Annotated in this window: 57 protein-coding genes, 3 tRNA genes and 1 pseudogene (1 of these 61 running past the window's edge); 31 read left to right on the top strand and 30 right to left on the bottom strand. The window is 55.3% G+C overall.

Features of this window, described 5'->3' with window-relative positions:
- A protein-coding gene (locus HB664_RS17265; protein WP_219939881.1) for an MFS transporter crosses the window boundary here: on the top strand, nt 1-751 show its 3' portion. The gene continues 461 nt to the left of window position 1, outside the view; only the last 751 of its 1212 coding nucleotides appear in the window; its start codon lies off the left edge, out of view; the stop codon is at nt 749-751.
- Here HB664_RS17265 and mtfA read toward each other — a convergent pair.
- Nucleotides 748-1545, bottom strand: coding sequence for a DgsA anti-repressor MtfA (gene mtfA / locus HB664_RS17260; RefSeq protein WP_033145920.1), 798 nt, complete (start codon nt 1543-1545; stop codon nt 748-750). The two genes, HB664_RS17265 and mtfA, sit on opposite strands and share 4 nt — an antisense overlap.
- Nucleotides 1546-1759: 214 nt before the next feature.
- Here mtfA and HB664_RS17255 point away from each other — a divergent pair, with 214 nt between their 5' ends.
- From HB664_RS17255 to HB664_RS17245, 3 genes are all read left to right on the top strand, one after another.
- The gene (locus tag HB664_RS17255; protein ID WP_071789391.1) at nt 1760-1906 is read left to right on the top strand and encodes a DUF2256 domain-containing protein; all 147 of its coding nucleotides are present in this window, start codon (nt 1760-1762) and stop codon (nt 1904-1906) included.
- Entirely contained in the window at nt 1903-3432 is a 1530-nt protein-coding gene (locus HB664_RS17250; protein ID WP_219939880.1) for a cryptochrome/photolyase family protein, read from the top strand. Before HB664_RS17255 ends, HB664_RS17250 begins: the two co-directional genes overlap by 4 nt.
- Before the next feature lie 92 nt (nt 3433-3524).
- On the top strand, nt 3525-4424 hold the full coding sequence (locus tag HB664_RS17245) for a LysR family transcriptional regulator (protein WP_045142985.1): 900 nt from the start codon (nt 3525-3527) through the stop codon (nt 4422-4424).
- Here HB664_RS17245 and HB664_RS17240 read toward each other — a convergent pair.
- From HB664_RS17240 to HB664_RS17225, 4 genes are all read right to left on the bottom strand, one after another.
- The gene (locus HB664_RS17240; RefSeq protein ID WP_219939879.1) at nt 4399-5187 is read right to left on the bottom strand and encodes a substrate-binding domain-containing protein; all 789 of its coding nucleotides are present in this window, start codon (nt 5185-5187) and stop codon (nt 4399-4401) included. The genes HB664_RS17245 and HB664_RS17240 overlap by 26 nt on opposite strands.
- Nucleotides 5184-6497, bottom strand: a complete 1314-nt coding sequence (locus HB664_RS17235; RefSeq protein ID WP_029741700.1) for an MFS transporter — start codon at nt 6495-6497, stop codon at nt 5184-5186. The genes HB664_RS17240 and HB664_RS17235 overlap by 4 nt, the downstream gene beginning before the upstream one ends.
- A 282-nt stretch (nt 6498-6779) precedes the next feature.
- On the bottom strand, nt 6780-8429 hold the full coding sequence (fumA, locus tag HB664_RS17230) for a class I fumarate hydratase FumA (RefSeq protein ID WP_219939878.1): 1650 nt from the start codon (nt 8427-8429) through the stop codon (nt 6780-6782).
- A 55-nt stretch (nt 8430-8484) separates the two neighbouring features.
- Entirely contained in the window at nt 8485-9993 is a 1509-nt protein-coding gene (locus HB664_RS17225) for an anion permease (RefSeq protein WP_072210827.1), read from the bottom strand.
- Nucleotides 9994-10597: 604 nt separating this feature from the next.
- Here HB664_RS17225 and HB664_RS17220 point away from each other — a divergent pair.
- A complete protein-coding gene (locus HB664_RS17220; RefSeq protein WP_219939877.1) occupies nt 10598-13378 on the top strand; it encodes a flavocytochrome c in 2781 nt (926 codons plus the stop codon).
- Between the two features lie 94 nt (nt 13379-13472).
- A complete protein-coding gene (locus HB664_RS17215) occupies nt 13473-14435 on the top strand; it encodes an FAD:protein FMN transferase (protein ID WP_219939876.1) in 963 nt (320 codons plus the stop codon).
- Here HB664_RS17215 and dcuR read toward each other — a convergent pair.
- Together dcuR and HB664_RS17205 are read right to left on the bottom strand one after the other, a co-directional pair.
- A complete protein-coding gene (dcuR, locus tag HB664_RS17210; RefSeq protein ID WP_033145914.1) occupies nt 14416-15135 on the bottom strand; it encodes a two-component system response regulator DcuR in 720 nt (239 codons plus the stop codon). The two genes, HB664_RS17215 and dcuR, sit on opposite strands and share 20 nt — an antisense overlap.
- Nucleotides 15132-16748 (bottom strand): sensor histidine kinase, encoded by a 1617-nt coding sequence (locus HB664_RS17205; protein ID WP_143346808.1) that lies wholly within the window; start codon nt 16746-16748, stop codon nt 15132-15134. The genes dcuR and HB664_RS17205 overlap by 4 nt, the downstream gene beginning before the upstream one ends.
- A gap of 164 nt (nt 16749-16912) precedes the next feature.
- On the opposite strand from HB664_RS17205, the gene HB664_RS17200 reads away from it, so the two are divergent.
- Complete coding sequence (locus HB664_RS17200; RefSeq protein ID WP_219939875.1) at nt 16913-17776, top strand: N-acetylmuramic acid 6-phosphate etherase; 864 nt, start codon at nt 16913-16915, stop codon at nt 17774-17776.
- Between the two features lie 56 nt (nt 17777-17832).
- Here the strand turns inward: HB664_RS17200 and ompC are convergent, their stop codons facing one another.
- Nucleotides 17833-18999 carry a porin OmpC gene (gene ompC / locus HB664_RS17195; RefSeq protein WP_143346810.1) on the bottom strand — a complete coding sequence of 389 codons (1167 nt, stop codon included), beginning with the start codon at nt 18997-18999 and terminating at the stop codon, nt 17833-17835.
- A gap of 284 nt (nt 19000-19283) precedes the next feature.
- On the opposite strand from ompC, the gene HB664_RS17190 reads away from it, so the two are divergent.
- From HB664_RS17190 to HB664_RS17180, 3 genes are all read left to right on the top strand, one after another.
- On the top strand, nt 19284-19985 hold the full coding sequence (locus HB664_RS17190; protein WP_064672753.1) for a phosphohydrolase: 702 nt from the start codon (nt 19284-19286) through the stop codon (nt 19983-19985).
- 61 nt (nt 19986-20046) lie between these two features.
- Nucleotides 20047-21462 (top strand): DNA cytosine methyltransferase, encoded by a 1416-nt coding sequence (locus HB664_RS17185; RefSeq protein WP_039263788.1) that lies wholly within the window; start codon nt 20047-20049, stop codon nt 21460-21462.
- Nucleotides 21443-21934 carry a very short patch repair endonuclease gene (locus HB664_RS17180; RefSeq protein WP_064672751.1) on the top strand — a complete coding sequence of 164 codons (492 nt, stop codon included), beginning with the start codon at nt 21443-21445 and terminating at the stop codon, nt 21932-21934. Before HB664_RS17185 ends, HB664_RS17180 begins: the two co-directional genes overlap by 20 nt.
- On the opposite strand, the gene yedA is transcribed toward HB664_RS17180, so the two are convergent.
- Nucleotides 21906-22820: a drug/metabolite exporter YedA gene (yedA, locus tag HB664_RS17175; protein WP_033145907.1), complete on the bottom strand. Its 915-nt coding sequence runs from the start codon at nt 22818-22820 to the stop codon at nt 21906-21908. The two genes, HB664_RS17180 and yedA, sit on opposite strands and share 29 nt — an antisense overlap.
- Nucleotides 22821-22998: 178 nt before the next feature.
- Between yedA and HB664_RS17170 the strand changes: the two genes are divergently transcribed.
- The 3 genes from HB664_RS17170 (at nt 22999) to dgcQ (ending at nt 25933) form a co-directional block, all read left to right on the top strand.
- Nucleotides 22999-23910: a DUF808 domain-containing protein gene (locus tag HB664_RS17170; RefSeq protein WP_032658668.1), complete on the top strand. Its 912-nt coding sequence runs from the start codon at nt 22999-23001 to the stop codon at nt 23908-23910.
- Nucleotides 23911-23988: 78 nt separating this feature from the next.
- Entirely contained in the window at nt 23989-24171 is a 183-nt protein-coding gene (locus HB664_RS17165; RefSeq protein WP_023312315.1) for a YodC family protein, read from the top strand.
- 73 nt (nt 24172-24244) lie between these two features.
- The gene (gene dgcQ, locus HB664_RS17160) at nt 24245-25933 is read left to right on the top strand and encodes a cellulose biosynthesis regulator diguanylate cyclase DgcQ (protein WP_219939874.1); all 1689 of its coding nucleotides are present in this window, start codon (nt 24245-24247) and stop codon (nt 25931-25933) included.
- Here dgcQ and HB664_RS17155 read toward each other — a convergent pair.
- Nucleotides 25930-26730: a mannosyl-3-phosphoglycerate phosphatase-related protein gene (locus HB664_RS17155; protein ID WP_033145905.1), complete on the bottom strand. Its 801-nt coding sequence runs from the start codon at nt 26728-26730 to the stop codon at nt 25930-25932. The two genes, dgcQ and HB664_RS17155, sit on opposite strands and share 4 nt — an antisense overlap.
- A 301-nt stretch (nt 26731-27031) precedes the next feature.
- The gene (gene yodD / locus HB664_RS17150) at nt 27032-27259 is read right to left on the bottom strand and encodes a YodD family peroxide/acid resistance protein (RefSeq protein WP_008500310.1); all 228 of its coding nucleotides are present in this window, start codon (nt 27257-27259) and stop codon (nt 27032-27034) included.
- A 129-nt stretch (nt 27260-27388) separates the two neighbouring features.
- Between yodD and dsrB the strand changes: the two genes are divergently transcribed.
- Nucleotides 27389-27577 carry a protein DsrB gene (gene dsrB / locus HB664_RS17145; protein WP_013097741.1) on the top strand — a complete coding sequence of 63 codons (189 nt, stop codon included), beginning with the start codon at nt 27389-27391 and terminating at the stop codon, nt 27575-27577.
- A 101-nt stretch (nt 27578-27678) separates the two neighbouring features.
- Here dsrB and rcsA read toward each other — a convergent pair whose 3' ends face one another.
- From rcsA to fliF, 14 genes and pseudogenes are all read right to left on the bottom strand, one after another.
- Nucleotides 27679-28302 (bottom strand): transcriptional regulator RcsA, encoded by a 624-nt coding sequence (gene rcsA, locus HB664_RS17140; protein ID WP_008500313.1) that lies wholly within the window; start codon nt 28300-28302, stop codon nt 27679-27681.
- A 287-nt stretch (nt 28303-28589) separates the two neighbouring features.
- Nucleotides 28590-29382, bottom strand: a pseudogene (gene fliR / locus HB664_RS17135) (flagellar biosynthetic protein FliR); the annotation flags it as partial.
- 7 nt (nt 29383-29389) lie between these two features.
- Nucleotides 29390-29659, bottom strand: a complete 270-nt coding sequence (gene fliQ, locus HB664_RS17130; RefSeq protein ID WP_008500315.1) for a flagellar biosynthesis protein FliQ — start codon at nt 29657-29659, stop codon at nt 29390-29392.
- Nucleotides 29660-29668: 9 nt separating this feature from the next.
- Complete coding sequence (gene fliP, locus HB664_RS17125; RefSeq protein ID WP_033145903.1) at nt 29669-30406, bottom strand: flagellar type III secretion system pore protein FliP; 738 nt, start codon at nt 30404-30406, stop codon at nt 29669-29671.
- On the bottom strand, nt 30406-30780 hold the full coding sequence (gene fliO / locus HB664_RS17120; protein ID WP_023312309.1) for a flagellar biosynthetic protein FliO: 375 nt from the start codon (nt 30778-30780) through the stop codon (nt 30406-30408). Before fliO ends, fliP begins: the two co-directional genes overlap by 1 nt.
- A 2-nt stretch (nt 30781-30782) precedes the next feature.
- Nucleotides 30783-31196: a flagellar motor switch protein FliN gene (fliN, locus tag HB664_RS17115; protein WP_023312308.1), complete on the bottom strand. Its 414-nt coding sequence runs from the start codon at nt 31194-31196 to the stop codon at nt 30783-30785.
- Complete coding sequence (fliM, locus tag HB664_RS17110) at nt 31193-32197, bottom strand: flagellar motor switch protein FliM (protein WP_219939872.1); 1005 nt, start codon at nt 32195-32197, stop codon at nt 31193-31195. The genes fliN and fliM overlap by 4 nt, the downstream gene beginning before the upstream one ends.
- A gap of 4 nt (nt 32198-32201) precedes the next feature.
- Entirely contained in the window at nt 32202-32672 is a 471-nt protein-coding gene (gene fliL / locus HB664_RS17105; RefSeq protein WP_023312306.1) for a flagellar basal body-associated protein FliL, read from the bottom strand.
- A gap of 106 nt (nt 32673-32778) precedes the next feature.
- Entirely contained in the window at nt 32779-34011 is a 1233-nt protein-coding gene (gene fliK, locus HB664_RS17100; RefSeq protein WP_219939871.1) for a flagellar hook length control protein FliK, read from the bottom strand.
- Nucleotides 34008-34451 (bottom strand): flagellar export protein FliJ, encoded by a 444-nt coding sequence (fliJ, locus tag HB664_RS17095; RefSeq protein ID WP_023312304.1) that lies wholly within the window; start codon nt 34449-34451, stop codon nt 34008-34010. The genes fliK and fliJ overlap by 4 nt, the downstream gene beginning before the upstream one ends.
- Before the next feature lie 21 nt (nt 34452-34472).
- Nucleotides 34473-35843, bottom strand: coding sequence for a flagellar protein export ATPase FliI (gene fliI / locus HB664_RS17090; protein ID WP_023336182.1), 1371 nt, complete (start codon nt 35841-35843; stop codon nt 34473-34475).
- Nucleotides 35843-36550 (bottom strand): flagellar assembly protein FliH, encoded by a 708-nt coding sequence (fliH, locus tag HB664_RS17085; RefSeq protein WP_023312302.1) that lies wholly within the window; start codon nt 36548-36550, stop codon nt 35843-35845. The genes fliI and fliH overlap by 1 nt, the downstream gene beginning before the upstream one ends.
- Entirely contained in the window at nt 36543-37541 is a 999-nt protein-coding gene (gene fliG / locus HB664_RS17080; RefSeq protein ID WP_023312301.1) for a flagellar motor switch protein FliG, read from the bottom strand. Before fliG ends, fliH begins: the two co-directional genes overlap by 8 nt.
- A complete protein-coding gene (gene fliF / locus HB664_RS17075; protein WP_033145901.1) occupies nt 37534-39213 on the bottom strand; it encodes a flagellar basal-body MS-ring/collar protein FliF in 1680 nt (559 codons plus the stop codon). The genes fliG and fliF overlap by 8 nt, the downstream gene beginning before the upstream one ends.
- A gap of 228 nt (nt 39214-39441) precedes the next feature.
- Between fliF and fliE the strand changes: the two genes are divergently transcribed.
- Both fliE and yedD read left to right on the top strand, forming a co-directional pair.
- Entirely contained in the window at nt 39442-39756 is a 315-nt protein-coding gene (gene fliE, locus HB664_RS17070; RefSeq protein ID WP_008500329.1) for a flagellar hook-basal body complex protein FliE, read from the top strand.
- A 74-nt stretch (nt 39757-39830) separates the two neighbouring features.
- Complete coding sequence (gene yedD, locus HB664_RS17065) at nt 39831-40244, top strand: lipoprotein YedD (RefSeq protein WP_047647421.1); 414 nt, start codon at nt 39831-39833, stop codon at nt 40242-40244.
- 102 nt (nt 40245-40346) lie between these two features.
- Here yedD and amyA read toward each other — a convergent pair whose 3' ends face one another.
- From amyA to fliD, 4 genes are read right to left on the bottom strand one after another with little or no spacing between them, the layout of a single operon-like run.
- On the bottom strand, nt 40347-41834 hold the full coding sequence (gene amyA / locus HB664_RS17060) for an alpha-amylase (protein ID WP_064672953.1): 1488 nt from the start codon (nt 41832-41834) through the stop codon (nt 40347-40349).
- A 51-nt stretch (nt 41835-41885) separates the two neighbouring features.
- Nucleotides 41886-42260 (bottom strand): flagella biosynthesis regulatory protein FliT, encoded by a 375-nt coding sequence (gene fliT / locus HB664_RS17055; RefSeq protein WP_023312297.1) that lies wholly within the window; start codon nt 42258-42260, stop codon nt 41886-41888.
- 5 nt (nt 42261-42265) lie between these two features.
- On the bottom strand, nt 42266-42670 hold the full coding sequence (gene fliS, locus HB664_RS17050; protein ID WP_023312296.1) for a flagellar export chaperone FliS: 405 nt from the start codon (nt 42668-42670) through the stop codon (nt 42266-42268).
- 21 nt (nt 42671-42691) lie between these two features.
- Nucleotides 42692-44116 (bottom strand): flagellar filament capping protein FliD, encoded by a 1425-nt coding sequence (gene fliD, locus HB664_RS17045; protein ID WP_143346815.1) that lies wholly within the window; start codon nt 44114-44116, stop codon nt 42692-42694.
- A gap of 401 nt (nt 44117-44517) precedes the next feature.
- Between fliD and HB664_RS17040 the strand changes: the two genes are divergently transcribed.
- The 9 genes from HB664_RS17040 (at nt 44518) to sdiA (ending at nt 52428) form a co-directional block, all read left to right on the top strand.
- Nucleotides 44518-45342, top strand: a complete 825-nt coding sequence (locus tag HB664_RS17040; protein ID WP_058841426.1) for a flagellin — start codon at nt 44518-44520, stop codon at nt 45340-45342.
- Nucleotides 45343-45350: 8 nt separating this feature from the next.
- Nucleotides 45351-46610, top strand: a complete 1260-nt coding sequence (gene fliB, locus HB664_RS17035) for a flagellin lysine-N-methylase (RefSeq protein ID WP_139153139.1) — start codon at nt 45351-45353, stop codon at nt 46608-46610.
- A gap of 129 nt (nt 46611-46739) precedes the next feature.
- Complete coding sequence (locus HB664_RS17030) at nt 46740-47459, top strand: RNA polymerase sigma factor FliA (RefSeq protein WP_039263779.1); 720 nt, start codon at nt 46740-46742, stop codon at nt 47457-47459.
- Nucleotides 47460-47513: 54 nt separating this feature from the next.
- Nucleotides 47514-48065: a flagella biosynthesis regulatory protein FliZ gene (fliZ, locus tag HB664_RS17025; protein ID WP_008500339.1), complete on the top strand. Its 552-nt coding sequence runs from the start codon at nt 47514-47516 to the stop codon at nt 48063-48065.
- Between the two features lie 86 nt (nt 48066-48151).
- Nucleotides 48152-48952: a cystine ABC transporter substrate-binding protein gene (gene tcyJ, locus HB664_RS17020; protein ID WP_023336163.1), complete on the top strand. Its 801-nt coding sequence runs from the start codon at nt 48152-48154 to the stop codon at nt 48950-48952.
- A gap of 106 nt (nt 48953-49058) precedes the next feature.
- Nucleotides 49059-50045, top strand: coding sequence for a D-cysteine desulfhydrase (dcyD, locus tag HB664_RS17015; protein ID WP_064672745.1), 987 nt, complete (start codon nt 49059-49061; stop codon nt 50043-50045).
- 21 nt (nt 50046-50066) lie between these two features.
- Nucleotides 50067-50735 (top strand): cystine ABC transporter permease, encoded by a 669-nt coding sequence (gene tcyL, locus HB664_RS17010; RefSeq protein ID WP_014884380.1) that lies wholly within the window; start codon nt 50067-50069, stop codon nt 50733-50735.
- Nucleotides 50732-51484, top strand: coding sequence for an L-cystine ABC transporter ATP-binding protein TcyN (tcyN, locus tag HB664_RS17005; RefSeq protein ID WP_047061118.1), 753 nt, complete (start codon nt 50732-50734; stop codon nt 51482-51484). Before tcyL ends, tcyN begins: the two co-directional genes overlap by 4 nt.
- A gap of 221 nt (nt 51485-51705) precedes the next feature.
- Nucleotides 51706-52428: a transcriptional regulator SdiA gene (sdiA, locus tag HB664_RS17000; RefSeq protein WP_047061117.1), complete on the top strand. Its 723-nt coding sequence runs from the start codon at nt 51706-51708 to the stop codon at nt 52426-52428.
- A gap of 66 nt (nt 52429-52494) precedes the next feature.
- Here sdiA and HB664_RS16995 read toward each other — a convergent pair whose 3' ends face one another.
- The gene (locus tag HB664_RS16995; protein ID WP_008500345.1) at nt 52495-52719 is read right to left on the bottom strand and encodes a DUF2594 family protein; all 225 of its coding nucleotides are present in this window, start codon (nt 52717-52719) and stop codon (nt 52495-52497) included.
- A 466-nt stretch (nt 52720-53185) separates the two neighbouring features.
- On the opposite strand from HB664_RS16995, the gene uvrY reads away from it, so the two are divergent.
- The 6 genes from uvrY to HB664_RS16965 all read left to right on the top strand — a co-directional run bounded on the left by uvrY (nt 53186) and on the right by HB664_RS16965 (nt 56722).
- Complete coding sequence (gene uvrY / locus HB664_RS16990) at nt 53186-53842, top strand: UvrY/SirA/GacA family response regulator transcription factor (RefSeq protein ID WP_013096026.1); 657 nt, start codon at nt 53186-53188, stop codon at nt 53840-53842.
- Nucleotides 53839-55671, top strand: coding sequence for an excinuclease ABC subunit UvrC (gene uvrC, locus HB664_RS16985; protein WP_219939870.1), 1833 nt, complete (start codon nt 53839-53841; stop codon nt 55669-55671). Before uvrY ends, uvrC begins: the two co-directional genes overlap by 4 nt.
- A gap of 56 nt (nt 55672-55727) precedes the next feature.
- Entirely contained in the window at nt 55728-56276 is a 549-nt protein-coding gene (gene pgsA / locus HB664_RS16980) for a CDP-diacylglycerol--glycerol-3-phosphate 3-phosphatidyltransferase (protein ID WP_028019572.1), read from the top strand.
- Between the two features lie 152 nt (nt 56277-56428).
- A tRNA-Gly gene (locus HB664_RS16975) sits at nt 56429-56504 on the top strand.
- Between the two features lie 46 nt (nt 56505-56550).
- A tRNA-Cys gene (locus HB664_RS16970) sits at nt 56551-56624 on the top strand.
- A gap of 11 nt (nt 56625-56635) precedes the next feature.
- Nucleotides 56636-56722 (top strand) — tRNA-Leu (locus tag HB664_RS16965).
- Nucleotides 56723-56914: the final 192 nt, after the last annotated feature.

Below are 56914 nucleotides of genomic sequence, written 5' to 3'. Positions count from 1 at the left end.
GACGATAAGCTCCGGCCTCAGCTGCGGACGTTTGCTCGGCCCGCCGCTGGCGGCGCTGATGCTCAGCGTCAGCCCGGTGGCGCCGCTCTGGCTGATGGCGATCGCGCCGTTAATCGCCCTGTTGCTGATTCTTCGCGAAGCCGCAGACCCGCCGCTGCCGCCGGTGGCGCACCAGGCGACCCGCCTGCAGGCCTCGATGCTGCCGTTCCTGCTGCTGGCGCTGCTGCTGGCGGCGCTGGTCAGCCTGATGCAGCTTGGCCTGTCACCGCATCTTAGCCCTCTGCTGGAGGGCAACGCCCGGGAGATCAGCCATCATGTTGCGCTTCTTCTAAGCCTGGCCGCGCTGGCCACGCTCGCGGCGCAGTTTCTGGTGGTCCGCCCGCAGCATTTCACCCCGGTGACCTTGCTCTGCATCGCGGCGGTGTTAATGGTCGCAGGGCTTGGGCTGATGACCGTCGCGAGTTTAACGCTGTTCTACGTAGGGATTGTTATCACTTCACTCGGGGCGGCGATGGCCACGCCGGGCTACCAGCTGCTGCTGAACGACAGACTGACCACCGGGAAAGGCGCGGGCGTTATCGCCACCAGCCACACGTTAGGCTACGGCGTCAGCGCGCTGCTGGTGCCTGTGGTGACGCGCTTTTACGGCGAGCAGTCTTTGATGGTGGCCGCATGGGGAATGGCAGTGCTGTTTTTAGCGTTGAGCATAGGGGTACGGTCATCCGAGCGGACCCCTGCTGAAAAGCCTTAATGGATCTGGCGGGAGGAATGGCCGCCAGACTCCTCATTTTGCCGCAGACGCTGGAGCGGATCCTGCTGATAAAACTGGCAGAAACGCTGCCACAGCGCCGGGAAGCGGGGCGCGAAAAGCTCGGGCGCGCTGAAGAAATACTCCGAGAGCACCGCAAAGCACTCGGCCGGGTCGGTTGCCGCATAGGCGTCAATGCTGGCTGCGCTTTCGCCCACCAGGTCTATTTCATCCTGGATGTTGTCCATCGCCGCGTGCAGATCGTGCTCCCAGCCCGCCACCTCGCGAAGCGGGATCAGCGGTACTCCGCTGGCGCGATCGCCGTTGCGGGTATCGAGCTTATGCGCCACTTCATGGATAACCAGATTAAAACCGGACGCATCGAACGAGTCCTGAATGTCGAGCCAGTTGAGGATAATCGGTCCCTGCTGCCAGCTTTGTCCGGACTGCACCACGCGCTGGTTGTGCACCAGCCCGATGTCATCTTCCCACTCGTCATCGACGATAAAGGGAGCCGGATAGATCAGCACTTCGTGGAAGCCATCCAGCCACTCGATACCCAATTCAAGCACTGGCAGACAGAAAAGCAGGGCGATGCGCGCGTTTTTAAGGGGATCGAGTTCGAAACCCTGCAGTGGAACCAGGCGTTTTTGCTGTAAAAAACGATCCGCCAGCTGAACCAGTTTCGCTTGTTCATCCGGCTTAAGATTAGCCAGAACAGGGATCGTCAGCGCGTCATCCCATGGCAGCGCCATATCCCGGCCAGCTTCATTCGTTTTCCAGGGCCACTTTATCATCGCTTTGCTCGCAAACTCGTCACTTGAACAAAAATGGGAAAGTCAGGTTGGTTAAGATGCCAGAAAATCGCTCACTGCGACAATTCCAGCCTGAATAAACTATCATTCGTACGTAGCGGTGGGTAGCGGTTTACGGGCATCACCTTCATTTTGTGAAGTCTGTCGTAGCCTGCATCCACAGGTCTAGTGAAGAAATCAGTACGGTATTGAAAAGATGAGCGATTTCAAAGGTAACAAGCAGAACCTGCCCAGCCGGGCGTGCGCGCACTGCCAGCGGCCCATGACGTGGCGCAAAAAATGGGCAAAATGCTGGGATGAGGTCAAATACTGTTCCGAGCGCTGTCGAAGGAGCCACCGTTGACCGAACTGCGCCTGATCCTCGGCGATCAGCTTAATCCGCACCACAGCTGGTTCGATGCCTGCAATCCAAATGTCATTTACGTGATGCTTGAGCTGCGGGCCGAAACCGCGTACGTGCTTCACCACGCTCAGAAAGTGATCGCCATTTTTGCGGCCATGCGCGCGTTTGCCTCTGCGTTAAAGGAGAAGGGGCATCGGGTGAGGTATGTCCGGCTCTCTGACGACTCAAACCGCGGCGCGCTGGAAGACAATCTCAACGCGCTTGTCGCGCATTACGGCGCCGACAGGGTGATATGGCAGGAGCCCGACGAATGGCGCCTGGACACGCAGCTGCAGGCGTGGGCGAAAGCGGCGTCCGTCGAAACGGCCTGCGTCAGCAGCGAGCATTTCTTCACCACCCGTGAACAGGTGAGCGCGTTCTTTGCGACGCGCAAAAGCTGGCGAATGGAGTACTTTTACCGGGAAATGCGTCGTCAGAACGGCATACTGTTAACCTCAGAAGGCGAGCCGGAAGGGGGGGAATGGAATTTTGATGCTGAAAATCGCAAACGCTGGTCCGGCGAGCCGCCCGCGCCGGACGACTCGCGTCCCAGCCACGATTATTCAGCCTTATGGGCGGAGATCCAGCGCTGCGGCGTAAACACCTTCGGCGAACCGCAGGCCGGGAATTTTCGCTGGCCGCTCAGCCGTTCGGAAGCCAAAGCCAGGCTGGATGAATTTATCGCTCGCGTGCTCCCGCAGTTCGGCGCCTGGCAGGACGCGATGCACGCTGAGGAGCCTTTTCTGTTCCACTCGTTAATTTCATTCGCGCTGAACACCAAAATGCTTAATCCCCGGGAAGTGGTGGCTGCCGCCCAGCAGGCATGGCGTTCGGGCCATGCGCCGCTGCCTGCCGTCGAAGGGTTTATCCGACAAATTCTCGGCTGGCGGGAGTACGTGCGTGGGATCTACTGGTCTCAGATGCCGGGCTATCGGGAGCTGAATGCCTTAGACCAGCACGCCCCGCTGCCGGACTGGTTCTGGACCGGCAGGACGCAGATGCGCTGCCTGGCGCATGCGATTGGGCAGTCCCTCACCGAGGCTTACGCCCACCATATCCAGCGCCTGATGGTCATCGGGAACTTTTGCCTGCTCAGCGGCCTGTCGCCGCAGGCGGTTCATGAATGGTATCTGGGGGTCTATATTGATGCCTTTGAATGGGTGGAGCTGCCCAATACCCTCGGAATGAGCCAGTTTGGCGATGGCGGGTTGCTGGCCAGTAAACCCTACGTCTCAAGCGCGTCGTATATTCATAAGATGAGTAACTACTGTCAGGGGTGCCGGTATCAACACAGCCAGCGTACCGGAGAGCTGGCGTGCCCCTTCAATGCCCTTTACTGGGATTTCTTTGCGCGCAACCAGGCGCGTCTGGGTAACAATCCCCGCCTGGGCATCGTCTTTAAACAGCTTGCGGACATGAAGGAAGAGGAGCGGCAGGCCATTGCCGATCGCGCCGGGTATATTCGCCTGCATCTCAACGAGCTCTGACGTATTTCACCACCGCGCCGGTTGCGGTGGGTTAATAAGACGCTATTATTTTTGACTTTGTTGCGTATTCCCTGACAGGACATCCAGACGCCATGCCCGTGAATTTTGACCTTAACGATCTTTATGCTTTCAGAGCGTTAGTGGAATACGGTAACTTCCGTGTCGCTGCTGAATCTATCTGCTTATCCCAGTCGGCGCTAAGCCGCAGGATTGAAAAGCTGGAAGCCGCGCTGGGAAACCGGCTGTTTGACCGTACCACCCGCCGCGTGTCCTTAACGTTATACGGGCAAAACTTTGCTGAACGCTCCGCGCAGCTGCTCGACAACGTTGAGTCAATGCTGGCGGATGTCGATAAGGTCAGTGAAGAGCGGACGGGGCTGATCACGGTTGCCACGGTGCCGTCCGCGGCCTGTTACTTTATGCCCGATGTGATCCGTCGTTTTCAGTCTCGCTATCCGCGGGTTCGCATTAAGCTCATCGACAGCAGCGCGGGGAATGTGATTGACGCCGTGGCCCGAAGCCAGGCTGATTTTGGTATCTGCTTCGCAGGAAACCTGCCGTCTGACATCGAATTTTTCCCGCTTGTGGAGGATGTCTATGTTGCGGCGTGCAGGAAGGATCACCCCCTGGCGCAGAAGAGTCACCTGACGTGGCAGGCCTTTTACCAGCAGGATTATATCTCCCTCGATAAAACGTCAGGTAACCGTAACCTGCTCGATCGGATGCTGGGGGATATCGTTCCCGAACGCCCCAGCGTCTGCGAAACGCGCCACGTTACCACGATGCTCGGTATGGTAGAGGCGGGGATCGGCATTGCTGCCGTTCCCGCCATGTCGATGCCGACGTCAGAGCACACGCTGCTGACGCATCTGCCGCTGGTGGCGCCGGAAGTGAAACGCACCGTGGGGCTTATCCGGCGCCGGGGGCGCATCCAGTCCTACATTGCGGCTGAACTGGAAAAACAGATCACCGAGCAGTATCGCCGGACGTAACGGGGATCATTCCCGTCTTCTGGATGACGTCCCTGGAGGGCGGTGAGGCGAGATAGGTCAGCAGCGCTTTCCCCTCTGCGGGATGTTCTGCATGGCGGGTGACCGCACCCGCGAAGCGCGTGATGTACTGCAGGTTATCCGGGATTTTCCCGATAAAGGTGACGCCCTGAACCGGCAGCAGCTCGCTGACCTGCTGGAAACCGACGGCGTATTTTCCTTTCGCCACTTCTGAGGCGACAGGGATACGCTCGACCATTGTCGCTTTACCCGCCACTTCTTTTTCAATCCCCATTTTTTTGAACAACGTCTGGCTGACGTACCTGCCGCTGGCGCTGTCAGAGTAGGCGATGGAGCTGGCCTGCAGCAGCGTTTTACGCAAAGCCGCCTCGCTGCTGATATCAGGGACATCCGCACCTTTTTTCACCACCATGCCAAGGGGGGAGTCCGCGAGTTCGGTTCGCGAACCCGGCTGGGTCTGGCCGGCTTTTTCGAGCTTCTCCAGCGCATCGCCCACCATAATCACCACGTCGGCTTTCTCGCCGCGCGCCAGTCGGTTTGGGATCGCCTGCGGCGTAGCGCCCATTGAGGGGCCGGGGATAATCACGATTTTATCCCCGGTCCGGCGTTCATAGTCCGGGGCCAGCTTTTCCAGGGCAGCCTTGAAGCCGCCTGAAATCATGACCTTCACGTCCTGGGCACAGGCATTAACGCTCAGGAGCGTCAGCACCAGCGCGCTGGCGGTAAAGCGATAAGTGCGTTTCATACTGCCCCCTGTGACTTGACGGTGTTTTGCAGCGATACCGCGCGGCGGCGGTAGAGGTAGAGCGTGGCCAGCAGGGCGCACACGGCAGCGAAACTCATCCAGTAGCCAGGCGAGGCTTTGTCACCGGTGTATTCAATCAGCGCGGTGGACATGACCGGGGTAAAGCCGCCAAAGACCGCCGTTGCCAGGCTGTAAGCCAGAGAGAACCCCGCCACGCGCACTTCAGCAGGCATAATCTCCGTCAGGGCCGGGATCATCGCGCCGTTGTACAGGCCGTAAAGGAAGGAGAGCCACAGCAGCACGCTCAGCATCATGGAGAAGCTGGGCGCGCTCGCCAGCAGCGTCAGGGCGGGGTAGCTGGTCGCCAGCGCCAGCAGGGCCATGGCAATCAGCACCGGCTTGCGCCCGAAGCGATCCGACAGCGCGCCGCCCACCGGCAGCCAGATGAAGTTAGAAATCGCCACCAGCAGCGTGACCAGCAGGCTGTCCGAGGCGCTGAGCATCAGCACCTTTTTGCCAAAGGTGGGGGCGTAGACGGTGATCAGGTAGAACGCGGTGGTGGTCATCGCCACCATCAGCATGCCCGCGACCACCACCTGCCAGTTGCCAAGGAGCGTTTTAAAGACCTGACGCATCTCCAGATGCTGGCGGCGCGCGCTGAACTCTTCCGTCTCCTCCAGCTTGCGGCGCAGGAAAAAGATAAACGGCACGATTAAGCAGCCGAACAGGAACGGGATGCGCCAGCCCCATTCGCGAATGGCGCTCTCCTCCATCAGGGCATTCAGGGCAAAGCCCATCGCCGCGGCGACCATAATGGCGACCTGCTGGCTGCCGGACTGCCAGCTGGTGTAAAACCCTTTGCGGCCCGGCGTGGCGATTTCAGCCAGATAAACCGAGACGCCTCCAAGCTCCGCTCCGGCGGAAAAGCCCTGCAGCAGACGGCCCGTCAGCACCAGCAGCGGCGCCCACAGACCGATGCTTTGATAAGAGGGGATAAGCACGATCAGGAACGTCCCCGCCGCCATGATGGAAAGCGTGACGATTAGCCCCTTTCTGCGACCTACCTTGTCGATATATGCGCCAAGCACGATGGCGCCTATTGGACGCATCAAAAAGCCCGCGCCGAAGACGGCGAAGGTCATCATCAGCGACGCAAATTCACTGCTCGCCGGGAAGAACGTGTGGGCGATGTAGGTGGCATAGAAGCCGAACAGAAAGAAATCGAACTGCTCAAGAAAGTTGCCGGACGTCACGCGGAGTATGGCGCCCGCTTTCGAGCGTACGGTTGCAGGTGAGGTTGAGGAAAACATGGTTATCTCCAGTTTATTGTTGACGTTTTACGCGTCTGTTTTTGAAAACTGGATCAGGATGAGGAAATAGATAAGCGCAAATGCCGCATCGGCTGATGCACGTTTTGCATGAATAGCCTTCGCGGGATCAATACAATTAATGACAACAATAACTTAACAATTAATTGATTTTTTATTCACCACTTTTTGCTAAGTGGCTGATATCACGGTTTTGTGACATGACGCAGGCTCATGTCTTTCTGCGACTGCCGGGCAGCGTTGCGCCACCCGGCCTGTCTCAACCTAGCGCTGTGAACAACCCGCGCACTGTTTGTTCTGGATCTGCTGGAAGAAATCGTTGCCTTTGTCATCCACCAGGATAAACGCCGGGAAGTTCTCGACTTCAATTTTCCAGATGGCTTCCATTCCCAGCTCCGGATACGCGACGCATTCCAGGCTCTTAATGCTGTTTTGCGCCAGCACCGCTGCCGGGCCGCCAATGCTCCCCAGGTAGAAGCCGCCGTGTTTATGGCAGGCGTCGGTTACCTGCTGGCTGCGGTTGCCTTTCGCCAGCATGATCATGCTCGCGCCGTGGGATTGCAGTAAGTCCACATACGAGTCCATACGGCCAGCCGTGGTCGGGCCGAGTGAGCCAGAGGCGTAGCCTTCCGGCGTTTTGGCCGGGCCTGCGTAGTAGATCGGATGGTCTTTAACGTACTGCGGCAGCTCTTCACCGTTGTCGAGCAGCTCTTTCAGCTTCGCGTGGGCAATATCGCGCGCCACGATGATGGTCCCGTCCAGCGACAGGCGGGTAGAGACCGGGTGCGCGGAAAGCTGTGCCAGGATCTCCTTCATCGGCTTGTCCAGATTGATGCTCACCACGTCGCCTTCGCCCTGCTGGCGCAGTGATTCAGGAATATACTGACCCGGGTTGTGTTCCAGCTTCTCAATCCAGATCCCGTCGCGGTTGATCTTCGCTTTAATGTTGCGGTCTGCGGAGCAGGAGACGCCCATGCCAATTGGGCAGGAGGCGCCGTGGCGCGGCAGGCGGATCACGCGGATATCGTGGGCGAAGTATTTACCGCCGAACTGCGCGCCGAGGCCGAGGTTCTGCGCTTCCTGGAGCAGTTCCTGTTCGAGCTTAACGTCGCGGAACGCCTGGCCGTGTTCGTTACCTTCAGTTGGCAGCGCGTCGTAGTAGCGCGTGGAAGCGAGCTTCACGGTTTTCAGCGTGGCTTCCGCTGACGTTCCGCCAATCACAAACGCGATATGGTAAGGCGGGCAGGCCGCAGTGCCCAGGGTGCGCATCTTCTCAACCAGGTAGTTTTTCAGCTTCGCCGGGGTGATCAGCGCTTTGGTTTCCTGATAGAGGTAGGTTTTGTTGGCAGAACCGCCGCCTTTTGCCATGCACAGGAATTTGTATTCGTCCCCGTCCACGCTGTAGAGATCGATCTGCGCGGGCAGGTTGGTGCCGGTATTCACCTCTTTATACATGTCCAGCGCCGCATTCTGCGAATAGCGCAGGTTATCTTCAATGTAGGTGTTGTACACGCCCTGGCTCAGCGCCGCTTCGTCACCGCCGCCGGTCCAGACGCGCTGGCCTTTTTTACCCATGATGATCGCGGTGCCGGTGTCCTGACAGGTTGGCAGCACGCCTTTTGCGGCAATTTCAGAGTTACGCAGGAACTGCAGGGCAACGTATTTGTCGTTCTGGCTGGCTTCCGGGTCGTTGAGAATGGCGGCAACTTGCTTCTGATGGGAAGGACGCAGCATAAACGCGGCATCGTGGAAGGCCTGCTGCGCCAGCAGGGTCAGGGCTTCCGGCTCCACTTTCAGCACTTCCTGACCGTCGAATTCGGCAACGGAGACGTGCTCTTTGGTCAGCAGGTAGTATTCGGTGTCGTCATGGGAAAGAGGGAAGGGGTTCTGGTAGAAAAACGGTTTATTTGACATAGCGTATTGCTCCACAAAAATAAAACCGCCGGAGGAGAAGTCCGGCGGTCAGGAATCAGAACATCATGGACATCCACGGATAACCAATCAGCAGCAGGGCCGCCAGGAAGATGGCACCGAAGATGGTGCCGAGGCGCCAGTAGTCTTTGGTTGGCAGGTAGCCGCTACCGTAGTAAATCGGGCTTGGGCCAGTACCGTACGGGGTGATGATCCCCATGACGCCCAGCGAGGTCACCATCAGCAGAACGAACACTTCCATATTCATGCCAGGGATGGTAGAGGCGATGGTCAGCATCGCAGGCAGCAGCGCCGTGGTGTGCGCGGTGGTGCTGGCAAACAGGTAGTGCAGCAGGTAGAACGCCAGCAGCAGGACGACGGTCGCCACGCCCGGAGAGATACCGCTCATCAACAGACCGCCTTCTTTACCTAACCAGCTGATAAAGCCGGTAGAGGAGAGGCCATCCGCCAGTGCCACCAGGGTGGCGAACCAGACGAAGGTGTTCCATGCGGCCTTGTTACCGGTGATATCGTTCCATTCCAGCACGCCGGTCCACAGCATCAGACCGACGATGAGCAGGGCCGCCATGGCAGGCTCAATCCACGCGGCGGCGAAGATCCACATCAGCAGCGCACAGCATACGAACACCAGCAGCAGAATTTCATTGCGGGACAGTTTGCCGAGTTTTTCCAGCTCGCGGGTCGCCCACAGCGGCACTTCGTTATTCACTTTGACTTCAGGTGGGTAGAACCAGTAGGCCAGCAGCGGCATGGCCAGAATCAGCAGGATACCCAGCGGCAGGAAGGCGAGGAACCAGGTGCCCCAGGAGATATCAATCCCAACCGTACTTTTCACCAGCGCCAGGGCCAGCAGGTTTGGCGCGAGGGCGGAGAGGAACATTGAGCTGGTAATACAGGCCGCGGTGATCGCCACCCACATCAGATATGAACCAATCTTACGCGCGCTTGGGTCGTTAGGTTTTGAACCGTACAGCGGCGGCAGGTTAGCGATAATCGGGTAGATGGTCCCGCCGCTGCGCGCGGTGTTGGACGGGGTGAACGGTGCCAGCAGCAGGTCAGCAAACGTGATGGCGTAACCGAGCGTCAGGCTGCGACGGCCTAGGTACTTCACCAGAATCAGCGCCAGACGGCGACCGAAGCGGGTTTTGTCATAGCCAGCGGCGAACATAAAGGCACCGAAAATCAGCCAGACGGTAGAGTTACCAAACCCGCTCACCGCCCACTTAAAGGAGGCGCCCGCCAGTTTGAATTTCGGGTCAGCCAGTTGATCGGGGCTGAACAGCACCCACTGGCTGCACAGGGCAATGGCGACCACGCCGGTCAGGCCGATCACCGCACCCGGCAGCGGTTCGAAGATCAGACCGACGATCACGCCGACAAAGATGGCGAAGTAGTGCCATGCGTAAGGCGGCAAGCCTTCAGGAACGGGAACAAACAGCAGCAGTACGGCGACGATGACGGGTAGCGCCATCATCAGCAATCGTTTTGCGTTTCCATTTGATGCCTGGTTCGCCACAGGGGGCGTTACAGCAGTTTTTGTATTCATAGTTTCACGTCTTAAGTTGTCAAAAATTCGGTCGCACTGAAAAAGCACTTTATTTAGTTTCTTTGCTTTTTTTAGTTATTAAAGGTGCTTTCCTGTATTTTCAGTAATAGCGATTTAACGCGTTTTTGTGTGCGCTAAATTAAAAAATGATGATGTTTTTATATTGCGCTTTTGAATGCCATAACTATTGATCGCGATCAAAAAAATAGAATTGCAGCGTTATTTTTATGCTTTTATTAATAACCACTCTGGCTTATGTGGTTATTGCCTGTTTTTTGCGTGTTTTTTATCATTTCTTTAACAAGGTAGATTTTGGTGTGATTACAACATTTTGTTTTTATTGGTTTTATATGTGTTAAGGTGAATTGGTTTTACCATTCATATTTAAACGGTTTTTAAATTATTGTGAATGACTGAATTACAATCGCTAACACCAATGTGTTATTTGTGTTATCGCAGGGATTAAATAGTTTTTTAACTAACGTAATAACTTTAGAAACTAAAAAAATCATTATATTAATATCATGACATCGGCAAATAACGACGAAATAAAAAATCAATCCGATAACGAATTCTTAATTTTTAAAAGTTTGGAGTTTCTATTATGAGCACTAACGAACGCATTCTTAGCCCCTTCACATTACCGAATGGCACTGAACTGAAAAACCGTTTGTTAATGGCCCCTATGACAACCTGTACCGGCTATTTTGACGGCACAGTCACCAGCGAGCTGGTGGAGTACTATCGGGCCCGTTCCGGCAGCATTGGCACCATCATTGTGGAGTGTTGCTTCGTCGACGATCTCGGTCTCGCCTTCCCGGGTGCCATCGGTATTGATAATGACGAGAAAATTGCCGGGCTGGCGAAAATCGCGGAGGCCATTAAATCCAAAGGATCTAAGGCGCTGCTGCAAATCTACCACGGCGGCCGCATGGTCGATCCAAAACTGATTGGTGGCCGTACCCCGGTTGGTCCGAGCGCCGTAGCCGCGCCGCGTGAAGGTGCCGCAACGCCGGTTGCTCTGACCGCTGAAGAAGTGGAAGGCATGATCGGCAAGTTTGGTGAGGCGGTGCGCCGCGCCATCCAGGCCGGTTTCGACGGCGTGGAAATCCACGGGGCGAACACCTATCTGATTCAGCAGTTCTACTCCCCGAATTCAAACCAGCGCGACGACGAGTGGGGCGGCAGCCGCGATAACCGCGCGAAGTTCCCGCTGGCCGTGCTGGACATTACCCACAAAATGGTGCGCCAGTACGCGGACGACGCGTTTATTATTGGCTACCGCTTCTCCCCTGAAGAGATGGAAGTCCCGGGCATCCGCTTTGACGACACCATGTACCTGCTGGAAAAACTGGCGGCGCGCGGCGTGGACTATCTGCACTTCTCCGTCGGCGCGACCCTGCGTCCTTCCATTGTCGACACCCAGGATCCCACCCCGCTTATCGAAAAATACTGCGCGATGCGTTCTGAAACGCTGGCGCAGGTTCCGGTCATGGGCGTGGGCGGCGTGGTGAATGCTTCTGATGTGAATGAAGCGCTGGACCACGGTTACGACCTGATTGCCGTTGGCCGCGCCACCATCGCTTATCCGGACTGGACCGACCGCATCGCGGCCGGCGAAAGCCTGGAGCTGTTTATGGACAGCACCCAGCGCGAAGAGCTCAGCATTCCTGAACCGCTGTGGCGCTTCTCGCTGGTGGAAGCGATGATCCGCGACATGAGCATGGGCGAATCCAAATTCAAACCGGGTACCTTTGCTGAGAAAGTGCAGGATGACGCTAACGAACTGGTGATTAACGTCAGCCTTGAAACCGACCGCATTGCGGACATCGAACTGGCCTCCGGCCCGAGCGAAGACGTTGAGTTTGTAACCAGCTTTGAAGAGATCCGTACCCGCATTCTGGACGCCAATACCCCGCACGTGGATGCCATCACCGGCGCAACCAGCCAGAGTGAAGCGGTGAAGAAAGCGGTCTCTAAAGCGATGCTGAAATCCAGCAAAGCGCTGGCCGCGGAAGAGGGCGTTGATCCGAACGAAACCCGCAGCGTGGACGTGGTCGTTGTCGGCAGCGGCGGCGCCGGTCTGGCGGCGGCGATTCAGGCTCACGACGAAGGCGCGAGCGTGCTGATTGTCGAGAAAATGCCGACCATCGGCGGGAACACCATTAAAGCCTCTGCCGGTATGAACGCCGCCGAGACCCGCTTCCAGCGCGTGAAGGGCATTCAGGACAGCAAAGAGCTGTTCTATCAGGAAAGCCTGAAAGGCGGCGGCAACAAGAACAACCCGGAACTGCTGCGTCGCTTCGTCGAGAACGCGCCGCAGGCAATTGAGTGGCTGGCCACGCGCGGCATCATGCTGAACGACATCACCACCACCGGAGGGATGAGCATCGACCGTACTCACCGTCCAAAAGACGGTTCAGCGGTAGGCGGCTACCTGATCAGCGGCCTGGTGCGTAACGTCAACAAACGCAACATCGAGGTGATGCTGGATACCTCCGTCAGCGACATCATCTTCGAGAACGGCGAAGTGACCGGCGTACGTCTGACCACCGAAGAGAACGAAACCGTCACCGTGGCAACCAAAAGCGTGATTGTCGCCACCGGCGGCTTCAGCGCTAACAGCCAGATGGTGGTGAAATACCGTCCTGATCTGGAAGGGTTCGTTACCACCAACCACAAAGGGGCAACCGGCGGCGGCATCGCGCTGCTGGAGCGCATCGGGGCGGGTACCGTGGATATGGGCGAAATTCAGATTCACCCAACCGTAGAGCAGAAAACCTCGTACCTGATTTCCGAATCCATTCGCGGCGGCGGGGCGATTCTGGTCAATCAGAAAGGGGAGCGCTTCTACAACGAAATGTCGACCCGCGATAAGGTCTCGGCGTCAATCATCGCGCTGCCGGAGAAATACGCATACATCGTCTTTGACGAGCACGTACGTGCCAAAAACAAAGCCGCGGATGAGTACATCGCGAAAGGTTTCGTGACCAGCGCCAGCTCGCCAAAAGCCCTGGCTGAGGCGCTGGGTATGGATCACCACGCTTTTCTCGCGACGCTGGAACGTTACAACGGCTTCGTTGAAAAACAGCACGATGATGATTTTGGCCGTACCACCGCGCTGCGCGCGCCTATCAACGAAGGGCCGTTCTACGCCATTCAGATTGCACCGGGCGTGCACCACACCATGGGCGGCGTGACCATCAACACCGAAACCTGCGTGCTGGACAGCAACCACAACGTGCTGCCAGGCGCGTTTGCGGCCGGTGAAGTGGTCGGCGGGATCCACGGCGGTAACCGTATCGGCGGTAACGCAGTGGCGGATATCATTATTTTTGGTACGCTTGCAGGACATCAGGCGGCTATGCGTTCGAAAAAGCAGTAAGACCCCTGTGTTGTAGGCCGGATACGCCCAGCGCTATCCGGCATTTTCCCCGGCGGCGCGGTGCCTGCCGGGGCTACATCTGAGGAATCCAGCCATGCCTGATAGCCATCGCGTTTACAGCTACTCCGCCGTCCTGATGGGCTCACCCATTCTCCTGAAACTCTTCTCCCACGACGAAGCCCTCGCGTCCCGCGTGTTTCGCCTGATCAAACAGTACGAAGATCTGCTCACCGTTAACCGCGCGCACTCGCAGGTGATGGACATCAACCATGCGGCTGGGCAGCATCCGGTTACCGTCAGCCGGCCGGTGTTTGAGCTGATCCGCTGTGCCAAAGCGGCAAGCCTGTTCAGGGACAGCGCCTTTAACCTGGCGATAGGTCCGCTGGTGAAGCGTTGGAAAATTGGCTTTCAGGGGGACAGCGTTCCGCCTGCCGATGAAATCGCGTCGCTGCTGGCGATAACCCGTCCTGAAGATGTCCTTCTTGATGAGGCCAGCAGCAGCGTGTTCTTGACCAGAGCGGGGATGGAGATCGACCTGGGGGCCATTGCCAAAGGCTATATCGCCGACAGGGTGCGTGATTACCTGCATAAAGAGGGCGCTGAGCTGGGGCTGATCAACCTCGGCGGAAACATTCAGACGTTAGGCTCGCCGGAAGGGGGCTGGGGCGTGGGGCTGAAAAAACCGTTCGCCGGTGACGCGCTGATCGGCACGATGACCGTAGAGAACCTGTCCGTCGTGACGTCGGGAACCTACGAGCGCTACTTTGAGCAAAACGGCAAGCGCTATCACCATATTCTCGACCCGCGCACCGGGTATCCGCTGGACAACGAGCTGGACAGCGTGACGATTGTTTCGAAAGACTCCATCGACGGCGATATCTGGACCACGCTGATGTACGGCATGGGCGTCGAAAAAGGCTGCGCTGCGCTGCGTTCTCGTCCCGATATTGAAGCTATCTTTGTGACCAAAACAAAAGAAGTGGTGTTCTCTTCAGCACACCACTTCCGCTTTACCCTGCTGGATAACGACTACCGCGTTACTGACAGTATTGCTTGAGCAGGCCGGTCTGCTCCGGCTGGAGACGGTAGCGATACACCGGACGGCCGGTGGCGCCGTAGTGAATGCTGGTGAACAAAATGTTGATTTGCGCGAGCCAAATCAGGTACTTGCGGCAGGACACGCGCGAGATATTGACCGCGCTTGCCAGGTCATCGGTAGAAAATTCCGTCTCCGGGTGAGCGTCAATCCACTGGCAAATCGTGCGCAGCGTTTGCGGCGTTAACCCCTTCGGCAGCTTTTTACTGTCCGCCAGTTCCGGCGCCCCGCCGTGGATCAGCCGGTCGACGTCGGCCTGCTCATAATACTGGTGCGAACCCATCAGGCTATGCTTTGCCTTCCAGCCGTTCAGCGCCTCTTCAAAGCGCGGAAACTGGAACGGCTTGATCAGATAATCCACTACGCCGTAGTGGATGGAGGTCTGGATCGTGGCGGCATCGGCAGCCGACGAGATCATAATCACATCGATCGGGCGACCGGATGCGCGAATAACGGGCAGCAAATCCAGCCCATTATCCTGCTGCATATAGACATCCAGCAGCACCAGATCGACAGGCTGCCCGGGGTTATTAATGATGGCCTCGGCCTGGTTTAGCGTGGAGGCGACGCCGCAGCAGCTAAAACCATCAACACGGTTGACATACAGACGGTTGAGGTCGGCTACCATGGCGTCATCATCGACAATTAATACATTTATCACGCGATATTCCTCTCGCTATCCCAGGGGATGTGAACAAAAAATTGGGTAAATACGCCTGGCTCAGACTCGACGCTGATATCGCCGCCGAGGTTCTGAATTTGCTGGCGAGCAAGGAACAGCCCAACGCCGCGGTTTTCACCTTTTGTTGAGAAGCCCTTTGTAAAAATAGCCTCCAGCTGAGCGGGTTCAATGCCGGGGCCATCGTCGCTGACTTCGCAGCTGAGCCAGCCATTCTGATAATGCAGCAGCAGGCCGATCTCACCTTCCTGCTGTCCTTCCATCGCGTCGAGCGCGTTTTCAATGAGGTTACCCAGCACGGTGATCAGCACCGCGACCTGCTCTTCGCTCGCGGTATCCGGTATCTGGCATTCATCCGCCAGCGTCAGGGTGACGCCCGCTTCTTTCGCCCGATTGATTTTACCCAGCAGGAACCCGGCAATCACCGGGGATTTTACCTTGCTCTGTATCGTGCCGATATCCGTCTGGTAATTATGTGCAGTCTGAATGATGTACTCTTCCAGCTTGTCGTAGCGCTTCATGTGCAGCAGGCCCAGGATCACATGCAGTTTATTCATAAACTCGTGCGTGTGGCTGCGCAGGGCCTCGACGTAGTTAACCATGCCATCAATACGCTGCATCAGCTGGCTGATTTCCGTTTTATCACGGAAGGTGGTGATGGCGCCGATCACCCGATCCTGGCTTTTAACGGGCACCATGTTGCACAGCAATAGACGCCCGTTACAGCTGATCTCCTGATCCTGGCGCGCGACGCCCGTCTTTGAGACTTCGCGCAGGCTGGCCAGCAGGGGGGCGCTGGCATTTTCGGTCTGCTTGCCGGAAGGGAGAAGCAATATTTCTCTGGCGGTCTGGTTGATCATCGTCACGCGCCCGTGAATATCGACGGCCAGCACCCCCTCGCGAAGCGACTGCAGCATCGCCTGACGCTGTTCGAACAAGGCGGAAATTTCGTAAGGTTCGAGCCCGAACAGGATGCGTTTCAGTACCCGCACCAGACCCCAAATCGCCATGGAGCTCATAAAAATACTGAATAAAATGGTCCAGACGGCGTTGAGCCGCCCGCGAGCGATCTGCTCTTCAACCTTTTTCAGGGAGATACCTACCGCCACCACGCCGATCTGCTCGTGCTGGCCGTCGTAGACTGGGGTGAAGACGCGAAGCGCTTCGGCGAGCGCACCCCGGTTTACCGATACGTTCTCTTTGCCCTCAAGCGCGGGAGTTAAATCGTCACCGATAAAATGCAGCCCCAGCAGCGCCTCGTTCGGGTGAGAGTAGCGAATACCCCGCATATCGGTGACCACGGTGAACAGCAGATCGTTTCGTTTCGTCACCGCCTGGGCGATGGGCTGAATAATATTCTCCTGCGGTGCCTGCATCAGGCCGCGCTGGATCTCCGGGCTGTTGGCCAGCGTTCTGGCAATACCCAGAGCCGTATCTTTTACATCATCGCGGGTCGCCCGGGTGATTTGCACGGAGTAGAGCGCAAAGACCACCAGCAGCACAGAGGCAATAATCGCGCATACCATCAGCGTGACCAGGGTGTTCAGCTTCATGGGGCGCTTGCGCGTCGGAAGGAAAGGCTGCAAATCGCTCATCAACACTCCGCGATGATTAAGAAAGGGGTAATTATCGCCGATGACGCGCTTTTCTTAAAGCCATGTAAAGGCGTGGATTTGGTCCTCTTTTCGTGACCCTCCTCGCAGGTCATCTATATAAAACACTTTATAGTGTGTGGGTACTCATAATAAGGAGGCTGTTTATGAGCGTTATGCTTACCGGTTCGGTCAAGGAAAGACGGCACGCCAGCACGATGAATATTGATAGATTGTCCACGCTGGACATGCTGAAAGTCATTCACCAGGATGATGCACTCATTTCTGCTGCGATTACCCCCTGTTTAGATACTATTGCCCGCGTGGTGGACAACGCCGCCGCGACGCTCAGCCACGGCGGTCGCCTGATCGTCGTTGGTGCGGGGCCGTCAGGGCGCGTAGCGCAACAGATTGCCGATGAATATGCGCCGGGCAAAACCCCTGTGATGGCCGTTACGGCACAAGAAGGGGAAGGGAGCTACGAGCGCGGCGTTGCCGATCTGCAGGCCATCAAGTTTGGTGAACACGATATGATGCTGGCCGTGACCGTCAGCGGAAAAACGCCGTGGGTCGGGGGGGCAATGCGTCATGCGTGGTCTCTGGGTTCACCGGTCGCTATTGTTACCGGTGATGCGCAAAGCGAAGCCGCACAGCTGGCAAGCATGGTTATCGCTCCGGAGCTAGGGGCCGACGTCGTCGCAGGCTATATCAACACCAAAGCGGGGATCGCGCAAAAAATGATCCTCTCGATGATTGCCACCGGGCTGGCCGTCCGAACCGGACGGGTTTACAGCAACCTGCGGGTGGATCTTGAGGCAGGCACGACCAAATGGGCTGAACGGCAAATCGCCATTGTGATGGAAGCGGGGGGATGCACACGGGCGGAGGCAAAAGCCGCGCTGGCGAGCTGTAACCATAACTGTAAAACGGCGGTATTGATGGTGCTGACAGGGCTGGATGCGTGGAAAGCCCATGAACTGCTGGCGCAAAATAACGGGTTTATCCGCGTGGCACTGCAGGAAGCGCCGTAATAGAGATAGTGAAGAAATAAAAAGGCCGCAATTGCGGCCTTTGGTATTTTGGGGAATTAGAACTGGTAGGTCATGCCTACGCCAACGATGTCATCAGTTGAGATGCCATTGGCTTCGTAGAAGCTTTCATCGCTGTCCAGCAGGTTGATTTTATAATCAACGTAAGTCGAGAAGTTTTTGTTGAAGCTGTAGGTCATACCGAGATCGATATAGTTCACCAGATCCTGATCAACATAGTCGTAATTATTACCTGGGTTGTAATCATTGCCGCCAATGTCTTTACCTTTGGAATAAACCCATGCCAGAGACGGACGCAGGCCGAAGTCGAACTGGTACTGCGCTACGGCTTCAAAGTTCTGGGTCTGGTTGGCGATACCAACATTACCATATGGCGTCATATTGCGGGTTTCCGCATACATCATGGCCAGGTAAACACCCTGCGCATCATATTTTGCCCCAATGGTCCAGGCTTCAGCGTGTTCGCCACCTGCATATGGGCTGTAGCGGTTGTAGTTACCTGCACCGTATGCAACCTGTTTGTTCGTGCGGTCGGAAGATGAATATGCCGCACCCAGGCTCAGACCGAAGTCAAAATCGTAGGTGGTAGACATACCAAAGCCGTCGCCGTTCTGGAAACGAACATTGTCATGGCCATTTTTCGTGCCTTCCTGATCTTCTGTTGCATCCTGACCTTCATTCGCACCCTGATACTGCAGCGCGAAATTCAGGCCCTCAGCCAGACCGAAGAAATCCTGGTTACGATAGGTTGCCAGACCGTTAGCACGACCGTTCATAAAGTTATCGGTCCAGGTGTAAGAGTCACCGCCAAATACAGGCAGCATATCGGTCCAGGCTTCAACGTCGTACACGACGCCGTAATTACGGCCATAATCAAATGAACCGTATTCGCCATATTTCAGGCCAGCATACGCCAGGCGGTTAAACGATTTGTCACCCGCGCCCTCGGTATTATTAGCGAAGGTTTTGTATTCCCACTGGCCGTAACCGATCAGATCGTTAGCGATCTGGGTTTCGCCTTTGAAACCAATCTGCACATAGGTTTCGTCGCCGTCGTCGCCAGGGTTGTCAGAGAAGATATGACGCGCGTCGACTTTGCCGTACAGGTCAACTTTGTTGCCGTTTTTGTTGTACATTTCAGCCGCATTGGCTGCGCCTGCCATTAATAACGCGGGTACCACAATTGCCAGAACTTTTCTTTTCATTATATATTCCCTTCAAGCATAATTTATATGAATATATGTAATCACCCTCCGCAATTACAGGCTTGATACTATTCCAGGAAGTGTTATTTAGTTTCAAAAAAAAATGTAATTAAATCCTATGAAATATTGCCAAACATTTCTATTAATCTCTTTATTTTTCTGCTGAATTAATTCATTGAATTTATACGGTGTAATTATTATTAAGTATTTCGTGGCTCTATTTTTAAATTGATTTAATTCGTCTATGTTATAATTCATGCACTTTTAAACAACAGGATATGACGATGGAACTTGCCCGGTGGCAGCAGCGATTTGAGCGCTGGCTTGAGGAAAACCACAGCACCGACGATACCGCACATGATATTTCGCATTTTCGTCGGGTCTGGATGACGGCGCAAAAAATCATGGCTGATCAGGCGGTGGAGCCGCTGGTGATCCTGACCGCATGCTATTTCCACGATATTGTCAGCCTGCCGAAAAACCATCCCGAACGCGGCCGGTCATCCCAGATGGCAGCGCGCAGGACGTGTGACATTCTGCGCCGCGACTTCCCTGAGTTTCCGCCAGAGCACGCAGCCGCCGTTGCGCACGCGATTGAGGCGCACAGCTTCAGCGCCGGGATTGCGCCACAGAGCATGGAAGCCAAAATTGTGCAGGACGCAGACCGGCTGGAAGCGTTAGGCGCGATCGGCCTGGCGCGCGTCTTTGCCGTCTCGGGCGCGCTGGGCGTGCCGCTTTTTGATGCAGACGATCCCTTTGCCGATGCGCGTATCCTTGATGACCGTGCGTTTGCCCTCGACCATTTTCAGACCAAGCTGCTGCGATTGCCTGATACAATGCAAACGGAAATGGGCCGCGAGCTGGCACGCCACAATGCCGATTTCCTGATCCAGTTTATGGCGAAACTCAGTGCCGAATTACACGGCGACTGCATCGGGCTGGATAGCCAGGTGTTGAGCCGCTTCCGTCGCAGTTTGCGCAACTGAACTGTGGTAATCTGTTTCCAGTCTTTACTCTCCGGTTAAAAGAATGCAGGAAAATCGATCAGTGACAGAGCCCGCGCCCGAGCAGGCTGAGAAATCAACGGCAACGGTGCAGGCGTTGCTGCGCCAGCTGTTGGATATCTATGATGCTAAAACGCTGGCCAATCTGCTGGTGGCGCACGGCGAGAGCCACTGGAGCCCGGCGATCCTTAAGCGTCTGCTGACCAGCGAACGCGCAGGGCGTCGCCTGAGTGAAGGCGAGTTTCGTTATCTGCAAAACCTGCTTCCGCGTCCTCCTGCCGCGCACCCGAACTACGCCTTCCGCTTTATCGATCTGTTCGCCGGTATCGGCGGCATCCGGCACGGTTTTGAAGCTATCGGCGGACAGTGCGTGTTTACCAGCGAGTGGAACAAACATGCCGTCCGGACCTACAAGGCCAACTGGTACTGCGATCCGCACGAGCACCAGTTCAACGCGGATATCCGCGATGTCACCCTGAGCCATAAAAGCGGCGTGAGCGATGAACACGCCGCCGAGCACATTCGCCAGACGATCCCGGCGCATGACGTGCTGCTGGCCGGCTTCCCGTGTCAGCCCTTCTCGCTGGCCGGTGTCTCCAAAAAGAATGCCCTTGGACGTGCCCACGGCTTTGCCTGCGACACCCAGGGAACGCTGTTTTTTGATGTGGCGCGCATTATTGACGCCCGTCGCCCGGCCATCTTTGTGCTGGAAAACGTCAAAAATCTAAAGAGCCACGACGGCGGAAAAACCTTCCGCATTATTATGCAGACCCTGGATGAGCTGGGTTATGACGTGGCCGACTCGCAGGACATGGGCGCGGACGATCCTAAAATCATTGATGGGAAACATTTTCTGCCCCAGCATCGCGAACGTATCGTGCTGGTGGGTTTCCGCCGCGACCTCAATCTCAAGGGGGATTTCACCCTTCGTGATATTCCGTCTTTGTATCCCGAGCGTCGTCCTACCGTTGCCGATCTGCTGGAACCTGTCGTTGACGCGAAATTTATCCTTACCCCGGTGCTGTGGAAATACCTCTACCGCTATGCCAAGAAACATCAGGCGAAGGGCAACGGCTTCGGTTTTGGGATGGTAAACCCCAACGATCCGCACAGCGTGACCCGTACGTTGTCCGCTCGCTACTATAAGGATGGGGCAGAGATCCTGATCGACAGAGGCTGGGACAAGGCGCTGGGTGAAAAAGATTTCGACGATCCGCACAACCAGCGTCACCGGCCGCGACGCTTAACGCCGCGGGAATGCGCCCGGTTGATGGGATTTGAGACCCCGCAGGGTTACCGCTTCCGCATTCCGGTTTCGGATACCCAGGCGTACCGCCAGTTTGGTAACTCGGTGGTGGTTCCCGCGTTCGCCGCCGTGGCAAAACTGCTGGCCTCGCGCATCAGACAGGCGGTGGCACTCCGTCAGGGTGAGGCCGTCAATGACGGATGTTCACGATAAGGCCACGCGCAGCAAAAATATGCGTGCCATCGGCACCCGTGACACCGCCATCGAAAAGCGCCTGGCCGGGCTGCTGACGCAGGCGGGGTTTGATTTCCGCTTGCAGGATCCCGCGCTTGCGGGTCGCCCGGATTTCGTCATCGACGCCTGGCAGTGCATCATCTTTACCCACGGCTGTTTCTGGCATCACCACGACTGCTATCTGTTTAAAGTCCCCGCGACGCGCACCGATTTCTGGCTGGATAAAATTGGCAAGAACGTCGAGCGCGACAGACGGGATCTCACCGCGCTGATTGCGCAGGGCTGGCGGGTGCTGATCGTCTGGGAGTGTGCGCTGAGAGGCAGATTAAAACTGAACGATACCGATCTGACCGAGCGGCTGGAGGAGTGGATCTGCGGCGGCGGCCAGACCGCGCAGATCGACACGCAGGGTATTCACCTGCTTACGGTTTCTCCACCTCGCAAGGCGTGACCACCGGTTTTGCGGGCAGTAAATATTTGCCCAGAGTGACCAGCACGACGGCAAAAACAATCACCCCTAATGCCAGCCATTCAACGGAAGAGAGCGTTTCTCCCCCCAATCCCGTCCCGAGCAGCACGGCCACGACCGGGTTGACGTAGGCATAGCTGGTGGCGACTGCCGGCGAGACATTGCGGATCAGGAACATATAGGCGTTAATGGCGATGATGGAACCAAACAGCGCCAGGTAGCCTACCGCCAGAAAGCCCGACAGCGGCGGCAGGGTCGTCAGCTTTTCTCCCGTCAGCGTGGAGGCGAGCAGCAGTACAATCCCGGCGGCGAGCATCTCAATCGCGCCCGCCATCATGCCGGTCGGCAGTTCGATACGCGAACCGTAGACGGAACCAAACGCCCAGCTCATCGAGCCAATCAGGATGATGATTGCGCCCCACGGATTCCCGCTCAGGTTACCGCCGCTGTTCAGCAGAATGATGCCGGCAAGGCCAATACCAATCCCCAGCCATTCCAGCTTGCGGGTGCGGATACCAAAAAGGCGGCTAAAGCAGAGGGTAAACAGCGGTACGGTGGCAACGACCACGGCGGCGATCCCGGACGGTACGTTCTGGTGCTCGGCAATCGTTACAAACCCATTTCCCACCGCCAGCAGCAGCAGGCCGATTAGGGCGGCATTCAGCATCGGGCGCAGCGGGGGAAGCTTATGCCCGCGCAGCAGCAGGAAGGCCAGCAGCAGCACGCCAGCCGAGAGAAAGCGGATGCCCGCCATCATCAGTGGCGGCCAGCTTTCCACGCCGATGCGAATGACAAAGTAGGTTGAGCCCCAGATGATGTACAGCGAAAAGAGTGCCCCAATGAGCGGTAGCAATTGCCGGAAACGCATAATCCCTCACGACGAAATAAAAAGGTCGCTGATAGTAAACGCGAAAACTATCTCGCTGGCGAGCCCTTTAATTGTGTGGCAGATGTGAATTTTTTGTTGACGTGAGGTGGGTGTTTCCGGGTTTGCGCTTTTGCTCCATACTATTCACCTAATTACCAAAAAATGAAGGATTAAGATTTTGGCAGGAAGTAGCTTATTAACATTGCTGGATGATATTGCGACCTTACTGGATGACATTTCAGTGATGGGGAAACTGGCGGCGAAAAAAACCGCAGGCGTGCTGGGAGATGATTTATCGCTTAACGCCCAACAGGTGAGTGGGGTAAGAGCTAACCGTGAACTGCCGGTGGTGTGGGGCGTGGCAAAAGGCTCCTTCCTGAATAAGGTGATTCTGGTGCCGCTGGCGCTGCTGATCAGCGCGTTTATTCCCTGGGCCATCACGCCGCTGCTGATGATTGGCGGGGCGTTTCTCTGCTTCGAGGGCGTAGAGAAGGTCCTGCACTCCTTTAGCGCGCGCAAGCAGAGCGATACGCCGGAGATGCGCCAGCAGCGTCTTGAAGCGCTGGCCGCTCAGGATCCGAAAACCTTCGAGCGCGATAAGGTCAAAGGCGCCATTCGGACCGACTTTATCCTGTCCGCAGAGATTGTCGCCATTACGCTGGGCATCGTGTCTGACGCGCCGCTCCTGAATCAGGTTCTGATCCTCTCCGGCATCGCCATTCTGGTCACGGTCGGCGTCTACGGCCTGGTGGGACTGATCGTCAAGCTGGATGATATCGGCTACTGGCTGGAGGAGAAATCGAGCGCGGTGGCAAGAGGCATCGGCAAAAGCCTGCTGGTGCTGGCCCCGTGGCTAATGAAGAGTTTGTCGGTGGTGGGCACGCTGGCGATGTTCCTCGTGGGCGGCGGGATCGTGGTGCACGGTATCGCGCCGCTGCACCATGCGATCGAACATTTTTCCTCGGCGCAGGGGGCCGTTGTCGCGGCGATTCTGCCCACGCTGCTGAATCTGGTGCTCGGCTTCATCATTGGCGCTATCGTGGTCGCGGCGGTGAAGCTGGTTGAAAAAATTCGCGGCACGTCGCACTAATTGTTACCCGTTATGGGATGCAAAAAGACCATTCCTCGTCTAAATTGAAACAGTTTCACCCTGATACAGGAGGCAGGTATGGTCTTTTTGGTCAGTGATGAAGTTAAGCCTAAGAAGGGCGGCCCACGTATGATTGTCACCGGGTATTCCAGCGGAATGGTGGAATGTCGGTGGCACGATGGCTATGGCATCAAGCGGGAAGCATTTCGTGAAGATGAGCTTCAGCCGGGGGACGGGCAGCACCAGCGGGATAAGGCTTAATCACATAACGCCCGGCTTTGCCGGGCGTTTTTATCTCCAGTACCGGGTGTAAGGCAGCGATCAGGGAGTGTGTGTGCAGCGCGATACCTTTGTTGTAAGACAATCTTTTTTGCAATGGCTGCATAAGCGTAGCAATCCGGGGTTGATTGTTAATCTCTGTTTTCTGGTTGTTCTGGTATTTTCGACTCTACTGACCTGGCGTGAAGTGGTGGTACTGGAAGAAGCGTACATCTCCAGCCAGCGTAACCATCTGGATACGGTGGCCAGTTCGCTGGACAGGCAGCTGCAGAACAGCGTCGACAGGATGCTGTTGTTCCGTCAGGGCATGCATGATGCGATCCAGACGCCGCTGGCATTTGATGTACTCCAGAATGCGGTGTCACGCTTTAGCTCAGTCCGCATGCTCCCCACCTGGCAGCTTGCCGTTGATAAAAAACGCACCCTTCCCATTTACGGTGTCTCGGATGCCTTCGTCGAGAAAACCACGTTTCTGAATCGTGACGCCGAACGCCTCAGCCACGAGATTTCTGCCACGCTCGAAGTGGGGTATCTGCTCAGGCTGGCGTCGTCGAGAGCACAAACGGAAGCGCGCGTGATCTACGTGTCCCGCGCCGGGTTTTTCATTTCCACCGATACGCCGGACCAGGCGGGCGACATTACCTCCCGCTATTACCATCTTGTCACGCAGTCCTGGTTTACCCAGCAGTCAGAGCGGAACAATCGCGCTCGCGCGGTGCGCTGGTTCATCTCCACCCCCTCATCCTGGACCAATGATGAACGAATGATCACCGCCAGCGTCCCCATCTATTTCAACCATTACTGGTATGGCGTCGTGGCGATGGATTTTACGTTGGGCACCATGCAGCGTCTGCTGGCCGATGCGACCGAAGACCGAACGGAAGGGGAGTATCAGCTGTACGATACCCGGCTCAATATGATTGCCACCTCTGCCCATACGGAAAACGCGGTTAACCATTTTGACGAACGCGAAACGGCGCAGATTGCGCAGGCGATTGAGCACGCCACCGGCGGCGGGATCCGCCTCGGAAGCCGTTTTGTGAGCTGGGAGCGGCTCGATCACTTCGACGGCGTTGTCCTGCGGATCCACACCCTGCACGAAGGGGTACAGGACGACTTCGGCAGCATCAGTATCGTGCTGGCGCTGATGTGGGCGCTCTTTACCGCCATGCTGTTGATCTCGTGGCTGGTGATCCGCCGCATGGTGAGTAACATGTACACGCTTCAGCACTCGCTCCAGTGGCAGGCCTGGCATGATCCGCTTACCCGACTGAATAATCGCGGCGCGCTGTTCGACCGCGCAAAATTGCTGGCGGAAACCTGTCGCCAGCAGTCGCTGCCGTTCTCGGTGATTCAGATCGATCTCGACCATTTTAAAAATATCAACGACCGCTTCGGCCATCAGGCCGGGGATAAAGTGCTCTCCCACACGGCAGGGCTGATTGCCAGCGCGTTACGCAAGAATGATGTGGCAGGGCGCGTAGGCGGGGAAGAGTTTTGCGTCGTCCTGCCGGGGATCGGTCTGGAGGAGGCGAGAAGCGTCGCGGACCGTATACGTTGCCGGATCAACAGTAAGGAGATCCTGGTGAAGAAGAGCACGACCCTGCGCGTCAGCGCGTCGCTGGGGGTCAGCAGCGCGGATGAAGCGGGTAACTACGAGTTTGAACAGCTGCAGTCCGTGGCGGACGTCCGGCTGTATCAGGCCAAACAGAGCGGGCGTAACCGGGTCGTCTGGCGCGATTAAGACAGGAAGTGATCCAGCCCCTCCTGCCAGCCCGCCGGGCCGGGCTGCCGGGTGTGATAAACCCGGGCAGGGTTATCGTCCCGTAGCGTGATGCCCTGGCGGTTAATGCCCTTAATCACCACCGCGAAGTCAACGCTGTCGAGCAGGGGCGCATCATTGGGACCGTCGCCGAGCCCCAGCGTGGTGGGTTCAATCTCTTCCAGCTCGCGGTATTGCTCAATCAGCCAGTTCACCGCAACGTCTTTGCCGCAGCGAGCGTCCAGAACATGCCAGAAGCGCGCGCCCTGCAGGCATTTCAGGCCGACATTCGCTAGCTCCTCTTCAAACTGGACCAGTTTCTCGTCGGTATCGCGCCAGATGAGCGTGACGGACGCTTCATGCTTGCGGGCAAGCGCCGAACGGTAGCGCGTCAGGCCGGTCCACTCGCTGATAACGTGCTCATCCACGTCGTCAAAGGTAGTGAATTTATAGCCCGTCTGCAGGCGAATTTGTTCGATTCGCGGGCGAATATCCCGGTGCGTCATCCCCCTTATCTGGCGCTGAACCTTATCCCAGCGCACGTCAGGCTGAATCACCGCGCCGTTCTCGGCAATAAAAGGCAAGCCTTCCAGCCCCAGATCCAGCTGGAGATCGAGCATCTCTGCCGCGGTCTTGCTGCTGCAAAGAATAACCGGAACCTGATTATCCAGCAGCCTGTCCAGCCAGGGCATGGCGGGTTGCCACTCATAGGTGTGAATATCCAGCAGTGAACCATCCAGGTCAGAGAAAATCAGCAATGTATCCCGCAGTGAAGGCATAGCGACTCCTGGTAACAGATGCGTCTCGCTCTAAGAAAATTCCTAAAAAATAATGAAGGCGAAAACCGGAGAAAAGAGGAATGCTCCTGGCAAACCCGCATTCGGCGTGTGTTATTGCTCATAACAAAAAGCATTATGTTAAAAATATTATATTCATCGTAAGAATATATGCTTGTCAGCCAAATTCGTTGGGGATAGTGTGGCATGTACATCAGATTTCCTGGTGTAACGAATTTTCAAGTGCTTCTTGCATAAGCAAGTTTTGATCCCGGTCATCCCCATGGCCGGGATTTTTTTCGCCCTACCGATTGGCTTCAGACACGCTAAAGTCGTGAATATCAAGCTCGAAGGCCTCCGCCAGCTCGCGATAGGTGTGATAATCCCTTCCGTTGACAATGACGCGGTCCGAATTGTCGTCCGACCGGCGGACTTCTGACTCACTGATCTCATTGATGGCGGCCAGCAGGGCATCGACATCCACCTCGACTTCGCGCTTGATGGTGTCGCTGTACTCTTTATCGGTCTTCATTACGGGGTTCCTCTTTCAGCCGTGTCCAACGGTAAGTATAGACTGTGTATAAAAACGCCAATCACGCCGGGCGGCGATGTGCGTTTTTGCGTTTTGTTCTACACTGGCTCAAAACCAGAGGAGGAATGTATGAAGGTCAACGATCGGGTAACCGTTAAAACGGACGGTGGGCCGCGCCGCCCGGGTGTGGTGCTGGCAATTGAAGAGTTTAGCGAAGGCACAATGTACCTGGTATCGCTTGAAGACTACCCGCTCGGCATCTGGTTTTTTAACGAACTGGGGCATCCGGACGGTATTTTTGTCGAGAAGGCGGAGTAGCACGGCGTCGGGTAGCACATCGCGTGCCCGACAACCTTTCCAGAAGCAAAAATCTCTGGCCAGGCCAGAGATCAAAGGTAGGGTGCACAGGTCTTAAGCGACTAACGCATGTTGACGAAAATCCCGTTCGTCACATTATCGGTCAGGCGTACCACGTGGTAGATCACTTGCTTATTATGCGTTTTAATTTTCCTTTTAATATTTCCTTTGTGTGACGAAACGGTTTTCGCTTTAATATTCATCTGGTCAGAGATCTGAATAGTTCCTTGTCCCGCCATCCACATTCGCAGCATACTTGATTCAGTCCTGCTTAATGATAGGGTGGGTAAGTTAACCGCTCCTACATTTTTAACTTCTTTATTCAAATAATCACCCAGAATGTCATCCAGCGACTCGGGTTTAATCGATTTAGAACTGATCAATAAATTTTTACGGACCAACAAATACTCATCGAAATGGATATTCGCGATCGCCATAAAAACAATAAACAGGGTTTTTGGATGCTGATTAATGATTTGCTTAATGTGCTGACTGTTGGCTGGATCGTGAATGAAACAGTCCTCATTAATAAACACCACGCCTGGTTTTAGTTCGTCACAAGCGGCTGCGAGTTCGTCAACGGTGTGTGCATCGTTGATGTCTCTCTTTCTTACCCCTCTGCTTGCCAGGTACCCGGTTAACCCTAGCCGGGTGTAGCTGCATAAATCCATAATGATCGTTGACATGGCATACCCTCACTCAATGCGTAACGATAATTCACCATCTGCCTGAGAGCTCAAAACAGCCATACGGGATGGAAAAAAATAATAAACCTGTGAGCATGACAAAGACTTTCAGGCGGACTCACTATCCCGTAAAGTTACGTATAATTTGCCAGGAATCTTCTTAAAGTAAAGTAAATATTAAGTATTGTGAGATGGTTAGAAACAATTAAACCGCGTCAGATATATCCTGGAAGATGTTTTACGCGTTTTATTTTAGGAATATCCTCAGAAAGACAATAGCAACAGTGAGGGCTATTATTTGCGTGGCAGCTCGCTGACAATATCCGCTAACAGGTTGAATATCTCGCCGAATAAATGTTCACAGAAGGGAGCGATAAGTGGCATCAGTAATGACATTAATAAAATCCCAACCGTCAGCGTCAGCGGAAAACCAATGACAAACACCGAAAGCTGCGGCGCCATTCGGTTGAGTAAACCTAACGCCAGGTTGACGGTCAGCAGCAGGGTGATGATCGGCAGCGCCAGCATTAGCCCTTTGAGGAAAATCAGCCCCGCAGCGCGAGTAAGCGCGAGAAAAGCGTTGCTGTTCACCGGATTTTCACCAATCGGCAGCGTATGGAACGTATCCACCAGCATGGAGATAAGCCAGAGATGGCCGTTGAACGACAGGAACAGCAGCATGGCGAGCAGATCGATAATACGCGCCAGCACGGGCATGTTGAGATGACTGCCAGGGTCAACAAACGTGGCGAACGATAGCCCCATCTGCAGGCCGATCAGTTCCCCTGCGGTACGCACCGCGGCAAAGGCGAGCTGCATGGTAAAGCCGACGGCGACGCCAATCATCACCTGCTGCAGGGCCACCCACACCGCGTTCGCCGAGAAGATCGGAATATCCACGGGGGGAAGAGAGGGCGCGACGATAATGGAGATGATAATGCCCAGCCCCACCTTGACGCGCTTGGGTATCGATTTCTCACTGAGAATCGGGGCGGTGGATATCAGCGCCATGATGCGCAGCATCGGCCAAAAATAGACGCCGAGCCACTGAACCCACTGGTCGCTGGTGAAGTGCAGCATCGTCAGGTCAGCCGATGATGTACGGCAGATTGGTAAACAGGTTGCGCATATAGTCCAGCAACAGGTTCAGCATCCACGGCCCGGCCACGATAATCGCCACGAACACGGCGATGATTTTCGGGATGAACGACAGCGTCATTTCGTTAATCTGCGTGGCGGCCTGCAGGATACTGATAATCAGACCGGTAACCAGCGCGACAAGTAGCAGCGGCGCGGCAACGGCAATCGCGATTTTCATCGCTTCCGTGCCCATCATCATGACCGATTCGGGTGTCATTGCCGTTCCTTAACTGTAGAAACTCTGCGCCAGCGAACTGACCAGCAGCTGCCAGCCGTCGACCAGTACAAAGAGCATGATCTTAAAGGGCAGGGCAATGGTCGCGGGCGGCACCATCATCATCCCGAGCGCCATCAGGACGCTGGCGATCACCAGGTCGATAATCAGGAACGGAATAAAGATGGTAAAGCCAATCTGGAACGCGGTTTTCAGCTCGCTGGTGACATAGGCAGGCAGAAGAATACGCATTGGCACCGCTTCCGGTCCCTGCATCTCGCCGGTGTTGGACAGGCGGGCAAAGAGGGCCAGGTCGGCTTCGCGCGTCTGGCGCAGCATAAATTCCCGCAGCGGCTGCGCGCCTTTATCCAGCGCCTCCTGCATGGAGATTTTGTCTTCGCTGAACGGCTGATAGGCGTCGGTATAAATCTTATCGATCACCGGCGACATAATGAAAAAGGTCAAAAACAGCGCCAGCCCCAGCAGAACCTGGTTTGGCGGCGCGGAAGGGGTTCCCAGCGCGTTTCGCAGCAGACCAAAGACGATGATGATGCGGGTAAAGCTGGTCATCATCAGCAGGATGGCCGGAATAAACGTCAGCGAGGTGATGAAGACCAGCGTCTGCACCGGAAGCGACCAGCTTTGTCCGCCGCCCGCGAGAGGGGTGGAGACCAGACCGGGCAGCTGTGCATAGACCGCGGGAGCAAACAGGCCAACGCCCGCAAGCGTCAGGGATAACAAACGGCGCATCAGGATCTCCCGGAACGCTTAAGCAAACTCTTCATGACGGACTGAAAATCCGCAGGGGCGTCTGCGCGCTCGTCCACCACAACAGGGGCGGGCGGCAGCTTATGTAATACGCTGATGTTTGAGGCCGTGACGCCCAGGACCAGGCGCGCATCGTCTACCTCGACGATGACCACGCGCTCGCGTGGACCCAGCGTGGTGCTGGCGCTGACCTTCAGGCCGCGGGCACCGGCGGTTTTACCCGCCAGGCCAAAGCGCTTCGCCAGCCAGGCGGCGATAAGAATAAAGGCAATAATACCGAACAATGCCCCGCTCACCTGGAGCAGAGGCGAGCCGGGAACGGCAGAAGGCTGTGATATTGTTGCCTGGGTTTTCATGCTTAACGGCTCAGACGACGCATACGTTCAGACGGGGTAATGATGTCGGTGATGCGTACGCCGTATTTATCGGCAACCACCACCACTTCACCCTGGGCAATCAGATAACCGTTGATCAGAATATCCAGCGGCTCGCCGGCCAGACCGTCAAGGGCCACCACGGAACCCTGCGTCAGGCGCAGCAGCTCTTTAATGGTCATGCGGGTGCGTCCCAGCTCAACGGTCAGCTTAACCGGGATATCCATAATCAGGTCGATGTCCTGCAGCGTGCCGCTGACGTCACCGCCGCCGAGCTGCTGGAATACGGCATCCGCTGCACTTTTGGCCGGGGGTGCTTTTTGCTCGTTTAACGCGTCAGCCCACAGATCGTCCAGTGCTCCGCTGTTCTCATCGGACGGATTGTTCATGTCACTCATTTGGGCTGTTCCTCATTCAGCGAATTCAAAATCGGGTTGATCAAGTGCTCAACGCGTAACGCATACTGACCGTTAATCGTGCCGTACTGGCTTGTCAGCACGGGGACACCATCCACATGGGCAATAATGCGGTCGGGTTTTTCTATCGGCAAAACATCACCGGGTTGTAATTTCAGGATCTGAGATAACCGCAGCGGGATATCGGCGAAGCTCGCCACCAGCTCAAGCTGCGAATGCTGGACCTGGCGGACCAGGTTTTCACGCCAGTTCTGGTCTTCGTTGCGGGAGTTCTCCAGCGGCGGGTTCACCAGCAGCTCGCGCAGCGGTTCGATCATGCTGAACGGCAGGCAGATGTTGAACTCGCCGGTCAGGTTACCGATCTCCACGTGGAACGGCGTGTTAACGACGATATCGTTCGGGGAGGAGGTGATATTGGTAAATTTCACCTGCATCTCAGAACGGACGTACTCCACTTCCAGCGGGTTAATCGCTTTCCACGCGTCGCTGTAAGATTCCAGCGCCAGCTTCAGCATGCGGTTAATGACGCGCTGTTCGGTATGGGTGAATTCACGACCTTCTACTTTGGTCGGGAAACGCCCGTCGCCGCCGAACAGGTTATCCACCGCGATGAACACCAGGCTTGGCGAAAACACCACCAGACCGGTGCCGCGCAGCGGCTTCAGATGAATCAGGTTAAGGTTGGTTGGCACCGGCAGGTTGCGGGCAAACTCATGATACGGCTGAATGCGGATCGCACCCACCGTAATATCCGGGCTACGACGCAGCAGGTTAAACAGCCCCATACGGAACTGACGTGCAAAACGTTCGTTAATGATCTCCAGCGCCTGCAGACGTTCACGTACCACGCGACGCTGGGTATTCGGGTCATAGGGACGAATATCGCTATCGCCGCCAATACCCGGTTTAGGATCATCATTGTTATCGCTGTCGCCGTTGAGCAGCGCATCGATTTCTGCCTGAGAAAGAATACTGTCGCCCATGTCGTTACCGCAGAATGAATGCTGTATACAGAACGTCAGTGACTTCCTGCTTAGGTTGGCCGTTTACCAGCGGGGTCGCCAGCGTTTGTTTAATGGCGTCGACCAGCTTTTGCTTACCCACATCGGTAGCCAGCGCCGAAGCGTCCTGACGAGAGAACAGCAGCAGAAGGCGGCTACGCACTTCAGGAAGGTAATCGTTCAGACGTGAACGGGTGGCTTCATCTTTCAGGCGCAGCGTAATGCCAACGTAAAGCACGCGATCCGCATCACCCAGATTGACGGTGAAGGTATCCAGCGGGAAGAACACTGGAGCCGGCGGAGGAGGTGCTTCAGCTTTGGCTGCAGCGGTGGTCGGTTCCTGCTGCATACGCCAGTAACTATAGCCCGCGGTAGCGCAGGCGGCGAGCGTGATCAACACCAGCAGCGGGATCCAGATGGAACGCTTACTTTTTTTGGTGATAGCGGAGTCAGTCATCTGATACGAGCTTCCTGTTTCGGTACAGCTTAATAAGGTGATTATCCCGTGTCCTGCTGTCGTCAAAGCGTGGAAAAGACGGGGATAATCACGCTACCTCTGGCGTTTAGGCGAAGATGTCTACGGCACTGTTACCGCGCGCTGCGGACTGCAGGGCGGCAGGAACAGGGAGTAACTCATCGCTCTCTTCATTAAAACCGCCGGTGTTGCCGGAACGCGAAGCCTGGTGCTGCTGCTGGGATGAAGACTGCTGCTGCCCGGCGAAGCTCTCGCTGCTGACGCTGCTCTGCGCAAGCTGAATGCCGTTTTCCGCCAGTGAGGTCCGCAGTACCGGCAGCGCGGCTTCCAGTGCCGCACGGACGTGGCTGTGCGCAGAGACCATCTGCAGCTGGGCCTGGTTATCATCCAGCTTAAGCGAAATTTGCACCTGACCCAGATCTTCCGGGTGCAGGCGCAGCTCTGCTGTCTGCTGGCCCTGCTTAGTGAACAGGGTGATGTGCTGGCTCAGGGACTGCTGCCATTCGTGGGTCCCCAGAGGCTGGCTTAACACCGGCGCGGGGGCGACGGTGGTGGCCGTCTGACTGGTCGCATGGCTGGACATAATCGGTGCAAGGGTGGCCGTTGGTGATGATGAAGAGGACGAACTGGCGAGCTCCTGCTTCTCTGCCGCCGCGGCTACGGCCGGTGTAGCAGGCGCGTTGCCCTGCAGGGCCGGCTCGTTATTTTTCACCTGGTTCTGATAAGGCGTAGAACTCTGCCCTTTATCGTGGCTTCCCGCAGACGCGTTCAGGGACGGTTGGCCCGCGCCGTTTGAAAGCGTCGCGGAATTCAGCGTTGAGGTGGCGGAAACGCCCTCGCTGCCTGCCGCGCGAGAGGCGGTAGTTTGCTGCTGGTGCGGCAGCATCGCCATCAGGGCGCTTAATCCGGCCAGCTCTTCTTCGCTCAGCTCGCTTTTACCGTCATCTTTGCTGTTCGCCGCATTGAGCGTCTTCAGCGCGTCGCCCTTAGACAGCGGCACCAGCCCGGAAACCAGCGTATCAAGCGACGTGACGGGCGACGTTTCATCGCCGTTCAGCGCGGTCTGGCGCGAGAGCAGGTCGGCAATTTTGGCCTGCAGGGTGGTATCCCCTTTGGCGTCCTGAGCCACTTTTGACAGTTTACTGCCGGCGGCTTTCAGGTCAGCCAGGGTCAGCGGCGCATCTTTGCCCTTACCCGTTGCGTCCGAGAGGGCGCCCGCCAGCAGAGAGAGAAAGTCCTGTGCACCGTCGGTGCCTTTCCCCGTTTGCGTGCCGCCTGACAGGTCGCTGTCGCTCATCAGCAGTTGTTGCAGTGTGATCATTCCGGTTTCCTCATTGATGCGCGCTGGGCAAACTCATCCATTTTCTTCTGATCCAGACGGTTTTCCGCCAGGGTCGTTGCCGCGATCTGTCGGTCCTGTAAAGTCTGCCAGGCCTGCAGTCGCTGCTTCTTCTCGCGCCAGAAATTCAGCGCGGTATCGACTTTCTGGGTCCACTGGTTAAGCTGCTGGCGATGCTGATCTATCGCCTTCTCCAGCGTCTGGATAAACTGCTGATAGTTAATCCAGCGCTGGCTGCCAATGCCCTGTGTCATATCGGTATTGAGGTTGGTGCGATATTCATGCTGATAGTCGATCAACATCTTCAACTGTTCTTCAGCCTGCTGGCACCCGCGTCGCATTGCGCCTAGCTGCAATGCGGCATCATCAACTTCTTTTTCAGCCAGATCTTTCAGCGTTGATAACGCGCTGTTTTGCGCCATGACCTTCGCCCTCCACCTGTGTTACACCTGCGGGAAAATCAGCTCCAGTGCCTGAATTGAATCTTCCCAGTCGGCGCGTTCAAAAATGCCTTGTTGCAAAAATGCCTCCAGCTGCGGCCACAGGCTAATCGCCTTGTCGAGCATCGGGTCGCTGCCTTTGGCATACGCCCCCACGCTGACCAGATCGCGGTTGCGCTGGAAGCTGGAAAGCAGTTGTTTGAAGTTACGCACGCGGGCGTAGTGCTTCTCGGTTATCAGCGCCGTCATTGCGCGGCTGATAGAGGCTTCAATATCGATGGCCGGGTAGTGCCCGGCTTCGGCCAGACGGCGCGACAGCACAATATGACCGTCAAGGATCGCGCGCGCGGAGTCGGCAATCGGGTCCTGCTGGTCATCGCCTTCCGTCAGTACCGTATAGAACGCGGTGATGGAGCCGCCGCCGCTGATGCCGTTCCCCGCGCGTTCCACCAGCGCAGGGAGTTTGGCGAATACCGAAGGCGGGTAGCCTTTGGTCGCCGGTGGCTCACCGATGGCCAAGGCGATTTCACGCTGCGCCATCGCGTAACGGGTCAGGGAATCCATGATCAGCAGCACGTGCTTGCCGCGGTCACGAAAATCTTCGGCGATACGGGTGGCATACGCGGCACCCTGCATGCGCAGCAGCGGCGACACGTCTGCCGGTGCGGCGATCACCACCGAGCGGGCGCGGCCTTCCGCACCCAGAATGTTTTCAATAAAGTCTTTTACTTCACGACCACGTTCGCCGATCAGCCCCACGACGATCACGTCGGCCTGGGTATAGCGCGCCATCATGCCGAGCAGGACGGATTTACCTACGCCTGAGCCGGCGAACAGGCCCATACGTTGTCCACGTCCCACGGTCAGCAGGGCGTTAATCGGGCGCACGCCGGTATCCAGCACATGCTCGATAGGGGTACGCTGCAGGGGGTTGAACGGTTGGGTGATCAGCGCGCCGGTTTCGGTGGTGTCCGGGGAGGGCAGTCCGTCGAGCGGTTTCCCGCTGCCGTCCAGCACGCGGCCCAGCAGGGCAGGACCGAGCGGCAGCTGTTTCCCGCTTTGCAGCCCATCGCCAGAAATGTTTTTGGCATACACGCGCGCGCCGGGCAGAATGCCTTCCACCTCTTCAAGCGGCATCAGGAACAGGCGCTGGCCGTTAAATCCGACCACTTCGCTTTCAACTTCACGCGTTTCCAGACCATCCTGACGCTCAATGACGCAGGTCGCGCCCAGCGGAAGCTGCAGGCCGGTGGCTTCGAGAACCAGGCCGGTGGCGCGCGTCAGTCGCCCATAACGACGAACAGATGGCAGTTGCGCCATCTTCGTCTCAAAGTTGTCGAGCGTGGTGAGCCAGCGGGTGAGGCGCGCGGTCATCAGACGACTCCCGGTGCCGCCAGGCGGCACAGTTCCTGCCAGCGGGTGGCGACGCTGGCATCCAGATCGCCTTCATCGGCAGAGACTTTGCAGCCGCCGTGATGTAGCGACGGGTCGCCGCGCAGACGCCAGCCGTGCAGGTTAAGCGTCGCGCCCAGGCTCTCTTCAACGCGCTGCAGGTCGTCCGGATGGACGCGCAGCTGAGGTTTCCCGCTGAACAGCGGCTCCTGCTGAAGCAGACCCTGAATTTGTTTGATCAGCGCGGTGTTATCCACCACGGGCGTCTGGCCGATGACCTGACGCGCGGCTTCCAGCGCCATCTGCATCAGTCGCGAGGCAATCACGCTGTCCAGCGCGTCCAGGGTGTGTTGGAACTCGCTGACCAGCTGCTGCATGCGGGCATGGATTGGCGCCTGCTGCTGGCGCGCCTGATCGATACCGTGCTCTAACCCTTTCGCCAGACCTTCCTGATACCCCTGCTCGTGGCCTTTCTGTCGGCCTTCGTTCAGACCGGCGTTATAGCCCTGCTCGTGCGCCTGCATTTGCAGCTGCGCCAGCATCTGGGCCTGCTGCTCCTCTTCGGTCAGCTCGGGCTGCTCGACGTCCGGGTCAAGCTCTTCGGTTGCGATGACGGCCGGCGTGAACTCGGAGAGGGGAGGCGCCAGATCGTCCGGCGTCCAGCGCTTCCAGGGCAGCTCATTAGACATAGGTGTCGTCTCCGCTGCCAATCACCATCTCGCCGGTTTCCGCCAGACGACGAACAATAAGCAGAATGGCTTTCTGTTCGTTTTCCACCTGAGACAGACGAACCGGGCCGCGGTTGGCAAGGTCGTCGCGCAGGATATCGGCCGCACGCTGAGACATGTTGCGCAGGAACTTCTCGCGCAGCGGCTGCTCGGCACCTTTGAGGGCGATAAGCAGCGACTCGGAATCCACTTCCTGGAGCAGGCGCTGGATGCTGCGGTCGTCCACTTCGACGAGGTTTTCGAACAGGAACATCTCGTCGATGATTTTCTGTGCCAGCTCGCCGTCGAATTCGCGAACCGCCGTAATGACGGCCTCTTCCTGCTGCGTTTTCATCAGGTTGATGATTTCCGCCGCCGTTCTCACGCCGCCCATTTTGCTGCGCTTGAGGTTTTGACCGTCGAGCAGGTTGTTCAGCACTTCGGTCAGCTCCGCCAGCGCGGCCGGCTGGACGCCGCCGAAGGTCGCGATACGCAGCATCACATCGTGACGCAGGCGCTCTTCGAACAGGGCCAGAATATCGGCCGCCTGACCACGTTTGAGGTGGACAAGGATGGTGGCGATAATCTGCGGGTGCTCGTCGCGGATAAGGTCGGCGGCGCTCTGCGGCTCCATAAAGTTGAGCGTTTCGATACCGCTGGCGGTATCGCGCGTTTCCAGAATGTCTTCCAGCAGGCTGGAGGCACGCTCTTCGCCCAGCGCCTTGACCAGCACGGAGCGCAGGTAGTCGTTGGCGTTAATGTTGAGCGCGGCAAACTGTTCAGCTTCCTGTTCAAACTCTGCCAGCACTTCGGTCAGCTGCTTGTTGGAGATCTGACGCACGTTGGCCATGGCCGCACTGAGAATTTGCACTTCTCGCTGGGAGAGGTGTTTAAACACCTCTGCCGCACGATCTTCGCCAATGGTCATCAGCAGGATGACGCTTTTATCGGTGCCCGTAAGCGTATTACTCATGTTCGTTACCCATCCACTGGCGGATGACCAGCGCCACGACGCGCGGATCGTTATCTGACATTTCGCGAATGCGCTGGCTCATGACCTCAGCGCCCATGCGCTGGTTAGCACGACGCTGCTGTATCTGTTCATCTTTGCTGAGGCGCACTTCAACCGCTTCTTCCGTTTCCTGACGCGTGTTCATCTGTTCGCGAGCCGCTTTCTCGGCTTCAGCACGGCGCTGGAGCTGCGGACGAACGCCCTTACGCCACAGCAGCCACGCGACAATCAGCACCAGCAGCCAGCGTCCTGCGGACATCAGCTGGTCGATAAACGCCTGCTGTTGCCAGAACGGCAGTTCACCGCCGGTCTCATCAACCGAGTTGAACGGTGAGTTCACCACGTTGAGGGTATCGCCGCGCTTCTCGGAGTAACCCATCGCTTCACGGGTCAGGTTTTCAATCTGCTTCATCTGCTCGGCAGTCAACGGCAGCGGTTTGCCGTCCGCCAGCGTTTTGTAGTTCACCACTACCGCAACGGAAAGACGCTGAATATCGCCCACGTTCAGTTTAGTGTGGCGAATCGTCCGATCCACTTCGTAGTTCGTGGTTTCGTTACGGCTGCTGGTGCGCGGACCGGCGTTATTGGTCGTTGAGGTGGTCTGCTGATTATTTTGCTGACCGTTCTGCTGATTGGCCGGCGGCGTAGAAATCGGTGCCGCGTTAGCCGGGGCAGGCTGGTTAGACAGCGCGCCCGGCACGCCGCCCGGGTAGGCACCGCCGACCTGCTCGTTCGAATTGATCTGGCGTGAACGCATCACCGCCTGAGCCGCATCGCCGTTCGGGCTGTACTGCTCTTCAGTTTGTTCTTTGTTCGCGAAGTCGATCTGTGCGGTTACCTGCGCGTGCACGTTGCTGTTACCCACGACCGGGCCGAGGATGGCTTCAATACGGCGCTGGAGTCGGCTTTCGACATCGGCGGCATACTTCAGCTGCGCATCATTCAGATCGCGACCGGCGGTATTGGACTGCGTCAGCAGGTGACCGCTTTGGTCAACCAGCGTTACGTTACCCGGCGGCAGACCGGCGACGGCGCTGGAAACGAGGTGCGTCACCGCGCTGATTTGCCCTTCGTCCAGCGCGCGGCCAGGTTCAAGGTTCACGGTAACGGAAGCTGAAGGTGATTTCTGTTCGCGGACAAATAAAGAAGGTTTAGGCATCGCCAGGTGCACGCGGGCACTTTTCACCGGGCCTAATGTTTCAATGGTGCGGGCCAGTTCACCTTCCAGCGCACGCTGGTAGTTCACCTGCTCGCTGAACTGGCTGATACCGAATTTTTCCTGATCCAGCAGCTCAAAGCCAACCGCACCGCCCTTCGGCAGCCCCTGCTGAGCCAGACGCAGACGCAGTTCGTGCACCTTATCAGCCGGGACCTCCAGCGCACCGCCATTATCGGCAAAGCGATAAGGGATGTTCATCTGGGTCAGCTGGGTGACGATGGCACCGCCATCCTGATCGGAAAGATTGCTGTAGAGCGTCCGGTAATCAGGGCTTTTCGCCCACAGGACCATCGCTACAAGGATCGCAATTGCGGCAGCGCCTGCCACGATCAACGGGATTTTAGGATTCGCGCGAAGGCGGTTCATCCACTCGAGTGATTTATTCTGCGGCGCTGTCGATGCTGTTGCACTCATTGCGCACCTCTTAAATCCTGGTGGTTTACGTTATTCGTGTAGAGAAACAAAACTGACTCCCGGGTCGGCAAACACGACAAAAGTTCCATATTGATGGCCCTGCCATTATTTGATGATTCGTGATTTTCTATGCGTCAAATAACCTGGTTTTTTCATGCTATTTACCGCCATTATCTTATTGACAAGCTGTTAGTCTTGACCGCGTAAAAAACCATCCAGGGGAGAGTCATGGCTATACAGGGCATTGAAGGGGTAATCAGTCAGTTGCAGGCAACGGCGATGACGGCCCGTAATCAGAATGTGGCAGATCAGCAGCCGAGCATCAGCTTCGCGGGGCAACTGCATGCCGCTCTTGACCGTATCAGTGATACCCAGACCGCAGCACGCACTCAGGCAGAAAAGTTCACCCTCGGTGAGCCGGGCGTGGCGCTGAATGATGTGATGACCGATTTGCAAAAAGCCTCGGTTTCCCTGCAGATGGGGATCCAGGTGCGTAACAAGCTGGTGTCTGCGTATCAGGAAGTCATGGGGATGCAGGTTTAATACCTCTCGATCTTCGCTGGCAGCCGCAGCGCTTTAATGCCACAATATTTTTTTCTTCGAATGCAGGAAAGATGATGAAAAAAATAGCAATTGCTGGCGCGCTGCTGGCACTGACCGGGTGCGTTCAGGTCGATAACTATAACGACGTGATCAAGCATCCTGTCCCGGCGCATCTGGCGGGATACTGGCAGTCGAAAGGGCCGCAGAGCAACATGGTCAGCCCGAAGGCGATTGCCACGCTGGTGGTGACGGAAGAGGGCGATACGCTGGACTGCCGTCAGTGGCAGCGCGTGATTGCCGTGCCGGGTAAAATCATGCTGCGTTCAGACAGTTATTACAACGTGACGCGTAAGCTGGATATCTATCCGCTGGAGCGCGATGGCTCGACGCTGGAGTATGACGGGCTGGAGCTGCAGAAAGTCGACCGTCCAACGGCTGAGTGTGCTGATTACCTGAGCAAGAATCCGCTCGAGAGTAAACTACCCTAAGGGTAAACGCAAAACGGCAACCTCGTTGCCGTTTTTGGTGTTTGCGCCCTCTCCCTGTGGGAGAGGGACGGGGTGAGGGCATCAGGCCGCACGTTTCCCGTTCTACAGCGCATCCTCTATCACCCAAACGCTGACGCTTCCCCCATTACAGGTAAACGTCCCTTCGCCATCCGCCGCCGTGGTGATGGTTTCTTCGCGATTGCCGAGAAAATCCCGCCACGTTTTGTTGCCGTAGTTTTCCCCAAGACAAATCACTTTTTCACCATCATCCCCGTTCGACATCACCACCACGCAGCCGGGATCGTCATCGGTGCCGCTGCGGCTGAAAGCGATGCAGTTAGGATGGTCGAAAAACAGCGTTTGCACGCCGTGGGCAAAACGCTGGCGCGCGAGGATCAGCTCGTGAAGCTGCACAATGACCGGCATATCAATATGGTACGTTTCACCGTCGCCTCCCGCGTCGTCATAGCTGGCGCCGAAGAGATCCGGATAAAAGACGCTCGGCACGCCATTTTCCCGCAGCAGGATCAGCGCGTACGCCAGCGGTTTAAACCAGGCTTCGACCGGTGCTTCCAGCGCCTGCAAAGGCTGGGTGTCGTGGTTCGCGACGAGGGTGACCGCATGAAACGGATCGGCTTCCACCAGGGTACCGGTGAAGATTTGGCTCATGTCGTAATCCCGGCCCTGACGTGACGCCTCGTGGAATTTCATCTGCAGAGGGGCATCAAACAGCATGGTTTTGCCTTCGACCTGGTCGATATAGGCCTGAAGTTTATCCACCTCATGGGACCAGTATTCCGCCACGATAAACAGCGGCTGGTCGGCGACTTCCTGGACGTGCTCAATCCACTCCTTGTAAAACCAGGCGGGAATATGCTTGACGGCGTCCAGACGAAAACCGTCGCAGCGCGTCTGTTCCATGACCCAGCGGGCCCAGTATTTGATCTCCTCGGTCACGGCGTGATTGCGAAAGTCGATATTTTCGCCCATCAGGTAGTCGAAGTTGCCCATCTCATCATCAACCTGATCGTTCCAGCCTTCGCCGGTGTAGTCGTTGACGATTTTAAAGATGCCATCTTCATCGGGGTTTTCAATATGGTCGACGCCGCTGAAGCATTTGTAGTCCCAGATAAACTGTGAGTACTGCCCGGCCCGGGCTGGGAAGGTGTAGCGAGTCCAGGCTTCGCATTCAATGACCTCGTCATCGATTTGCGTGCGGTCCTGTTCGTTCACGCGCTGAACGCGCACGGGCTCTTTTTCATCGGCGCCCATTTTGTGGTTGACCACCACGTCCAGCAGAACGGCAATGTCGTTGCTTTTAAGGGCATCAATAGCCTCCAGCAGCTGCGCCTTGTCGCCGTATTTCGTGGCGATACTGCCTTTCTGGTCAAATTCGCCAAGATCGAACAGGTCATAGGTGTCATAGCCGACAGAATACCCGCCGGATGCCCCTTTACAGGCGGGCGGCAGCCAGATCATGTTGATGCCGATTTCGTTAAGATTGGGAGCTAACGCCGTGACCTCTCGCCACAATTCACCGCCAGCAGGGTAGTACCAGTGAAAACATTGTAACAGGGTGGGGTTTTTCATCATCCTTGCTCCAGAAGCCATTGGCAGACTTCTGGAGTATGGATGAAGAAATCATAGTTGTGTGTCGCGGGTAAAACTTTCTGGATAAAGAATATTCCCTGACAGCTTTCCATAGGTAGACGTGATGGATTGCTGTTTACCGGTTTGATCAATCAGATTGCGCAGTTCGTCCATCCGGACTTTCAGCAGTGCCTTTAGCGCATTCTCATTTTCAAGGATCATTTCCAGCAGCGCACGCGCTTGCTCAACCTGAGCCGGAGGGCATGACATGATGGGTGTCTGCGAAATTTTTTCCACCAGTTGAACGTAATGCATTTCCTGCTCGATAAGCGCATCCCATTGACCAGAATGTGCGAGATTTAGCATAGCAATGCTCTGAGCATGTAACGCCTGCCAGTGGCTAAGCGCAGCGCTGGGATTATTCATCAAAATTATCCTGAAATAGAGGACGCATTGGGGCCGATTTGCTTCCACGCATCCGCAATGTTGTTTAATAAACCCTCGACTTCAACAATTGCGTCTACGTCGTTACTGACATTCGCCAGCAACAAACGTCGAACCATATATTCATACAAGGAGGCAAGATTACCGGACAATTCGCTCTCAACCTCCATGTTCAGTCCTGCTTTCAAACCGTTGTCGATGATGTTGATGGCCTTGGATAAGGCTTCGCCTTTCTCTCGAATTTGTCCGGCTTCCATGAACAAACGCGCGCGAACAAGGGCGCTATGCGCCCCGTCGAACAACATGACAATCAGCTGGTGTGGACTGGCATTCATGACTGCGCTTTCTACTCCTATCTGCTGATAGGATTGAACACCAGAGGTCTTATACATATCCACTCCTGAAGGCTACGACTACTTTTGTGAGAACTGTTGGGTCAGGTAGTTGGCTGTACTGGTCATTTTGGTGACTAATACGTCCAGACTGGTGAACTGGGTTTTGTAACGCGCCATGGTGGCTTCAATTTGAGCATCCATGGCATCGTAACGTTCGCCCAGCGTTTTCAGCGTTTTGTTGATCCCGTCTTTCGCGTTCTGGATCACCCCGGCGCTGCCGGTACTGGTGCTGAGCATGGTGGTCAGCGTGTTGTTCATCTGGGTCGCCATACCGGTTTTCTTTCCGTCACCGACAAAATACTGCTGTACGGCGTTCGGGTTGTCGGTCAGCGCTTTTTTCAGCTTATCGGTGTCGACTTTCAGGTTACCGACGGTACCGTCCGAGCCTTTCACCGGATCCTGGGTGATCCCCAACTGGGCCATGATCTGAATGGAGCCGGCCTGCACTTCGGTCAGCAGGCCGCGCAGCTGGGACTGAACCCCGCGCACGTTCGCATCACCGACCAGCGCACCGTTGCTGGTAGACTGGCTGCCGGCGCCTGCATCAACCGGAACATACTTCGTCAGGCTGTTAATGGTGGACTGCAGCGAGTTATACGCCGTGACCCAGTCGGTGATCGCCTTCTGGTTCGCATCCGTTGCGCGAGTCACCTCCAATGTTTCATCTGCCTTGCTTTCTGCTTTCAGCGAGAAAGTCACGCCAGGCAGGGCATCGGTAATGGTATTCGTCTGGCGCTCAATCGAAATGCTGTTCACTACCACAATTGCGTTTTGAGCTCCGGTGTTCACCGTCAGCGCGCCCGTTTTGGTGGTTGAATCATAACCAATGGCGCCTTGCAGCTTGGCGTCGCCGGTAACGTTGATGGTCATCGCACCATCCGTACCGGTGGTTTTAGATGACAGCATCAGGCGGTAATCACCGTCTTTCGCTTTAATGACGCTGGCGGTGACGTTGCCGTTCGCTTTATTAATGGCGCTCGCGATCCCGGCCAGCGACGTATCGCCATCCGCCAGGGTGACCTCTAAAGGCGTTTTCGTGCCCGGCTGGGTGATGGTGATTTTACGCGTTGTACCTGTCGTATCGCCCAGCAGATCCGTGTTGTTTGCATAAGAGCCGGTAGTGAGTGCCTGTGCCTTTGCAACCTGGTTGACGTTGACAACAAAGGAACCCACGGACGCGTCTGCCGTTGTCGTGGCGGTAAAGGCCGTGTTGGTGCTGCTAACGGACGTTGAGTTCCAGGTGGTTGCTTTACCCAGTGCAGCGGTGGCAGTCTGCAGCGATGTCATGGCGCTCTGCAGTTTGCCGTAAGCGCTTAACTGTGCGTTATACGTTGATTGCTGGGAAGTAATCGTCGTCAGCTTGGTTTTCTCTGCCGCTTCCAACTGATTATATAAATCCCCGAGTCCTGCAGAACCTATCCCGAGGTTACTGATAGTAGCCATGCATATTTTCCTTAAAATACGAAAGTAGTTCAGGACTCTTATCGGCCTCTCAACGTAAAAGTTTACGATGGTGAGAAAAAAATAATCCGAAGAATAGACGCGTTCTGGCGGGGTAAATGAATGGATTGCACTTTAGGGACATTATCAGTGCATTAAAAACACGATTAAGTGTGTGCCTTTTTTGCCATCTCTTTGCGCGTTAAAAAAGCGCAAATAATAAGCCTCTTGCTGACCGTAATTGATTTTCTAAAAATAAAATGATTAATAATCAGTAGCTTGTATTTTTTTAAAAATTGATTCTAAAGTCTTTTGGGGACCCGTCGATAACCTTGTTGACGGTGAGAGACGCTGTGAGTGTTAGGCACCGGACCTAAAACCCAATTTTTGAAGGAAACAAAATTATGGCAGTTATCAATACTAACCTGATGTCCCTGACCACTCAGAACAACCTGAACAAATCTCAGTCTTCTCTGGGCACTGCTATCGAGCGTCTGTCTTCAGGTCTGCGTATTAACAGCGCGAAAGACGATGCTGCTGGCCAGGCGATTGCAAACCGCATGACCGCTCAGATCAAAGGGATGACCCAGGCTGCACGTAACGCCAACGACGGTATCTCCATGGCGCAGACTGCTGAAGGTTCCCTGAACGAAATCAACAGCAACTTGCAGCGTGTCCGTGAACTGGCTGTTCAGGCAAGCAACGGCACCAACAGCGCATCTGACCTGTCATCCCTGCAGGATGAAGTTAAAGCGCGTCTGGCTGAAATCAACCGCGTTGCAGGCAAAACTGACTTCAACGGCATCAAACTGCTGGACGGCACTGCTGGTACTGCTGGTAAAGTTAAAATTCAGGTTGGCGTAAACGACGGCGACACCATCGATCTGGACCTGAGCGGTGCTAAAGCTGACACCACTACTCTGGGCGTGAACGCTATCGACCTGACAGCAATGACCGCTACTGACCTGGACACCATCGACAAAGCTATTGCTAAAGTTGATACCGCTCGTTCCGGTCTGGGTGCTGTGCAGAACCGCTTCACTTCTGCAATCAACAACCTGAACAACACCTCTAACAACCTGTCTGCTGCTCAGTCCCGTATCCAGGACGCTGACTACGCAACTGAAGTTTCCAACATGTCCCGCGCGCAGATCCTGCAGCAGGCTGGTACTTCTGTTCTGTCTCAGGCAAACCAGGTTCCACAGACCGTTCTGTCTCTGCTGCGTTAATTTTACGCGTGAAACCCCGCTTCGGCGGGGTTTTTTTATCTCTGCTATTTGAGAATCCGCCTGTGAAACAAATCAGTGTCACTCAACCAAAGCTGGTCGCAGATTTTTCATGTGTCGGTGGGGAATGCCGTGAACATTGTTGTCAGGGCTGGACCATCGCGTTTGATAAATCCTCCGTTAATCGCTATCTGAACAGTAAAAATGCCGCTATTCGTCAGACGGCGAAAACGGCGATAAAAGTCACCAAAAAAAACTATGACCACTGGGGTGAAGTGATTTTCCATACGGAAAGTAAAAACTGCCCGTTTATGGATACGGAAAAACTCTGTTCTGTTCATAGCGCCATGGGCATCCAGGCCTTAAGCCCAACCTGTACGTCGTTCCCGCGGACAAACCGGGTCTATAAAAATGAAATCGAAAAATCGCTGAACCTCTCGTGTCCGGAAGTGACCCGACTTCTGTTGAACGATCGGGAGTCTATGTCGTTGATGGAATCTGTCATTGTTCAGCAGGACGTCAATAATGCGCCGATGATTGATTTGAAGGCAAAGGTCATCAATCTCTTCTGCCAGAATATTTTCAGCGTTGAGGGCGTCAGCGTTGAAGAACAGGTTTACGCCGTGGTGAAATTCCTCATGGTGGCTGAAAAGCTCGATAATCTCGAAGAGAATATCGGCACGCTCGAAACGGTCTATTTCTCGCTGGTTAACGAACTGGTGAGCGGTAAAATCAAAACGGAATTAGGCGGATTTAATCAGAACTACAGACTGAAATTCGCATTAATTTCGCTCATCCAGAGTTTCTTTACGAAGAAAACAGCCAGCCGCGGCGGCGCCGTGTTGAATCGTTATTTTTCTCAGCTTTATCAACAATTTGAGTCTGCGGGTGACACTGTGCCGGCAGAGAAAGTCATGGAGAACATCGAGTCCGTCTGGCGCGATGTGGCGGGCAGTTACCTGGCGACCAATGACCATTTGTTTAAGAACTTTTTTAAATACAAACTCTGGGAGCAGGGCTTCCCGCAGAACAATGGCCGCAGCATGTTGAATAACCTTTATTTAATCGTTGCGGAGTTCTATTTCCTTAAAACGTTACTTGCCGGTCAGGCGATCGTGGCGGGGAAAATTGAACAAGATAATATTATTGATGTTATTTACAGCTTCCACTCCCTTAGCCAGCATAATCAGGAAGCGGGAAAGCTCTTTCATCAACATATAGATAGCGTCAAACTGGGCGACGATCTTTCATTGTTACAACTGTTAATTTAGCCAGAAAAGTTGCCCCTGTTGTGGGCAACCTCAGAATAACCTCACTTTATCCCCCTTTTTCATCCAATTGAACGCCCTGCAGAATCGGATAATCATGCCGATAACTCAACTAACGCAGGGCTGTTTATCGTGAATTCACTCTATACCGCTGAAGGTGTAATGGATAAACACTCGCTGTGGCAGCGTTATGTCCCGCTGGTGCGTCACGAAGCATTGCGCCTCCAGGTGCGCTTGCCGGCGAGCGTGGAACTCGACGATCTGCTACAGGCGGGCGGTATCGGGTTATTGAATGCAGTTGACCGATACGACGCTCTGCAAGGAACGGCATTTACGACTTACGCAGTTCAGCGTATTCGTGGTGCGATGCTGGACGAGCTGCGCAGCCGCGACTGGGTGCCGCGCAGTGTTCGCCGCAACGCGCGCGAAGTGGCGCATGCGATGGGGCAGCTGGAACAGGAACTGGGACGTAACGCAACGGAAACCGAAGTGGCGGAGCGTCTTGGCATTGCTGTTGAAGAGTATCGTCAGATGTTGCTCGATACCAATAATAGCCAACTCTTCTCTTATGACGAGTGGCGCGAAGAGCATGGCGATAGCATCGAGCTGGTGACGGACGAGCACCAGCATGAAAACCCGTTACACCATTTAATGGAAGGGAATTTACGCCAGCGCGTCATGGAGGCTATTGAAGCTCTGCCTGAACGCGAACAGCTGGTATTGACCCTTTATTACCAGGAAGAGCTTAACCTCAAAGAGATTGGCGCTGTTCTGGAGGTGGGAGAGTCGCGGGTGAGCCAGCTGCACAGCCAGGCCATTAAACGCTTACGAACCAAGCTGGGTAAGTTATAGGTGATTGATTCACCTTAAAAATGCCGCACAACGTATTGACAACCAGGAGTTATCATGACGGTGCAGCAATCTAAAAGACGGCCTTTAAGCCGCTACCTGAAAGACTTTAAACACAGCCAGACGCATTGCGCCCACTGTAACAAGTTACTCGATCGTATCACGCTGGTTCGCCGGGGCGAAATCGTCAATAAGATTGCGATTTCGCGTCTCGACACGTTGATGGACGAAGCAGCATGGCTCGAAGAGCAAAAAGAGTGGGTGGCGCTTTGCCGTTTCTGTGGGGATCTCCACTGCAAAGAGCAAAGCGACTTCTTCGATATTATCGGCTTCAAGCAGTTCCTGTTTGAACAAACGGAGATGAGCCACGGCACCGTTCGCGAATATGTCGTTCGCCTGCGCCGCCTTGGGCAACATCTGACCGTAAACAACATTTCTCGCGATCTGCTGAAAACCGGTTATCTGGATGAAAATCTGGAGCCGTGGCTGCCTGCGACCAGCACCAACAACTACCGAATTGCGCTGCGCAAGTATGCTCAATACAAGGTACAAATGCCGGGTGCCATAAAGCAGAAAGCCCACGCCGGAACAACTTCTGATATATATTAAAAAAGAATAAGATGTAGCGCAGTCGCCTTTGACGTTGCAGGCGATTTCTCTACACTACGTAAAAATTCCACTATATCGGGGTATTTATGAAATTTGCACTTCTGGGTCGTCAGGCGCTGATGGGTGTTATGGCCGTTGCGCTGGTTGCGGGCATGAGCGTGAAAACGTTCGCCGCAGAAAACCTGCTGAATAAAGTAAAAGAGCGCGGTACGCTGCTGGTCGGGCTGGAAGGAACCTATCCTCCGTTCAGCTTCCAGGGCGATGACGGTAAGCTGACCGGTTTTGAAGTGGAGTTTGCTGAAGAGCTGGCGAAGCACCTCGGCGTTAAAGCGTCACTGAAACCGACCAAATGGGACGGTATGCTGGCGTCGCTGGATTCCAAACGTATTGATGTGGTGATTAATCAGGTGACCATTTCTGACGAGCGTAAGAAGAAATATGACTTCTCTACGCCGTACACCGTGTCCGGTATTCAGGCGCTGGTGAAGAAAGGCAACGAAGGCGGAATTAAAACTGCCGCGGACCTGAAAGGGAAGAAAGTCGGTGTCGGTCTGGGTACCAACTACGAAGAGTGGCTGCGCCAGAACGTGCAGGGCGTGGATATCCGCACCTATGATGATGACCCGACGAAATACCAGGATTTGCGCGTGGGCCGTATCGACGCCATTCTGGTTGACCGCCTGGCAGCGCTGGATCTGGTGAAGAAAACCAACAATACCCTGGCGGTAGCGGGTGATGCGTTCTCTCGTCAGGAATCAGGCGTTGCCGTTCGTAAAGGTAACGAAGACCTGGTTAAAGCGATTGATTCCGCGATTGCTGACATGCAAAAAGACGGCAGCCTGAAGGCGCTCTCCGAGAAGTGGTTCGGTGCAGACGTCACCAAATAAGCTTCTGCCGTAAAAAAAGGCGCTTTTAAAAGCGCCTTTTTTATTTCTTTCGCGTCTGCGTGCATAATGAAAAATATCACATTTTGTCAGAGTTACCGGAGAACCCATGTCACTACAGAATTTAACGCGCTTTCCCCGCCTGGAGTTCATCGGCGCGCCGACGCCGCTGGAGTACCTGCCGCGATTTTCTGATTATTTAGGGCGCGATATTTTTATTAAGCGTGATGACGTGACGCCGATGGCGATGGGGGGCAATAAGCTGCGCAAGCTGGAGTTTCTGGCGGCTGATGCACTGCGCGAAGGCGCGGATACGCTCATTACCGCCGGGGCTATCCAGTCCAACCACGTCCGTCAGACGGCGGCAGTGGCGGCAAAGCTCGGGCTCCACTGCGTGGCATTGCTGGAAAACCCGATTGGCACGCGGGCAGAAAACTATCTGACCAACGGTAACCGCCTGCTGCTGGATCTGTTTAACGTGCAGGTCGAAATGGTGGATGCGTTGACCGACCCGACCGCCCAGCTCGACGAGCTGGCGACGCGTCTGGAAGCGCAGGGGTTCCGCCCCTACGTTGTCCCCGTCGGCGGTTCGAACGCGCTGGGCGCGCTGGGGTATGTGGAAAGTGCGCTGGAAATCGCGCAGCAGTGCGAGGGCGCGGTAAGCCTTTCCTCCGTGGTTGTCGCGTCCGGCAGCGCGGGCACGCACGCCGGGCTGGCGGTGGGGCTCGAACAACTGCTGCCGGACGTCGAGCTGATTGGCGTGACGGTATCCCGCAGCGTCGCGGATCAGAAGCCGAAAGTGGTCACCTTACAGCAGGCGGTAGCCGCGCAGCTGGAGCTCAAGGCAAAGGCCGATATTCTGCTCTGGGATGACTATTTTGCGCCGGGTTACGGCACGCCTAACGAAGAGGGCATGGAGGCGGTGAAGCTGCTGGCGCGCCTCGAGGGGATACTGCTCGATCCGGTCTATACCGGCAAAGCGATGGCCGGACTGATTGACGGCATTGCGCAGAAACGCTTTAAGGATGAAGGGCCGATTTTATTTGTCCATACCGGCGGGGCGCCTGCGCTGTTTGCCTACCATCCTCATGTCTAAAAATCAGGTCGAAAAATAATAATGCAAGAAAGTATTCAACTGGTTATTGATTCTCTGCCGTATCTGCTGAAAGGTGCGGTATTTACGTTACAGCTCAGTATCGGCGGGATGTTCTTCGGGCTGGTGCTGGGATTTGTGCTGGCATTAATGCGCATGTCACCCATCCTGCCGGTACGCTGGCTGGCGCGTTTTTATATCTCCGTATTTCGCGGCACGCCGCTTATCGCCCAGCTCTTTATGATCTACTACGGCTTGCCGCAGTTTGGTATCGAGCTGGATCCGATCCCCGCAGCGATGATTGGTCTGTCGCTCAATACCGCGGCGTACACGTCAGAAACCCTGCGAGCGGCGATCTCCTCCATTGACAAAGGGCAGTGGGAGGCGGCGGCCAGTATCGGGATGACGCCATGGCAGACGCTGCGTCGGGCCATTCTGCCGCAGGCGGCGCGCGTGGCGCTTCCACCGCTGAGCAACAGCTTCATTAGCCTGGTGAAAGATACGTCCCTGGCGGCAACGATTCAGGTACCGGAACTGTTCCGTCAGGCGCAGCTCATTACTTCGCGCACGCTTGAAGTCTTTACCATGTATCTGGCCGCCTCGCTGATTTACTGGGTGATGGCGACGGTGCTGTCTGCTCTGCAAAACTACTTCGAAAACCAGCTTAACCGCCAGGAGCGTGATCCAAAATGAGTGCTATCGACGTCAAAAACCTGGTGAAAAAATTCCACGGTCAAACGGTGCTCCACGGGATCGATCTTGAAGTCGAGCAGGGTGAAGTGGTGGCGATTATCGGACCAAGCGGTTCGGGAAAAACGACGCTGCTGCGCAGTATTAACCTGCTTGAACAGCCGGAAGGCGGCACTATTCGGGTAGGAGAGATAACGATTGATACCGGGAAATCCATTAGCCAACAGAAAGGGTTAATTCGCCGCCTGCGCCAGCATGTCGGCTTCGTTTTCCAGAGCTTTAATCTCTTCCCGCACCGTACGGTGCTGGAGAACATTATTGAAGGACCGGTCATTGTAAAAGGTGAATCGAAAGAGGACGCGACGGCGCGCGCGCGCGAACTGCTCGCTAAAGTCGGGCTGGCGGGGAAAGAGACCAGCTATCCGCGCCGTCTGTCGGGCGGGCAACAGCAGCGCGTGGCGATAGCGCGCGCGCTGGCTATGCGCCCTGACGTGATCCTTTTTGATGAACCGACCTCTGCGCTCGATCCGGAACTGGTGGGTGAGGTGCTGAACACCATTCGCCAGCTGGCGCAGGAAAAACGGACGATGGTGATCGTGACGCATGAAATGAGCTTTGCACGCGATGTGGCTGACAGAGCCATCTTCATGGATCAGGGGCGGATTGTGGAGCAGGGGCCGGCGAAAAGCCTGTTCGCTAATCCTCAGCAGCCGCGAACCCGTCAGTTCCTTGAAAAATTCCTGATGCAGTAGCATTTTTGCACTAATTTGCTCCAGAAATTTAGGCTGGAGCAAATTATTCTCCCTTCGGGGGCAGTCGTTTGTTTTTTTATTCCATCCGGCCCGGATAAACCTTATCAATAGTAAAGTTAATTGTGCTAATGCCGATATTTTGTAGTTAGAAAAAAGTTTTATGTGTTAGGTTATATTCACCATAATAATGATTATCTTTTCAGAGGCTTCATTTAGTAAGTATGAAGGATTCAGACTTTTTCACCTGGCGACGGGATTGCTCCCTCCGGTTTCAGGAATTGACCTGTGTCGACGAGGTATATCAGGAATTACAGCGACAAACTCAGACGCTTGAATTCGATTGTTACTCGCTCTGCGTGCGCCATCCCGTGCCGTTTACCCGGCCTAAGATCTCTGTGCATACCACTTACCCAAAGCAGTGGATGGCGCAATATCAATCCGCGAACTATTTCGCGATTGATCCCGTCTTAAAACCGGAGAATTTCATTCAGGGTCATTTACCCTGGACAGACGCATTATTCGCTGACGCGCAGGAATTATGGCACAGCGCGCAGGACCACGGTTTACGCGAGGGAATAACGCAGTGTCTGATGTTGCCTAATCATGCGCTCGGCTTCCTGTCTGTTTCCCGTACTAGTGTACTGGCAGGGCCTTTTGCCCGTGAGGAAATAGAAGTGCGGCTGCAAATGCTGGTGCAAATGGCCTTAACTTCTCTGGTGCGTTTTGAAGATGAGATGGTCATGCCACCTGAAATGAAATTCAGCAAACGCGAGCGCGAAATTCTGAAATGGACTGCGGAAGGGAAGACGTCAGCGGAAATAGCGATCATTCTCTCTATCTCAGAGAATACCGTTAACTTCCATCAGAAAAATATGCAGAAGAAATTCAATGCGCCCAACAAAACCCAGATTGCGTGCTACGCGGCGGCAACGGGACTGATCTGACGGGATAATACGTTCTGCGTGACAGACGAGCAAACGGCTGAATGCACTGCATCCAGCCGTTTTTTGTTACTGGCGGTAGGCTTGTTTGATTTGCTTAACGGTGTTAGCAAATACCGCAGATTCAGCCTGGTCTTCCATCTCCGCGATTTGTTTTTCCATTTTAATGATCACACGACCGGCATCCGCCTGGCCCATCGCCTGCAGCATCAGCGTCAGCAGTGCTTTCAGGCAGTTTACTTCCTGTGCCAGTTCCTGGTTATTCTCCGCAGTGGCAAATTCAGGTGTGCTCATTTATTTTCCTCATTATTTAACGGCGCTAAAGCGCGACGACGAAAGTCAAGGCGGCGGAGTATACCACAAGCTGCAGCAAAAAATGCAGCGGTTGTTTTTCGTACTTTTACGTTGATGTTTAATTGCGTAAACAGAACGTACCGGTAAACTAAACCGCCGTGAAAGGCTATTAATTGTTTATGCCCGGTTCGCTTGTCGTTAATTATTGTTACAAAAATTTGAGATCTGTTTTTTTGCAGGAAAAGCCTGCAAGTTTTTTGTAACTTTTTGAATACAGATGCTTAAAAAAAGCTGCAAAAGCGCGGAATGCATGGTCTCTCTTTCCACGGACTGTACAGCCTAATTTCCAAAAACGAGAGCAAAATCGAATAGCCGGTTTTTTAACGTTTTAATCTTGCGAGGAAAACCGTTAATATAAACCAAATTATCACTCAGTAGCGTTATCCCTATTCTGGAGACATTTCCTTTGATCAACGTCCTTCTTGTTGATGACCACGAACTGGTGCGCGCAGGGATACGACGCATTCTTGAAGATATTAAAGGTATTAAGGTTGCCGGTGAGGCGTGCTGCGGCGAAGATGCGGTAAAATGGTGCCGCACAAACTCGGCCGATGTGGTACTGATGGATATGAACATGCCCGGTATCGGTGGTCTTGAAGCAACACGCAAAATCGCGCGTACCTTTGTTGATACCAAAGTCATCATGCTGACCGTGCATACCGAAAACCCACTGCCCGCGAAAGTGATGCAGGCGGGCGCAGCGGGCTACCTGAGTAAAGGTGCTGCGCCGCAGGAAGTCGTCAATGCAATCCGTTCCGTGTTTGCCGGACAGCGCTACATAGCGTCCGACATTGCCCAGCAGATGGCGCTGAGTCAGATCGAGCCCGAAAAAACCGAATCACCGTTTGCCAGTTTGTCCGAGCGTGAATTGCAGATTATGCTGATGATCACCAAAGGTCAGAAGGTGAATGAGATCTCGGAACAGCTGAATCTCAGCCCGAAAACGGTGAACAGCTATCGTTACCGGATGTTCAGTAAACTGAACATTCATGGTGACGTCGAACTGACGCACCTGGCCATCCGGCACGGTTTGTGTAATGCGGAGACGTTGTTAAGTCAGTGAGTGATGTGTTCGATTCAAAAGCATTTCTGAAAACCGTAACCAGCCAGCCTGGCGTCTATCGCATGTATGACGCTGGCGGTACGGTTATCTACGTGGGGAAGGCAAAAGATCTTAAAAAACGCCTCTCCAGCTATTTTCGCAGTAACCTGGCCTCCCGTAAGACCGAAGCGCTGGTCTCACTCATTCAGAATATTGATGTCACCGTCACGCACACCGAGACAGAAGCGCTGCTGCTTGAGCACAACTATATAAAGCTCTACCAGCCGCGCTATAACGTTCTGTTGCGTGATGATAAGTCCTACCCGTTTATTTTTCTGAGCGGCGATACCCATCCGCGCCTCGCGATGCACCGCGGTGCAAAACACGCCAAGGGCGATTACTTCGGGCCGTTCCCTAACGGCTATGCCGTGCGTGAAACGCTGGCGCTGCTGCAAAAAATCTTCCCTATCCGCCAGTGTGAAAACAGCGTTTACCGTAACCGCTCGCGCCCGTGCCTGCAGTACCAGATTGGACGCTGCCTGGGGCCCTGCGTGGAAGGGCTGGTAAGTGAAGAAGAGTATGCCCAGCAGGTGGATTATGTGCGCCTGTTCTTAGCTGGAAAAGACGATCAGGTCTTAACGCAGCTGATCGCGCGCATGGAAAAAGCCAGTGCCGCACTCGAGTTCGAAGAGGCCGCGCGTATCCGCGACCAAATCCAGGCGGTGCGCAGAGTCACTGAGAAACAGTTTGTCTCGAATACCGGTGACGATCTCGACGTCATCGGCGTAGCCTTTGACGCCGGGATGGCCTGCGTGCACGTGCTGTTTATTCGCCAGGGCAAAGTGCTCGGCAGCCGCAGCTATTTCCCGAAAGTGCCCGGCGGTACTGAACTGGGTGAAGTGGTGGAAACCTTTGTAGGCCAGTTCTACCTGCAGGGGAGCCAGATGCGCACGCTGCCTTCTGAGATTCTGCTCGATTTTAATCTTGACGATAAAACCCTGCTGGCCGATTCGCTCTCTGAACTGGCGGGCCGTCGGGTGAATGTACAAACTAAACCGCGCGGCGATCGCGCGCGTTATCTGAAGCTGGCGCGAACCAACGCGGCGACGGCACTCACCACTAAGCTGTCGCAGCAGTCGACGGTCAACCAGCGTTTAACGGCCCTGGCGACGCTGCTGAAGCTTCCGGAAGTGAAACGGATGGAGTGTTTCGACATCAGTCACACAATGGGAGAACAGACGGTGGCCTCCTGCGTGGTTTTTGATGCGAATGGCCCACTGCGCGCCGAGTATCGCCGCTACAACATCACCGGGATCACGCCGGGCGATGACTATGCGGCCATGAATCAGGTGCTGCGTCGTCGCTATGGTAAAGCCATAGAAGAGAGCAAAATTCCGGATGTGATCCTGATTGACGGCGGGAAAGGGCAGCTCGGCCAGGCGAAAGCGGTATTTGAATCGCTTGATGTCAGCTGGGATAAAAACCATCCGCTGCTGCTGGGGGTCGCAAAAGGGGCCGATCGTAAGGCCGGTCTGGAGACATTGTTCTTCGAGCCGGAAGGCGAGGGCTTCAGCCTGCCGCCGGACTCCCCGGCGCTGCACGTCATCCAGCATATTCGCGATGAATCACACGATCATGCCATCAGCGGTCACCGCAAAAAACGGGCGAAGGTGAAAAATACCAGTAGCCTGGAAACGATCGAAGGCGTGGGGCCAAAACGTCGCCAGATGCTGCTGAAATATATGGGCGGATTGCAAGGATTACTCAACGCCAGCATGGAGGAAATTGCAAAAGTGCCGGGTATTTCGCAAGGGCTGGCAGAAAAGATCTACTACTCGTTGAAACATTGAGGGCTCTGTAGCAACATAGAGCTAAATTTTACTGACAACAAACAGTTACCGTCATTATGCAATTTAATATCCCTACGTTGCTCACTCTCTTCCGTGTCGTACTCATCCCGTTCTTTGTACTGGCATTTTACCTGCCGGTCGTCTGGGCACCTTTCGCCTGCGCATTGATCTTCCTTATCGCAGCGGTCACCGACTGGTTTGATGGCTATCTGGCGCGCCGCTGGAATCAAAGCACCCGTTTCGGTGCCTTCCTCGATCCGGTGGCAGACAAAGTGATGGTCGCTATCGCCATGGTGCTGGTAGCCGAGCACTATCATACCTGGTGGGTGACGCTGCCCGCGGCAACCATGATCGGCCGCGAGATCATTATCTCTGCGCTGCGCGAGTGGATGGCGGAACTGGGGAAACGCAGCAGCGTGGCGGTCTCGTGGATTGGTAAAGTCAAAACGACGGCGCAGATGGCGGCGCTGGTCTGGATGCTCTGGCGTCCGAACGCCTGGGTTGAATGGGCGGGAATTGGTCTGCTGTGGGTGGCGGCAGTGCTGACGCTGTGGTCCATGCTGCAATATTTGAACGCTGCGCGCGGGGATTTGCTTGATCAGTGATCGTTTCGCCGTAATTTTCAGCAAACGATCCAGGGATGCAAAAAATAACGTTGACTCATAACGTCATATCAGTAGAATGCAACGCATCGAACGGCGGCACAGCAAGCCGGACGATAATGAAATCAAGTGGTTAGATGTTTACTTGATGACATGCGGGAATAGCTCAGTTGGTAGAGCACGACCTTGCCAAGGTCGGGGTCGCGAGTTCGAGTCTCGTTTCCCGCTCCAGATTAAAGACATGCGCAGTAGCGGGTGTCAGTTTGAAAAGTTTTACGGCGCGTTAGCAAAGCGGTTATGTAGCGGATTGCAAATCCGTCTAGTCCGGTTCGACTCCGGAACGCGCCTCCACTTTCTTCCCTGGCCGGATGGTGGAATCGGTAGACACAAGGGATTTAAAATCCCTCGGCGTTCGCGCTGTGTGGGTTCAAGTCCCACTCCGGCTACCATGGGAAACAAAGAATAATCAAAGCAATAAGCAGTGTCGTATAAACCACCGAAAGGTGGTTTTTTTATTTTCTGATTTCGCTCTCCGATTATTATTCCAGCTTTTCGCAAGTACAGCCAGGCGATTACATCGTCGCGTCTACATATCTTTATGTTACCCCGATACTGCAACGCGATTGGCGTGTGGAATAAGG

It is taken from the genome of Enterobacter sp. DNB-S2 (assembly GCF_019443845.1).
GTDB lineage: Bacteria > Pseudomonadota > Gammaproteobacteria > Enterobacterales > Enterobacteriaceae > Enterobacter > Enterobacter asburiae_B.
This window is presented reverse-complemented; position numbering and strand designations above follow the sequence as displayed.

Coding starts and splice junctions, on each gene's coding strand:
- fliQ (WP_008500315.1), bottom strand. CDS start 29,659: ATGACACCCGAATCGGTCATGATGATGGGCACGGAAGCGATGAAAATC.
- sdiA (WP_047061117.1), top strand. CDS start 51,706: ATGAAGGATTCAGACTTTTTCACCTGGCGACGGGATTGCTCCCTCCGG.
- fliI (WP_023336182.1), bottom strand. CDS start 35,843: ATGACCGCGCGCCTCACCCGCTGGCTCACCACGCTCGACAACTTTGAG.
- yodD (WP_008500310.1), bottom strand. CDS start 27,259: ATGAAGACCGATAAAGAGTACAGCGACACCATCAAGCGCGAAGTCGAG.
- ompC (WP_143346810.1), bottom strand. CDS start 18,999: ATGAAAAGAAAAGTTCTGGCAATTGTGGTACCCGCGTTATTAATGGCA.
- dcyD (WP_064672745.1), top strand. CDS start 49,059: ATGTCACTACAGAATTTAACGCGCTTTCCCCGCCTGGAGTTCATCGGC.
- fliD (WP_143346815.1), bottom strand. CDS start 44,116: ATGGCTACTATCAGTAACCTCGGGATAGGTTCTGCAGGACTCGGGGAT.
- yedA (WP_033145907.1), bottom strand. CDS start 22,820: ATGCGTTTCCGGCAATTGCTACCGCTCATTGGGGCACTCTTTTCGCTG.
- dsrB (WP_013097741.1), top strand. CDS start 27,389: ATGAAGGTCAACGATCGGGTAACCGTTAAAACGGACGGTGGGCCGCGC.
- fliT (WP_023312297.1), bottom strand. CDS start 42,260: ATGAATAATCCCAGCGCTGCGCTTAGCCACTGGCAGGCGTTACATGCT.
- HB664_RS17215 (WP_219939876.1), top strand. CDS start 13,473: ATGCCTGATAGCCATCGCGTTTACAGCTACTCCGCCGTCCTGATGGGC.
- fliE (WP_008500329.1), top strand. CDS start 39,442: ATGGCTATACAGGGCATTGAAGGGGTAATCAGTCAGTTGCAGGCAACG.
- fliG (WP_023312301.1), bottom strand. CDS start 37,541: ATGAGTAATACGCTTACGGGCACCGATAAAAGCGTCATCCTGCTGATG.
- tcyL (WP_014884380.1), top strand. CDS start 50,067: ATGCAAGAAAGTATTCAACTGGTTATTGATTCTCTGCCGTATCTGCTG.
- fliN (WP_023312308.1), bottom strand. CDS start 31,196: ATGAGTGACATGAACAATCCGTCCGATGAGAACAGCGGAGCACTGGAC.
- fliP (WP_033145903.1), bottom strand. CDS start 30,406: ATGCGCCGTTTGTTATCCCTGACGCTTGCGGGCGTTGGCCTGTTTGCT.
- HB664_RS17235 (WP_029741700.1), bottom strand. CDS start 6,497: ATGTTTTCCTCAACCTCACCTGCAACCGTACGCTCGAAAGCGGGCGCC.
- HB664_RS17180 (WP_064672751.1), top strand. CDS start 21,443: ATGACGGATGTTCACGATAAGGCCACGCGCAGCAAAAATATGCGTGCC.
- yedD (WP_047647421.1), top strand. CDS start 39,831: ATGAAAAAAATAGCAATTGCTGGCGCGCTGCTGGCACTGACCGGGTGC.
- pgsA (WP_028019572.1), top strand. CDS start 55,728: ATGCAATTTAATATCCCTACGTTGCTCACTCTCTTCCGTGTCGTACTC.
- HB664_RS17205 (WP_143346808.1), bottom strand. CDS start 16,748: ATGAGCGATTTGCAGCCTTTCCTTCCGACGCGCAAGCGCCCCATGAAG.
- HB664_RS17155 (WP_033145905.1), bottom strand. CDS start 26,730: ATGCCTTCACTGCGGGATACATTGCTGATTTTCTCTGACCTGGATGGT.
- fumA (WP_219939878.1), bottom strand. CDS start 8,429: ATGTCAAATAAACCGTTTTTCTACCAGAACCCCTTCCCTCTTTCCCAT.
- fliS (WP_023312296.1), bottom strand. CDS start 42,670: ATGTATAAGACCTCTGGTGTTCAATCCTATCAGCAGATAGGAGTAGAA.
- fliJ (WP_023312304.1), bottom strand. CDS start 34,451: ATGGCGCAAAACAGCGCGTTATCAACGCTGAAAGATCTGGCTGAAAAA.
- HB664_RS17240 (WP_219939879.1), bottom strand. CDS start 5,187: ATGAAACGCACTTATCGCTTTACCGCCAGCGCGCTGGTGCTGACGCTC.
- fliO (WP_023312309.1), bottom strand. CDS start 30,780: ATGAAAACCCAGGCAACAATATCACAGCCTTCTGCCGTTCCCGGCTCG.
- tcyJ (WP_023336163.1), top strand. CDS start 48,152: ATGAAATTTGCACTTCTGGGTCGTCAGGCGCTGATGGGTGTTATGGCC.
- tcyN (WP_047061118.1), top strand. CDS start 50,732: ATGAGTGCTATCGACGTCAAAAACCTGGTGAAAAAATTCCACGGTCAA.
- HB664_RS17220 (WP_219939877.1), top strand. CDS start 10,598: ATGAGCACTAACGAACGCATTCTTAGCCCCTTCACATTACCGAATGGC.
- HB664_RS17165 (WP_023312315.1), top strand. CDS start 23,989: ATGGTCTTTTTGGTCAGTGATGAAGTTAAGCCTAAGAAGGGCGGCCCA.
- HB664_RS17040 (WP_058841426.1), top strand. CDS start 44,518: ATGGCAGTTATCAATACTAACCTGATGTCCCTGACCACTCAGAACAAC.
- HB664_RS17190 (WP_064672753.1), top strand. CDS start 19,284: ATGGAACTTGCCCGGTGGCAGCAGCGATTTGAGCGCTGGCTTGAGGAA.
- HB664_RS17245 (WP_045142985.1), top strand. CDS start 3,525: ATGCCCGTGAATTTTGACCTTAACGATCTTTATGCTTTCAGAGCGTTA.
- fliZ (WP_008500339.1), top strand. CDS start 47,514: ATGACGGTGCAGCAATCTAAAAGACGGCCTTTAAGCCGCTACCTGAAA.
- rcsA (WP_008500313.1), bottom strand. CDS start 28,302: ATGTCAACGATCATTATGGATTTATGCAGCTACACCCGGCTAGGGTTA.
- fliF (WP_033145901.1), bottom strand. CDS start 39,213: ATGAGTGCAACAGCATCGACAGCGCCGCAGAATAAATCACTCGAGTGG.
- mtfA (WP_033145920.1), bottom strand. CDS start 1,545: ATGATAAAGTGGCCCTGGAAAACGAATGAAGCTGGCCGGGATATGGCG.
- HB664_RS17255 (WP_071789391.1), top strand. CDS start 1,760: ATGAGCGATTTCAAAGGTAACAAGCAGAACCTGCCCAGCCGGGCGTGC.
- HB664_RS16995 (WP_008500345.1), bottom strand. CDS start 52,719: ATGAGCACACCTGAATTTGCCACTGCGGAGAATAACCAGGAACTGGCA.
- fliM (WP_219939872.1), bottom strand. CDS start 32,197: ATGGGCGACAGTATTCTTTCTCAGGCAGAAATCGATGCGCTGCTCAAC.
- amyA (WP_064672953.1), bottom strand. CDS start 41,834: ATGAAAAACCCCACCCTGTTACAATGTTTTCACTGGTACTACCCTGCT.
- HB664_RS17225 (WP_072210827.1), bottom strand. CDS start 9,993: ATGAATACAAAAACTGCTGTAACGCCCCCTGTGGCGAACCAGGCATCA.
- fliL (WP_023312306.1), bottom strand. CDS start 32,672: ATGACTGACTCCGCTATCACCAAAAAAAGTAAGCGTTCCATCTGGATC.
- fliH (WP_023312302.1), bottom strand. CDS start 36,550: ATGTCTAATGAGCTGCCCTGGAAGCGCTGGACGCCGGACGATCTGGCG.
- HB664_RS17200 (WP_219939875.1), top strand. CDS start 16,913: ATGAGCGTTATGCTTACCGGTTCGGTCAAGGAAAGACGGCACGCCAGC.
- fliK (WP_219939871.1), bottom strand. CDS start 34,011: ATGATCACACTGCAACAACTGCTGATGAGCGACAGCGACCTGTCAGGC.